The following is a 57,337-nucleotide window of genomic DNA, read 5'->3' as shown; positions in this document are numbered from 1 at the left end:
CGAACGGCACGAAATGGGCGATCGGTTGGCGCCGCAGCACGGCGATCGAGGCCTGGAAGAAATCCTGCGCGGCGCTGTTGGCGTCGGTGACATGCCCTGCCCCGTCGATCATCACGATCGGATGTGGCAAGGCGTCGAGCAGGATCGACGCTGAGCCGCCAGCGGCGGTCGCGATGTCGCTCGGAGCCATGTTCCTGTTCACGCGGCTCTCCTCGTTTCGGCATCGCCAAGGTGCTGGCGCAGCAGGGCGGCCACGCGGTCGGGATGGGTTTCGGTCATGATGGCGAGGCGCGCCTCCGCCGCCATAGCCTCGGGCCCGAGCGCCTCGATGGTCCAGCTCAGATGCTTGCGGGCGTTGCGGACGCCCAGGACCGGCCCATAGAGCTCAATCATTTCCTCGAAATGTCCGACCACCAGATCGATCAGCGCGTCGCCGCGTGGCGCTTCCGGCATGGTCCCGGTGGCGGCGAAGCGCGCCAGGTGCCCCGGCATCCAAGGGCGACCATAGGCGCCGCGCCCGACCATGACGCCATCGGCGCCCGAGGCGGCCAGCATCGGCGCCAGGCTGTCGACGCTGACGCAATCGCCATTGGCGATCAGCGGGATCGAGATCGCCTGCTTGACGGCGGCGATGGCGGCCCAGTCGGCCGTGCCCTTGTAGAACTGGCAGCGCGTCCGGCCGTGCACGGTGATCATCGCGACGCCGGCATTCTCGGCGCGCTGCGCCAGCTCGGGCGCGTTGATGGTCTTGTCGTCCCAGCCGAGCCGCATCTTCAGCGTGACGGGGACCGGGCTCGCCGCCACCGTCGCCTCGACCAGCGTCAGGGCGTGGTCGAGATCGCGCATCAGCGCCGAACCGGAATAGCCGGTCGTCACCCGCTTGGCGGGGCAGCCCATGTTGATGTCGATGATATCGGCGCCCGAATCGGCGGCGGCCTTGGCGCCCTCGGACATCCAGTGCGGCTCGCGCCCGGCGAGTTGAACGACATGCAGGCCGTTCCCGGTCGCCTCGGCCCGCATCGCCGTCTCGGCATTGCCGGAGGCGAGCTCCTCGCTCGCGACCATCTCCGAAATCACCAGTCCCGCTCCGAATGACGCCGCGACCCTGCGAAAAGGGCGATCGGACACGCCGGACATCGGGGCAAGCAGGACCCGGTTCGCGATCGTCACGCCGCCAATGTCGAGAGGGGCGGCCAGGCGCGCGACAGGATTTGGGACTTCAGACAATATGACTACCGAATAGGCACGGGTTAAGGTGCCTACATATTAGTCATGGAGAGGACCGCGGCAAGAGACTTGTTGCGTTGCAGTGTGAAATCTCCGATCCATGCGACCATCTGTCAAAACAGCCGCAAGGCCGATTTCCAGCGGGGATCTCTCGCCCATGAACCAAAGTGTGAGCCCCTCGCGCATCGCGGCGCTGATCGTGGCGGCCGGACGCGGCGTGCGGGCCGGCGGTGATCTGCCGAAGCAATATCGCCCGCTCGGCGGCCAGTCGATCCTGCGGCGCACGACCTCGCTTTTCCTCACCCATCCGCGCATCGACGACGTGCTCGTCGTCATCCACGGCGATGATGCCGATCTCTATGGCGAGGCGGTCGCCGGCCAGGCCGGACTGCTGCCCTTCGTCACCGGCGGCGCAACGCGGCAGGATTCGGTCCGGCGCGGGCTGGAGGCGCTGGCGGAGCGCGGGGTCACCCATGTACTGATCCATGACGCCGTTCGCCCCTTCGCATCGCCGGCCCTGATCGATCGCGTCATAGACGGACTGCAAGGCTCCGACGCCGTGCTGGCTGCCTCGCCGGTGACCGACACGCTGAAGCGCGGCGATGCCGCCCGCATCGTCACCGACACGGTTTCGCGCGACGACCTCTATGCCGCCGAAACCCCGCAGGCGTTTCGTCTCGCCGCCATACTGGACGCGCATCGGCTCGCCGCTGAATCCGCCGAGGGCTTCACGGACGACGCTGGCATCGCCGAATGGGCCCAAATTCCCGTCCAGATCGTGCTCGGCGAGCGTTCGAACATCAAACTGACCATGCCGGAGGACATCGAGATGGCGGATCAGCGGCTGCGCATGGAAGCGCTTCTTCAGGCCGGCGAGACCCGCGTCGGCACCGGCTATGACGTGCATTCCTTCACCGAGGGCAGCGGCGTCTGGCTCGGCGGCATCGAGATCCCGCACGACCGCAAGTTGTCGGGTCATTCCGATGCTGATGTCGCCCTGCACGCGCTGACCGACGCCGTGCTCGGCGCCATCGCCGATGGCGATATCGGCGATCACTTCCCGCCCTCCGATCCGCAATGGCGTGGCGCATCCTCGGACCGGTTCCTGGCCTTCGCGGCGAAGCGTGTGGCGGAACGCGGCGGCGCGATCGTCAATCTCGATCTCGCCATCATCGCCGAGGAGCCGAAGATCGGCCCGCATCGCGACGCCATGCGAGCTCGGATCGCCGCGATCGCCGGCATCAGCGCCGGCCGCGTCGGGGTGAAGGCGACGACGAATGAGAAGATGGGGTTTGTCGGCCGGGGCGAAGGCATTGCCGCGATCGCCACCGCGACGGTCCGCCTGCCCTTCACGGAGGAAGCATGACCAATCTCAGCCCGCTCGAGGCCCCGGCCCGCGCCCTGATCGAGCTCTGCATCGCGCGCGGATTGACGATCGTAACGGCCGAATCCTGCACCGGCGGCCTGATCGCCGGCGTGCTGACGGAGATCGCGGGCTCGTCGGCCGTGGTCGACCGCGGTTTCGTCACCTATTCGAATGAAGCCAAGAGCGAGATGATCGGCGTGCCGGCGGAACTGATCAAGCGCGTTGGCGCCGTCAGCCAGGAAGTTGCGCTCGCCATGGCGGCAGGCGCGTTGGCCAAGTCCGGTGCGGATCTCGCCATCGCGGTCACCGGCATCGCCGGACCCGGCGGTGGCTCGCCAGAGAAGCCGGTCGGTCTGGTGCATTTCGGCGTCATGCGTCGGGGCTCGCCGGCCCGCCATGCCGTCCATGTCTTCGCGGATCGCGACCGCTCCGGCGTCCGCTTCGCCACGGTCTCCGAGGCGCTGGCCTTGCTGCGCGAGGTGGCGACGCAGGAGAGCTGACAGGGCTGACTGGTCCGAGCCGGAGCCGCAGAGCTACCCGCTCACTTCGGGCACGACGCCGTAGATGGCGTCGGCACGCTTCTCGAAGGCGTCGGCGAACTTCCGGAACGCCTTGTCGAACACCGCGCCCATCAGGGCCGAGAGCGTGCGCGAGCGGAACTCGTAGTCGATCGAAAAGCTGACGGTGGAGTGCGCGTCATCGACGGGCGTGAACGTCCAGATATTGTCGAGATGCTTGAACGGTCCGTCGAGATATTCCGCCCGGATCGTACCGGCCTCGCGATCCAGCACGACCTTGGTGGTGAAGGTCTCGCGGATGATCTTGTAGGCGACCGTCATGTCGGCGATCAGCAGCTCGCGCGTGCCGTCCGGCTTGCGGCCCCGGATTACCAGCCGCTCGCAGAGCGGCACGAAGAGCGGGTATTTCTCGACATCCGCCACGAGGGCGAACATCTCGTCTGCCGAATGGCCGACATGCCGCTCGGTCGAAAAGCTTGGCATTGGCGACCTCAGCCCTGGTGCTGGGCCTGGCGCGCCGAACGCAGGCGGGCGAAATCCTCGCCGGCGTGGTGCGACGAGCGCGTCAGCGGGCTGGACGAGACCATCAGGAAGCCCTTGGCATAGGCGATCGTTTCGAACGACTTGAACTCGTCCGGCGTAACGAAGCGGATGACCGGATGGTGCTTGCGGCTCGGCTGCAGGTACTGGCCGATGGTCATGAAGTCGACTTCGGCAACGCGCAGATCGTCCATCAGCTGCAGGATCTCGTTCCGCTCCTCGCCGAGGCCGACCATAATGCCGGACTTGGTGAACATGTTGGGATCGAGCTCCTTCACCCGCTGCAGCAGGCGCAGCGAATGGAAGTAACGGGCGCCGGGCCGCACCTTGAGGTACTTGGACGGCACCGTCTCGAGATTGTGGTTGAACACGTCGGGGCGCGCCTCGACGACCACTTCGAGCGCGCCCGGTTTGCGCAGGAAGTCCGGCGTCAGGATCTCGATGGTGGTGCCCGGTGCCGCGCGACGGATCGCGTAGATCACGTCGGCGAAATGCTGTGCGCCGCCATCGGCGAGATCGTCGCGGTCGACCGAGGTGATGACGACATGCTCGAGCCCGAGCTTGGCGACGGCTTCCGCCACCTTCTCCGGCTCGGCGCGATCGAGCGCCTCTGGCATGCCGGTGCGGACGTTGCAGAAGGCACAGGCGCGCGTGCAGGTGTCGCCCATGATCATGAAGGTCGCGTGCTTCTTCGACCAGCACTCGCCGATATTCGGGCAGCCGGCCTCCTCGCACACCGTGACGAGACCGTTCTTCTTCACGATCTCCTGCGTCTCGCGATAGACGGGCGAGCCCGGCGCGCGGACGCGGATCCAGTCCGGCTTGCGCAGCAGCGGCGTTTCCGGGCGGTTCGCCTTTTCGGGGTGGCGCGGCCGAAGGTCCTTGCCGGCGGTACGCGTATCGAGAACGACGACCATGGTAACTCCGAACTCCCCTTACGCGCGGCGCAGGAGGCTGAGCAGGAACAGGAGAACGATCGCGCCAATGGTCGAGACGACCAGGCTGCCGACGAAACCTGCGAAATGAATATTGAAGGCGGCGGCCAGCGCGGCGCCGATCCAGGCGCCGACGAGGCCGACGATCAGGTTGATGATCAACCCGTGCCGGCGCTCCATGGCGCGCGACGCGATCCAGCCGGCCAGGATGCCGATGATGATCGTCGCGAAGATACCGACACCGTTCATGATGAGCCCCGATCAGCCATTGTGAAGAACCATATGGGGGAAGACCGCGCGCAACGCCAGCTTTGTGTCGCGCATGGCCGTCATGCAATCACCTTCGCCAGGCAGACAACGATCACCGCGCCGACCGCCGCGATGACGACCTGATTGGCGAATTCATAGCCGAGATTGACGGGCACATTGAAGTAGCTGACGAGAAATCCGCCGACCACCGCGCCGATCAGGCCGGTGATGATGTTGCGGATTATGCCGCCGCCGCCGACCACGATGCTGGCGAGCCAGCCGGCTATCAGGCCGATCGCCACCCAGATCAGGACGCTTTTTACTTGCGGATCCATCCGCTTTTCTCTCGATTCACCGCGGGCGGTCGATCCATGACAGCCGTCGCCACGTCATCGATCGACGTCGGGCGCCGGGTACCGCGAGCATCGCGGCCCGGCATCCGTGCAACTAGATATGGATCGCCCGGCCATAAGCCGAGAGCACGCTCTCATGCATCGTCTCCGACAGGGTCGGATGCGGGAATACGGCGTTGATCAGCTCTTCCTCTGTTGTCTCGAGGTTCATGGCGATGACGAAGCCCTGGATCAGCTCGGTCACTTCCGCGCCGACGAGATGGGCGCCGAGCAACTGGCCGGTCTTCTTGTCGAAGACGGTCTTGACCAGGCCCTCGGGCTCGCCGAGCGCGATCGCCTTGCCGTTGCCGATGAAGGGGAACTTGCCGACGCGCACGTCGTAGCCGGCTTCCTTCGCCTTCTTCTCGGTGAGGCCGACCGAGGCGATCTGCGGGTTGCAGTAGGTGCAGCCCGGGATCTTGGCCTTGTCCATCAGGTGCGGATGCTGGCCGGCGATCGCCTCGACGGCGATGACGCCCTCGTGCTCGGCCTTGTGCGCCAGCATCGGCGGGCCAGCGACGTCGCCGATCGCCCAGATGCCGGGGACGTTGGTCTTGCCGATGCCATCGATGACGACGCAGCCGCGATCCGTCTTGACGCCGAGCTTCTCGAGGCCGAGGCTCTCGATGTTGCCGACGACGCCGACCGCGGAGATCAGCTTCTCGGCCGAGATCTCCTGCGTCTTGCCATCGGAAGTCTCGATCGTCGCCGTGACCGAATTGGCCGCCTTGACGACCTTGGTCACCTTGGCGCCGGTCAGGATCTTGATGCCCTGCTTCTCGAAGCGCTTGCGGGCATGCGCCGCGATCTCTTCGTCCTCGACGGGCAGGATCTGCGGCAGCACCTCGACGACCGTCACCTCGGAACCCATGGTCCGATAGAAGGACGCGAACTCGATGCCGATGGCGCCGGAGCCCATGACGAGCAGCGACTTCGGCAAGCTGTCGGGCACCATGGCCTCGAAATAGGTCCAGATCTGCTTCTTGTCCGGCTCGATGCCGGGCAGCGCGCGCGGGCGGGCGCCCGTCGCGACGATGATGTTCTTGGCCTCGTAGTCGCCGCCGCCGAGCGCGCCCTTGGGCGGGTTGTCGGAAGCCTTGACGGTGAGCTTGCCCGGCGCCGTGATCTCGGCCGAACCCCAGATCACGTCGACCTTGTTCTTCTTCAGCAGGCCGCCGACGCCCTGGTTCAGCTGGGCCGAAACGCCGCGCGAACGCTTGGTGATCGCCGCCATGTCGAAGCCGATCTTCTCGGCGGACAGGCCGTAATCCTTGGCGTGCTCGAAATAGTGGTAGACCTCGGCCGAGCGCAGCAGCGCCTTGGTCGGGATGCAGCCCCAGTTCAGGCAGATGCCGCCGAGATGGCTCTTCTCGACCACGGCGGTCTTGAGGCCGAGCTGGGCGGCGCGGATGGCGGCGACATAGCCGCCCGGGCCCGAGCCGATGATGATGACGTCGTAGGGTGCGGCCATGTTCGTCTCGCTGACGTGAAGGGTTTTGCGGCTCCCTCCCCGCCTGGAGAAGGGAGCCGAAAGGACGGCGCTGGACTAGACCAGCATCGCCATCGGCTTCTCGATGAAGCCCTTGAAGGCCTGCAGAAGCTCGGCCCCGAGCGCGCCGTCGACGACGCGGTGATCGGTGGAGAGCGTGACCGACATGACGGTCGCGATCTTGATCTCGCCATTGCGGACGACCGGCTGCTGGATACCCGCGCCAACGGCGAGGATCGTCGCATGCGGCGGGTTGATGATCGCCGCGAAGTCCTTGACGCCGAACATGCCGAGATTGGAGACCGAGGTCGTGCCGCCCTGGTACTCCTCCGGCTTCAGCTTGCGCTCGCGCGCCCGCTTGGCCAGGTCCTTCATCTCGTTCGAGATGGCGGAGAGCGACTTGATTTCGGCATTGCGGACCACCGGGGTGATCAGGCCGCCCGGGATAGACACGGCGACGCCGACATCGACCACCTTGTGGACGAGCATGCCGCCATCGGTCCAGGAGGCGTTGGCGCCCGGCACCTTCTTCAGCGCCAGCGCCATGGCCTTGATGACCATGTCGTTGACCGAGATCTTGTAGGCGGGCTTGCCGTCGGCGTCCTTCGGCGCGGCACCGTTGATCTGTTCGCGCAGCGCCAGCAGCGCGTCGAGCTCGGTGTCGACCGTGACGTAGAAGTGCGGGACGTTCTGCTTCGATTCCGTCAGGCGGCGGGCGATCGTCTTGCGCATGTTGTCATGCGGCACGAGATCGTACGAGCCTTCGGCGAACAGCTTGAGCGTCTGCGCGTCGGTCGGGCCGGCATGGGCGGGAGCCGCCGTTGCAGCGGCGGGAGCCGGCGCGGCAGCGGCCGGCGCGGCCTTGGCGACGCCGCCCTTCTTGGCGGCCTCGATGTCGGCCTGGACGACGCGGCCATGCGGACCGGTGCCGGTCACCTTGGAAACGTCGATGCCAGCTTCCCTGGCGAGACGGCGTGCCAGCGGCGATGCGAAGACGCGCTCGCCCGACGAGGCGGCCGGGACGGCAGCCGGAGCGGGCGCGGCCGCCGGCGCCGCTGCGGGAGCGGAGGCTGCGGGAGCCGGGGCAGCGGCAGGAGCCGCCGCGGGCGCCGGAGCGGCTGCGGCCGGCGCGGCCGAGCCGATCGCGCTCTTGTCCTCGCCCTCGGCGAGCAGAACGGCGATCAACGCATTGACCTTCACGCCCTGCGCGCCTTCCGGAACCACGATCTGGCCGACCGTGCCTTCATCGATGGATTCGACTTCCATCGTCGCCTTGTCGGTCTCGATCTCGGCGATGACGTCGCCAGCCTTGACCTTGTCGCCCTCCTTCACGTTCCACTTGGCGAGGTTTCCCTCTTCCATGGTCGGCGAAAGCGCGGGCATCAGGATATTGATCGGCATAAAGCACCTATTGGCGTGATTCTGGCGTGCCCAGGTCGTTCGGACGGTCCCATTCGGAATCGAACATGGCCTTGATCGCGTCCAGCGCCTGCTCTTCCGAGCAGACGCCGTCCGTTTCAAATCCACGCGCTACCTGACGTGCGATGTCGACCAGGAGGATACCCCAAGTCGCAGGATCATCGAACGCCGTCCGGAAGCTGACGTCCAGACCCTTGTCGACGATCCAGGCGCGGAACACTTCCGCGGCATCATCCGAGGCCAGGGCGCCGGGCGGAATTTCGAGCTCGCGTTTGTGTCCGGCCATGGCGCTACCGATACGTTACGGCTTTGACGGCGGCGACGACTTCGCCGACGTTGGGCAGAGCGAGCTTCTCGAGGTTCGCGGCGTAGGGCATCGGAACGTCCTTGCCCGTCACCTTGAGAACCGGCGCGTCGAGGAAATCGAACGCCTTTTCCATCAGCTCGGACGCGATGTGCGAACCGATCGAGTTCTGCGGCCAGCCCTCTTCGACGGTGACACAGCGACCGGTCTTCTTGACCGATTCGATCACCGTATCGATGTCGAGCGGACGCAGCGTGCGCAGGTCGATCAGCTCGGCGTCGATGCCCTGCTCGGCGAGCTCGGCGACCGCCTTGGTCGCGTAGGTCATGCCGATACCGAACGAGACGACAGTGACGTCCTTGCCGGGCTTGTGGATTCGCGCCTTGCCGATCGGCAGGACGAAATCATCCAGCTGCGGCACGTCGAACGAGTGACCGTAGAGGATCTCGTTCTCGAGGAAGATCACCGGATTGGGATCGCGGATCGCCGCCTTGAGCAGGCCCTTGGCGTCGGCAGCCGTGTAGGGCACGACGACCTTGAGGCCGGGGATGTGGCTGTACCAGGACGAGAAGTCCTGGCTGTGCTGCGCGCCGACGCGGGCCGCGGCGCCATTCGGGCCACGGAAGACGATCGGGGCGCCCAACTGGCCGCCGGACATGTAGAGCGTCTTGGCGGCCGAGTTGATGATCTGGTCGATCGCCTGCATGGCGAAGTTGAAGGTCATGAACTCGACGATCGGCCGAAGCCCGGCCAGCGCGGCGCCGGTGGCGAGACCGGCGAAGCCGTGCTCGGTGATCGGCGTATCGATGACGCGGTCGGCGCTGAATTCCTGCAGCAGGCCCTGGGTGACCTTGTAGGCGCCCTGGTACTCCGCGACTTCCTCGCCCATGACGAAGACGTCGGGGTCGCGGCGCATTTCTTCGGCCATCGCGTCGCGAAGCGCTTCGCGGACGGTGGTCGAGACGAAGGTGGTGCCGGCCGGAATATCCGGATCGGCGGCGATCGTCACGGCGACGGGAGCGGCGGGAACCGGAGCGGGCGCGGCTGGCGCGGCCTGCGGCGCGGCGGCGGCCGGGGCTTCTGCGGCCTTCGGCGCCTCGGCCGGAGCGCTCGACACCGAGGAAGCGTCCTCGCCTTCGGCGACAAGCACGGCGATCTTGGTGTTCACCTTCACGTTCTCGGTGCCTTCCGGCACCAGAAGCTTGGCGATCGTTCCCTCGTCGACGGCTTCGACTTCCATCGTCGCCTTGTCAGTCTCGATCTCGGCGATCACATCACCGGACTTGACCTGGTCGCCTTCCTTCTTGAGCCATTTGGAGAGCGTGCCCTCCTCCATGGTCGGCGAGAGGGCCGGCATCAGAATATCGATCGGCATCGTCTTCTCCCGGCCTTACTTCACAATGTCCGTCCAGAGCTCGGAAACATCCGGCTCCGGATCGTTCTGGGCGAATTCCGCCGCATTGTTCACGATTTCACGCACTTCGGCATCGATCTTCTTCAGATCGTCCTCGGAAGCCCAGCTCTTCTCCAGCAGGCGGCTGCGAACCTGCTCGATCGGATCGTGCTCGTTGCGCATCTTCTGGACTTCGTCCTTCGACCGGTACTTGGCCGGGTCGGACATCGAGTGGCCGCGATAGCGGTAGGTTTCGATCTCGAGGATGTAGGGGCCCTTGCCGGCGCGGCACCAGGCGACGGCCTTGTCGCCGGCCGCCTTGACGGCGCGCACATCCATGCCGTCGACCTTCTCGCCCGGAATGCCGAACGACACGCCGCGACGGGAGAAGTCGGCCTGCGCCGAGGAGCGCGACACGGACGTGCCCATGGCGTAGCGATTGTTCTCGATGACGTAGACCACGGGCAGCTTCCAGAGCTGCGCCATGTTGAAGCTCTCGTAGACCTGGCCCTGGTTGGCGGCGCCGTCGCCGAAATAGGTCAGGCAGACATTGTCGGTCTTGCGATAGCGGTTGGCGAAGGCGAGGCCGGTGCCGAGCGGAACCTGCGCACCGACGATGCCGTTGCCGCCGAAGAACTGCTTCTCGATGGAGAACATGTGCATCGAGCCGCCCTTGCCGTGCGAATAACCGCTACGCCGGCCGGTCAGCTCTGCCATCACGCCGTTCGGATCCATGCCCGCGACGAGCATGTGACCATGGTCGCGATAGCTGGTGATGGTCTGGTCCTCACCGGTGCGGATCGCCATCTGCATGCCGACGACGACCGCTTCCTGACCGATGTAGAGGTGGCAGAAGCCGCCGATCAGGCCCATGCCATACATTTGGCCGGCCTTTTCCTCGAAGCGGCGGATCAGGAGCATCTCGCGGTAGGCGAAGAGTTCCTGCTCCTTGGAGAAGTTCTCTGCGGGGGTCGACGTCGCCGACTTTACCGCTGCAGTCTTTCGTCCGGCGGCCGGCGCAGATTTGCTGCCGACTTTCGCTTTGGCTACAGCCATGCCTTGTTCTCCGGGGCGTTTCCCAAACTGATGGGCGGGACGTTATCCGAAGCCGATGGGCATTCCAAGATGCATGAGAAGCATCGGAGCCATGCGCCAACTACATGACTTGATTATCAAAAACAGCGATGAACTGAATAATGGTTCATCGGTATTTTTTTCGACATTCAATGCTGCAGGGATTGCTGCGCTGCAGCAACGCTGATCACAAGCTCATCGGCCTGTGCGACGTTGAGCTTGGCGCGGGCACGCTCGTCGATCATGTCCGGGTCGAGACTCTCCGGGCGGAGCAGTTGCGTGCGCGCTGCAAGAGACTGCCGTTCGACCTTGAGTTTGGCCAGTTCCTTCTCGAGCACGACCGCTTCGCGCTCCATTCGCTCGCGCGACCAGATGCCGTAGTCGCCGTTGAAGGAGTGGTAGGCAAAATACCCCATCACGGCCACGGAGCCGAGCGGAAGGATGAGCCACCGAAGTTTGGAATGCTTACGCTGACGTGTGGTCATGAGGGACTGTGAACGCGATGCAACATGATGAACAAATCATGGGGCAAGACGATTAACGCGGAGTTTCCACCGCCGGCGCCACAGCGCGTTTGCCCCTTGATCACAGCTTTCTGAACGAGGCAGCGAAAGCGGCCGGCAACTTCTGCGTATTCGGAGCTGGCCGGCGCACCGGCAGCCGAGCCGCGCGCGCCCATGCGACGGCATGGATGATAGAGAATCCTTGGCTAATGACGCTGTCCGAGGTATGGGAGGCGCAACTCGCATTCCGCATGAACATTCACCGCTCGCGAACAGCTTGTTCGCGACCCGGAATGCCTCTCCAATTTCAGGCACTGTCCCCTATGGTCTCGCTCGTCCAGAATCCGGCTCTCGCCCGCGCCCTCGCGGAAAAGGGCTATGAAACACTAACGCCGGTTCAAACCGCGGTCCTCCAGGACAATGTCGGTGAAAACGATCTGCTCGTCTCCGCCCAGACCGGTTCCGGCAAGACCGTCGCCTACGGCCTCGCCTTCGCCTCGACGCTGATCGGCGGCGAAGAGCGCTTCGGCCCCGCTTCCGAGCCGCTGGCGCTGATCATCGCACCGACGCGCGAACTGGCGCTGCAGGTCCAGCGCGAGCTGATCTGGCTCTATGGCCCGGCCGGCGCGCGAATCGCGTCCTGCGTCGGCGGCATGGACGTTCGCCGCGAGGCGCGCGCGCTCGAGATGGGCGCGCATATCGTCGTCGGCACGCCCGGCCGCCTGCGCGACCACCTGGAGCGCGGCCGCCTCGACATCTCGAAGCTGAAGGTCGTCGTTCTCGACGAGGCCGACGAGATGCTCGACCTCGGCTTCAAGGAAGACCTGGAGCTGATCCTCGACGCGTCGCCGAAAGAGCGTCGCACCATGCTGTTCTCGGCCACGCTGCCGCGCGAAATCGTGCGCCTGGCCAAGCAGTATCAGCGCGACGCGATCCGCATCGACACGATCGACCAGAGCCAGCCGCATGGCGACATCGAATATCGCGCGCTGCGCGTTGCGCCGAACGAGATCGATCTCGCCGTCGTCAACGTGCTGCGCTTCTTCGACCAGCCAGCCACGCTCGTCTTCTGCTCGACGCGCGAATCGGTCCGCCGCCTGCATGCCAGCCTGCAGGAGCGCGGCTTCGAGGTCGTGGCCCTGTCGGGCGAACTGAGCCAGGGAGAGCGCATGCACGCGCTGCAGGCGCTGCGTGACGGCCGTGCCCGCGTCTGCGTCGCCACCGACGTCGCCGCCCGCGGCCTCGACCTGCCGGATCTTGGCCTCGTCGTCCATGCCGACCTACCGACCGGTCCGGCGATCCTGCTGCACCGTTCGGGCCGTACCGGCCGCGCCGGCCGCAAGGGCATCTCCGCCCTGCTCGTTCCCTACACCAACCGCTCGAAGGCGCTGCGCCTGATCAGCGCCGCCGGCGTCGACGCCTACTGGACGGCCGCGCCGTCGGCCGACGAGGTGCGCGCCAAGGATCAGGAGCGCCTGCTCGAGAAGGCCATGATCTCGGAGCCCGCCTCCGAGGAAGATCTGGCGCTCGCAACCGAGCTGCTCACCAAGCGCACGCCGGAAGAGATTGCCGCCGCGCTGATCCGCCTGCACCGCTCGCGCCTGCCCTCCCCGGAAGACCTGTTCGATCCCGGCCAGCAGCAGGATCGCGGCGCGCGCGATTCGAAGCCGCGACGCCAGGACGGCCCGCGCCACGAGCGCGGCGAGCGCGATGCCCCGCGCGGCGAGCGCCCTGCCCGCGCTCCGCGCGAAGGCGGCGACAGCGGCCAGTGGCCGAACAGCGGTCCCGGCAGCGAGAACGGCCGCATCGAGCGTCCGCAGCAGGACATGGTCTGGTTCCGCATGAGCATCGGCCACCAGAAGAACGCCGACCCGAAGTGGCTGCTGCCGCTGATCTGCCGTCGCGGTCATGTCACCAAGAACGAGATCGGCGCGATCAAGATCTTCGAACGCGACACGCGCTTTGAAATCACGGCCGAGGCGGCCGAGCGCTTCACCGTCGCGCTGCGTCGCGGCGGCGAGGAAGAGATCCGCATCGAACCGGCCGATGGCGCGCCGATCGGCGGCGCCGGTGCCCGCGGTCCCGGCAAGAAGCCGACCCGCCGCGCCGGTTTCAAGCCGGGCGGCAAGCCCGGTGGCAAGCCCGGCTTCAAGAAGCGCGACCGCAACGACGGCTAAGCCTTCGGCAACGGAGATTCAAAAGGCCCGCGACAATGTCGCGGGCCTTCTTTTTTGCTTGTCTGCAATCGCCCCCCCCCCCCCGCGACCTCTCCTTAAGGGAGAGGGTGAAGGAACCCGCCCTCTCTGGCTGGCTCGTCCGAAGACCGGCCCCCCCATCGATACAAAAAAGGGCCCGCGACAATGCCGCGGGCCCTTCTGCAATCGAACATCCAATAACCGGGACCGATCAGTCCTTGAGGCGCTCGAGCGCGGCGTTGATCTTGATGGTCAGTTCCTGCGCTTCGACCAGACGCTCGCGCTGCTCGTCGATGACTTCTTCCGGCGCGCGCGACACGAAGTTCTCGTTGCCGAGCTTCGCCTCGATCTTGCTGATCTCCTTGGCCGCCTTGTCGAGCTCCTTGCCGAGACGGGCACGCTCGGCGACGAGGTCGATGACGCCGGCGAGTGGCAGGGCGATCGTCGCCTCGCCGAGCACGGTCTGGACCGCGCCCTTCGGCGGCGCGTCGGCGGCGGAGATCTCCGAGGCACGGGCCAGACGCTTGATCAGCGCGTCATGCGTGGCGAGGCGCGCCGTCGTCTCCGCCGAGGCGCCGACGATGATCAGCGGCACCATGGCGCCAGCCGGCACGTTGATCTCGGAGCGGACCGAACGGACCGCGGAGATCAGGTCGACGAGCCAGTTGATCTCGGCCGCGGCCGCCTCGTCTTCGAAGTCGAGCGTCGGCCACTCGGTCAGGACCAGCAGCTTGTCGCGGCGGCTGCCTTCGTTCGCGGTGCGCTCCCATAGCTCTTCGGTGATGAAGGGCATGAAGGGATGCAGCAGCGTGACGATGCGGTCGAGCGTCCAGCCGATGGTGGCGCGGGTCTCGGCCTTTGCGGCCTCGTCCTCGCCGTTCAGGACCGGCTTGACCAGCTCCAGATACCAATCGCAGAACGAGTTCCAGACGAAGCGGTAGAGCGCATTGGCGGCGTCGTTGAAGCGATAGGCTTCCAGCGCCTCCGTGACGGCGCGCGCGGTCCGCGTCGTCTCGGTGGCGATCCAGCGGTTCAGCCGCTCCTTGGCCGTCGACGGATCGAAGCCGTCGACGCGCACGGCACCGTTCATCTCGGCGAAGCGCGAGGCGTTCCAGAGCTTGGTCGCGAAGTTGCGATAGCCCTCGACGCGGCTCGTCGCCAGCTTGATGTCGCGGCCCTGCGCCGCCATGGCGGTCAGCGTGAAGCGCAGCGCGTCGGCGCCGTATTCGTCGATCAGGCTGAGCGGATCGATGACGTTGCCCTTCGACTTCGACATCTTGGCGCCCTTCTCGTCACGGACGAGGGCGTGGATGTAGACGTCCTTGAAGGGCTCGACCGGCGTGCCGTTCTCGTCCTTCATGAAGTGCAGGCCCATCATCATCATCCGGGCGACCCAGAAGAAGATGATGTCGAAGCCGGTGATCAGCACGCTGGTCGGATAGTAGCGCGCAAGTTCGCCGGTCTCGTCCGGCCAGCCGAGCGTCGAGAACGGCCACAGCGCTGACGAGAACCAGGTGTCGAGGACGTCCTCGTCCCGCGTCAGAGCGGTCGGGGCGCCGTAGTGGTCGGCTGCCTGGGCGCTGGCCTCGTCCTCATCATAGGCGACGAAGGCCTTGCCGTCCGGGCCGTACCAGGCCGGAATCTGATGGCCCCACCAGAGCTGGCGCGAGATGCACCACGGCTGGATGTTGTCCATCCACTCGAAATAGGTCTTTTCCCAGTTCTTCGGCACGAAGTCGGTCCGCCCTTCGCGCACCGAGGCGATCGCCGGCTGCGCCATGGTATGCGCGTCGACGTACCACTGCTCGGTCAGGAACGGCTCGATCGGCACGCCGCCGCGATCGCCATGCGGGACCGTGTGGGCGTGATCCTCGATCTCGGCGAGATAGCCCTGCTCTTCCATCATCGCGATGACGGAGTTGCGGACCGTGAAACGGTCGAGGCCCTCGAAGGCGGCGATCGTCTCGGCGAGCGCCTCGGTCTTGTCCAGGCCCTCCAGGAACTCGGCATTGCCGGCGATCGCGATATTCGCCTGGCGGTCGAGCACCGAGATCATCGGCAGATTGTGGCGGCGACCGACCTCGAAATCGTTGAAGTCGTGCGCCGGCGTGATCTTGACCGCGCCCGAACCCTTTTCCGGATCGGAATATTCATCCGCGACGATCGGGATGCGCCGGCCGACGAGCGGCAGGATCGCATGTGCGCCGGCGGCGACGAAGGCGTGGTAGCGCTCGTCGTCCGGATGCACGGCGACAGCCGTGTCGCCCAGCATCGTCTCCGGCCGCGTCGTCGCGACGGTGATGAAGGTGGACGCATCGTCGGGATCGAAGGCCTTGCCCTCGATCGGATAGCGGAAATGATACAGCTTGCCCTTCGTCTCGACCTGGACGACCTCGAGATCGGAGATCGCCGTCTCCAGCTTCGGGTCCCAGTTGACGAGGCGCTTGTCCTTGTAGATCAGGCCGCCGCGATAGAGCTCGACGAACACCTTGAGAACGGCCTTGGACAGACCCTCATCCATGGTGAAGCGCTCACGCGACCAGTCGGCCGACGCGCCGAGGCGCTTCAGCTGGCCGATGATCGTGCCGCCGGATTCGGCCTTCCACTTCCAGATCTTCTCGACAAAGGCGTCACGGCCGATGGCGCGGCGGTTCGGCTCCTGGCGTTCCGCCATCTGCCGCTCGACCACCATCTGCGTCGCGATGCCGGCATGGTCGAGGCCGACCTGCCACAGCACGTCCTTGCCGCGCATGCGCTCGAAGCGGACGAGGACGTCCTGCAGCGTGTTGTTGAGCGCGTGGCCCATATGCAGCGAGCCGGTGACGTTCGGCGGCGGGATCACGATGGAGAACGGCTCGGCACCGGGCTTCGCGCCCGCGCCTGCCTTGAAGGCGCCTTGGCCTTCCCATGTTTCATAGATGCGCGGCTCGACCGCGGCCGCGTCGTAGTTCTTGTCGAGCATGACCGTTTCCGGATGAGGAGTTTGAACTGGTGTAGATCGGATGGCCGGTGGCGAGTCAACCGCGCCGCCGCGGGCGATCTCCGGAGATGGGTGTTCGGCAGGCTCCCGACAAGCGCGGCTAGCGCCCGACTCGCGTGCTCGCGGAGCGCCGAAATGTCTCGCTGAAGTCAGGCGCCGGGTGTTAGCGGCGGCGCGACAGGCGCTCGATCTCGTCGCGGACGAGGCGCTCGACGAGCGGCGGCAGATTGTCGTCCAGCCAGCTCTTCAGCATCGGCCGAAGCATCTCCTTGACGAGATCATCCAGCGTCTGGGGATTGCCCGAGAGCACGGTGTTGGAGAGATCGCCGAAAGCCGAACTGACGGCGGCATCGGTCGCCGCCGACAACAGGCCCGGGCTGCGAGGCACGTCGCCGGCATGTGATTTCGGCGCTGCCGGTGGCAACGGGCGCTCGCTGCGAGACACGACCGGCGCAGGTTCCGTCAAGGGCGGCAACGTCGTGCGCAGCATACGCGGCTCGATCGCCGGCGGCACAGGAGCCGGAGCCGGCGTCGGCTCGGCGCGAGGCGGCTCTGCTCGCGCAGGTTCAGCACGGGGAACCTCGGCACGCGGCTCGATCGGTGCGAATTCAGCCACACGGGCACTGAACAGGGCGTCGATATCGGCCGCCGAAACCGGGACGCTCGGGAGCTTGGCCGGCGCGCTCGCGGGCTCGGCCGGCTTGATGACGCCGTGGCCGGCGTCGTCCTCAGAGATGATCCGGCGGATCGAGGCGAGGATCTCTTCCATCGAAGGCTCTTGCGCCGCACTGACTTTGGCCATCGTCACCCCACACCCAACATACGCTGCCGAATCGCCTTGATACACATGCGATTCCGGGTGTCAGGGTAACGAAAAGGGCGACCGGCCGGAACAAGGCCGATCGCTTTTCCCCGACAGGAGCTTGTATTACCGGCCGTCCGGCGTGCGCAGGCCGATCCACTTGTCACGGACTGCCTGGTAATGCTGCTTCGGCTCGTAGCGCTGGACCTTGAGACCGAGGTTCTCGGCCGAGAGGGCGCCGGCCGTTGCCAGCAGGCTGTAGGCGGCAACGACCTGAGCGCGCTGGGCGAGGACCAGCGTCTCGCGTGCCTGCAACAGCGACTGCTGCTGGTTCAGCACATCGAGGGTGGTGCGCTGACCGACCTTCTGCTCTTCGATGACGCCTTCCAGCGCGAGCTGCGAAGCCTTGACCTGGGACTGGGCCGAGGTGATCGAGGCAATCGCGGCCTGAAGCTGGCCATAGGCGGAAACGGCGGCGGCCCGGACCTGATCACGGGCCGAATCGAGCTGGATACGGAACTGTCCCAGCGTCTCCTTGGCCTGACGCGTCTGCGAATAGACGACGCCGCCTTCGTAGATCGGCACGCTCAAATTGGCCGTGAAGGTCGCGGAGGTGCCCCACGATCCCGTCACCGACGGATCATCCTGACGCGAGAGATCGCCCTGCAACGAAACGGTCGGCAGCAGCTGGCCTTCGATAACCTTCACGTTGAACGCGGCGGTATCGACATTGTAGCTGGCGGCGCGGATCGCCGGATGGCGCGACTGGCCAGCGGAAACCGCCGCTTCAGCCGATTTCGGCAGCAGCCGCGTATTCACCACCGGCAGCGTGAGGTTCTTCGGCGCGACGCCGATGATCTGCAGATAGGTGGCCCGGGCGGAATTCAGGTCGGCGACGGCCACGTCATAGGCGGTCTGGCCCTGGCTCAACGCCGCGTCCGTCTGGGCGAGGTCGGTACGCGTGCCCTCACCAACCTTGAGGCGGTCGGCGGCGGCGCGCTGCTGTTCGCGCAGGAATTCGATGTTTTGCTCGCGCAGGCCGACGATGGCCTGCTGCTGCAGCACGTTGGTGTAGCCGGCGACGGCGTCGAGCAGGACGTCCTGCTCGGTCGAGCGCAGGATCTCGCGACCGGCGAGAACCGACGATTCGGCCTGCTTCACCGAGTTCTGCGTGCGAAACCCGCGAAAAATCGGCTGTTCGATCGTCAGACCGACGCCGCGCGGCCAAGTGGTCCTCGAGGAGGTCGGAATATTGGGGCCACTCCGCCCCCTTGTATAGGACGGACCGATGAAGGCATTCGCCGTCAGCACCGGGCGATAGCCGGACAGTGCCTGCGGAACGTTTTCGTCGGTAGCACGCAGCTGAGCCCGCATCGCGTTCAGAGTCGGGTTGTTGTTGTACGTCTCCGACAGCGCAGTTGTCAGAGTATCAGCCTGGACAGAGGGGGCAGCTACGATAACCGCAGCCAAGGCTACGGTTGCCAGATAGACCCGGGAAAAAACCACGTTCAAGACCTCGGCGTTGCGAGGCGACGCCCCCCTACCGGACGTCCACCGTCGGACAATTGATCTCCAATGTACGACAGGCCGCGAGACCGTCAAATGGCACTGGCGCCCTTAAGGCCCAATAAACCGTGCCATGCGACTGGAAAGCCACAGCCTGCGCACGAGGGGGAAGTTCACTCGAAGGCCATAACCCTATGAAATCAAACGAAAATCAGAAAACGAACGTCTTGGGCTTGGCAAAGCCAGGCAGCGGACGGACATGGGCATTGAACACAGGACGGCCGCTGATGGAGCCGCCGGAGCGAGTATAGATGGTCGCCCTCGCAGCAAGACCATGCAATCCGACCACGGCCACGATTCGTCCGCCCTCGCCGATCTGGTCGAGAATGGCCTGCGGAATTGCTTCCACGGCGCCTTCGATCAGGATGATGTCGTAAGGCGCTTTCTCGGCATGGCCTTCGGTCAGCGGGCCGACGACAACCTCGACATTGTCGATGCCGAGACCGGTCAGGTTGGCGATCGCCTGCGCGGCCAGCGCCTCGTCCGATTCGAGCGCGACGACCGAAGCGGCGAGGCGCGCGAGCACGGCGGCGGAATAGCCGGTGGCCGAACCGATATCGAGCACGCGATCGGTCGGCAGGATGCCGGCGAGCTGCACGAGCTTGGCCAGCGGGCCGGGCTCCATGACATAGCGCGGCGTAGCGCCCTGGGCTGAGACGAGGATGTCTTCATCGATATAGGCAAGCGGCTTCAGATGATCGGGCACGAAGATTTCGCGCGGCACCGCGGCGAAGGCGTCGAGCACATCGTACTCGGTGACGTCGACGGTGCGAATCTGACAGTCCACCATCGTGGTTCGCGCCTTGGCGAAATCGACCATGATCCGGGACCCTTTATCGTCGTTGTGGCAATAGACGTTCCAATACCGGGGGTTCAGCGAGGTGACAAGCCATTCCCGCCGGCCCCGGCGCCGCAGGCTGCCGCTGTCACACGGCATATCTGGGGGCTGCGCGGTTAAGTCGTGGATGACGGGTGATTTAGCTCTTGCCTAACCCCCACCCTTACCTCTACATCCCCAACTCGAGGGCCTCGTGGCGGAATGGTTACGCAGAGGACTGCAAATCCTTGCATCCCGGTTCGATTCCGGGCGAGGCCTCCAAATACTCTTTCCGGCGACAAGTTGTCGCCTTCGGATCCCGACGATCCGGATTGGTGAACATCACCAAGGATTTGGCCGGGGTGTTTCCCGTGCTTCCAGCTTTTCCCGCGTCGCAGTCCCGAGACGAGCCCCAGCCTTTTCGCTGGCCCGAAAGCCGGCTGCGGGATCGCTTGCGATTGCATGCCGCGCCGTCCCGGCCGATAAGGCCGGAATGCTCGATCTCTCCGCACTTCCCCGTCACGGCGGCGCCCTCAGGGACGCCTCGACGCGCTATGGCGTGCCGCTGGCCGACTGGCTCGATCTTTCGACCGGCATTAATCCGCATCCCTACCCGATTCCCGGCTTCGCCATGGCCGATCTGCAGCGCCTGCCCGATCCCGCGGATCTCGCAGCCCTGATCGCCGCGGCCCGAACGCATTGCGGCGCGACGCCGGATTCGGCGGTGGCCGCCGTTCCCGGGTCCGATCTGGCACTCCGGCTGCTGCCTCTCGTCGCAATGGCGGGCGATGTCGCCATCGTCGGGCCGACCTATTCCGGCCACGCCGAAGCCTGGCGCGCGGTGGGTCGCAACGTCGCGGAGACCAGTTCTCTTGCCGAAGCGGCGAGCCGCGCCGGGATCGTTGTTCTCGTCAATCCGAACAATCCCGACGGCAGGCCGATCGCGCCGGCCGAACTGCTGCGCTTCGCCGATGAACTCGGCCAGCGCGGCGGCATGCTGGTGGTCGACGAGGCTTTTGGAGAGATCGCGCCCGATCTCAGCGTGATTCCTGAGCTCGGCGGCCGACCGATCGTCGTGCTGCGCTCGTTCGGCAAGTTCTTCGGGCTCGCTGGCATTCGTCTTGGTTTCGCCGTCGGGCTTAGCGAACCGATCGGCCGCCTGCAGGGACTGCTGGGAGACTGGCCGGTTTCAGGGCCGGCTATCGCGCTCGGGCTCCAGGCCTTGGCCGATCTGGGCTGGCAGAGCGACGCGCGCGAGCGGTTGCGGGCCGGTCGTGCCAGACTTTCGGTACTGCTGGCGGAAGCCGGGCTCGAAATCGAGGGCGGCACAGATCTGTTCGTGCTGGTCCGCGCCCCGTCTGCGGTGGCGATCCACGAAGGCCTGGCGCGCCAGGGCATCTGGACGCGGATCTTTGCCGACCGGCCGCACCATATCCGGTTCGGCTTACCGCCAGACGACCAGTTCGACCGGTTGTCTGAAGCTTTGCGGCGGCTCTAGCGCTTCGCAACCGGGCGCGAGGCCCGACGAATCGTCACCGAATCGTCGGGTGCACCGGCACTAGTTTTCCTGGATGGAGACACCGGATTCGTCGAGCTTGATCTCGACGCCCTTCGGCTTGGTCTGTTCGTTGTAGACATAGGCGCCGAGGCCGATAACGACGACGATCAAGGCGCCGACGACCAGGTAAAGCGAATTTCTGTTCATGCTAGATTGGGTACCAACTGTGAGGGGGCGCAACAAGCGCTGACCACCCAACGGTGTCGGTGGCGTTTGGATCCCCTGCGCATGGCGGAAAATCGGTAGCGGAGCTTCGAGCGCTCAGATCGCGCCTTGCGGCGTCACCGTGATCTGCCCGTCAACGGTCTCGATCGTCGCCCGGATGCCGAAGGTCGACGCCAGGTTTTCATGGGTGATGACGGCTTCCGGCCGTCCCTCTGCCACGATGCGCCCGCCGTCGATCAGCACCAGCCGGTCGGCATAACGCGCCGCGAGCGACAGATCGTGCAGCACGGCGATGATCGCGGCGCCCGCCCTCGCCCGCTCCCGCAGCAGATCGAGCACGACGAACTGATAGCGGACGTCGAGCGCGGCAACCGGCTCGTCGGCGAGGATGATCTGCGGCTCTCCCGCCAGCACCCGGGCAAGCGCGACGCGCGCTCGCTCGCCCCCCGATAGCGTCGTCACATTGCGCTCGGCGAAGGCCAGCGTGCCAGTGGCGTCCATCGCTTTCAGCACCGCGGCCTGATCGGCCATGCCGAGATCGGCGGCGCCGGCGCCATGCGGAATCCGGCCGAGCGCGACGACGTCGGCAACCGCGAGCGGCCAGTGAAAGACATGGCCCTGCGGCAAATAACCGATCTTGCGAGCCCGGATGCGCGGCGAGATGGCCTCGGCGTGCTCACCCCCGACATGGACCGATCCGGTTCCGTCCAGCAATCCGGCCAGCCGGCGCACCAGCGTCGTCTTGCCGGCGCCGTTCGGGCCGATCACCACCACCAACTCCCCGGCGGCGACGGCAAGATCGACGGCATCGAGGATCCGTCGTTTGCCAAGGGTTGCGCCGACCCGATCGGCGCGCAGCAGGGCGGTCATCACGATACCTCCCCGGTCAGGCCGCGGCGGTGGCGGAAGACGAGCACGATGAACAGCGGCGCACCGATCAGCGCCGTGACGACGCCGACCTTGATCTCGTTCTGCGCCGGAATGATCCGCACCAGGATATCGGCGGCCGTCAGCAGCGCCGCGCCGGCGAGCGCCGCCGGCAACATCAGCCGCGCCGGATCATGCCGCACGAATGGCCGCACCAGATGCGGCGCGACGAGACCGACGAAACCGATCGTGCCGGCGACCGCGACGCCGCCGCCGACCGCCAGCGCCACGCCAAGGACGACGCGGAGCCGCACCCGGCCGAGCCGGATGCCGAGGCTCGCGGCGGCATCCTCGCCCAGAGTCAGCGCCCGGAAGGCGGCGCCGTCCACGAACAACAGGATCGTGCCGGCGGTGATGAAGGGCAGCGCGATCCAGACATGCTGCATGCTGCGGTCTTCCAGCGAGCCCAGCAGCCAGAACGCGATCTCGAGCGCCGCGAACGGATTGGGCGCGAGGTTGAGCGCCAGCGAGGTCGCCGCGCCGGCGAGGCTCGATATGGCGAGCCCGGCGAGGATGATAACCAATAGGCTGGCGCGCGGGCCTGCGATCAGGAGCAGCAGGCCGACCGACAGCAACGCGCCGAGCATGGCCGCCAGCGGCAGGAAATAGGACAGCGCGTCGAAGAAGCCGAAGGCGATGACGAGCACCGCCCCGAAGGCCGCCGCCGAGGGAGCGCCGAACAGCGAGGGCGATGCCAGCGGATTACGCAACAGCCCCTGCAGCGACGCCCCGGCCAGGCCGAGCGAGAAGCCGATCGCCACCGCCAGGATGGCGCGCGGCAGCCGGATTTCGCGGATGATCAGCCGCGCGGCCTCGTCACCGGTGCCGAACAAACCGTCGATGACGGCGCGCAGCGGCAACAGCACCGGACCGACGCCGAGCGACCACAGGAACAGCACGACCATCAGCGCAACAAGGCCGGGCACGAGGAAGCGGCTTGCCGCTCCCCGCTTGAGAAGATCCGGCCTCGATGCGGTCAATGCGTCCATCTCAATCCGACATAGCCCGAGCGGCCGGCATTGTTGTAACCGAAGGCGTCCTGGTATTCGACATCGGTCAGGTTCTCGAGCCGGGCATAGAGCGTCGTCTGCGGATTGAGCCGGTAGGAAGCGCTGAGGTCGATCTTGGTGTAGCTCTCGAGCGGGACCAATTGGGCCGCTTTCGCCGGATCGTTGTTGAAACGGTCGCCGACAAAGATCGCCGTCGCGCCGAACTCGAAATTCTCGATCCCGGTATAGGTCAGCGTCAGCGAGCCGCTATTTTCCGGCCGGCGCGACAGCGGCAGGTCGGTGTCGAGATTGATGGCGTTCAGATAGGTGTAGGAGGCTGTCGCCCTCAGAACGGACGGCCAGAGGATCGCATCGGCCGAGAATTCCAGACCGGACGTTTCGGCGTTGGTGATGTTGATATAGTCGTTTGTCGCGAGCGAGTAGCTGATCAGATTGGTGAAGCGGTTGTAGAAGCCGGTCGCCGAGAACGTCAGCCGGCCGTCGAACAGTTCCTGGTCGATGCCGATGTCGCCGCCCCAGCTTTCCTCGTCGATGAGATCCGGATTGCCGAATTGCGCATCGAACAGCTGGAACATCGTCGGCCGCTTGGCAGCGTTACCGAAGCTGCCGCGCAGCTTCGTGCCGCTCTCGTCGATCAGATAGGCCGCCGTCGCGCGTCCCGTCAGAAAGCCCTGGCCGTCGACATCCTCGTCATAGCGCCCGCCGAGCGACAGGTTGAGCCGGTCGAACAGGGTGAACTGCTGCAACGCAAAGATGGCCAGCAGCGTGCGTTCGTCGTCAAAGCCTGAAGGCTTGAGCGGGACAGGCGTTACGCTCTGCGTGCCGCCTTCCTTTTCCGCTCGCGCGCCCCAGATCAGGGTGCCCGCCTGCCCCATGTCGAGGGTGCTCTGGTACTCGACGCCGTAATTGGTGCCGCGCGAATCCGTCGTACGCGGCACGGGCTCGATATAGGCGCTAGTCGTCTCGGCGCCGAAGAAGGTGATCTGGTTGTTGAGCTTGCCCTCGAAGGCCTCGAAATCGAAGCGGCCGAAGCCGGAGACGACATCTCGGTCGCGCTCGTAGCCGGGCAGGTCGTCGGTCGGCTTGGAGCCCTTCTCGACGTCCGATTCCTGGCGGTAGGCGGTGACGGCGAAGCTGAAGCCCTGCCCCTCGCCCGACTCATAGCTGCCGCGCGCGGTTCCGGCGAATTTCTGGGTGCCGTCCGCCTCGCCATTGTCGCGGTCGCCGACGCGTGAAAAGCCGTTGGTGTCGAAGATGGTGCCGCTGACCGAGAGGCTGACCGGGCCGACGCTGCCGCCGATGGCGGCATTGCCGGCGAAGGTGCTGTAGCTGCCACCCTCGGCGCCGGCCGTCATCGACACAGGCCCCTTGCGCTTGCGGGTGATGATGTTGATGACGCCGCCCATCGCATCCGAGCCGTAGAGCGCGCTTTGCGGGCCGCGCAGGATCTCGACGCGCTCGATATCGGTCGGCGAGAAGACGGCGAAGTCGAAGGCATTGCGGGCGCTGGCCGGATCGTTGACGCGGACGCCGTCGATCATGACCAGCGTGTGGCCGGCTTCGGCGCCGCGGATGCTGACCTCGGTGGTGCCGCCGGGGCCGCCGGACTGGGTGACGGTCAGGCCCGGCACCTGGCGCAGCACGTCGACGAGCGAGCCTGGCGAGGCATTGTTGATCTTGTCGCCGGGGATGACGGTGATCGCGCTGCCCGATTTGGCGATGTCGGTCGCACCGCGATAGGCGGTGACGACGATGTCGTCGAGCTGGTCTGCCCGGGCACAATCGGCCGCCAGAACCACTGGAAGTGTGACGAAAAGGGAGAGAGCGGCGCGCCCCTGGCACCGTTCGAAGAACTTCATCAGGCAGACCTCGTTTGGATCGATCTGGTCATCGCACCCGTCACCTTTGTGTACCGGGTCCTGCGAGGCGGCTTTGCCGTTCGCTTCAGAAGCGGTAGACGAGGACCCAGGTCACTGCAAGCGGGAGCGCCCCCCATGCGCGCGTGGGTCAACAGGTTCGGTATGATTGTGGCAGCTTGGGCACTAAGTAGCCTTGGGCTGGCTGCGCCCGCTCCTGCCTCTTCGGCCGCGCCGCAGCGGATCGTCTCGATCAACGCCTGTGCCGACCAGTTGCTGCTGGCGCTCGCCGATCCCGGCCAGATCGCAGCGCTTTCGCTCTATGCGACCGATCCAGCCTATTCCTATCTCGCCGAGCAGGCGAAGGCCTATCCGCATGATGCCGGATCCGCCGAGACCGTCATCGAGCGCAAGCCCGACCTCGTGCTTGCCGGCCGGTTCACCAAGCGGGAGACGCGATCGCTGCTCAAGCGGCTCGGCTATACCGTCGTCGAGCTCGAGACCGCGAAGACGATCGACGATTCGATCGCGCAGATTCGCGACGTCGCCACCCTGATCGGCCATCCCGACCGCGGCGACGACCTCATCGCCCGAATCGAGGCGGCGCGGGCCAGGGCCGCCGCGGCGGCGCCGGCGGGGGCCGAGCCCACCGTCGCCGTCTATCAGCGCCGGGGCTACGTCACCGGCCAGAACACGCTGACCGGCGAACTGCTCCGCCTGGCGGGGTTCGCTGACATGGGCGGCGCGCTCGCCGGCAAGACCGGCGGTTTCGTGCCGCTGGAGCGCATCGTCACCGGCAAGCCGGACCTCCTTGTCGTCGCCGATCCGCATGTCGTGGCGGCCGACCAGGGCAGCGCGCTGCTCGCCCATCCGGCCTTGCGCGAACTCTACCCGGCCGATCGCCGCATCACCCTGCCCGGCCGGCTCACGATCTGCGCCGGACCGTCGCTGCCGGAAGCGATCGAGACGCTCGCCGCCGAGCGCGCCCGCCTCGGCGGCTCGTGAGCACGGACTCCAGGCCCGCATGACCGAATACAGCTTCGACTTTCGCCTGCTCCTGCTGATCGCCGCCATCGGCCTCGACGCGCTGATCGGCGACCCCGACTGGATCTGGCGCCGCCTGCCGCATCCGGTGACGTGGTTTGGCGCGCTGATTGGCCTCTGCGACCGGGCTTTCAACCGCGATACCGCGAGCGCGGCGCTGCGTCGACTGGCCGGCATCCTCGTCGTCGCGGTCCTCGTCGGGTTCGCCTGGATCGCTGGCGTGCTGGTGGAGCGGCTGACCACCCTCATCCCCTATGGCTACGTGGTGGTCGCGCTCATCGCCTCGGTCTTCCTCGCCAGTCGCAGCCTGTACGACCATGTCGCCCGGGTCCTGCATGCGTTCTATTCCGGCGGCCTTGAGGCGGCGCGCAGCGCCGTCTCGATGATTGTCGGCCGCGATCCCGACAGCCTCGACAAGGCGGGCGTCGCCCGCGCCGCGATTGAATCGACGGCCGAGAATTTCTCCGATGGCGTCGTGGCGCCTGCCTTCTGGTTCGCCGTCTTCGGCCTGCCAGGGCTCTTCGCCTACAAAATGATCAACACGGCCGATTCGATGATCGGCCACCGCTCCGCTCGGCACGAGGCCTTCGGCTGGGCGGCGGCGCGGCTCGACGATCTCGTCAACCTGCCGGGAAGCCGCCTCGCCGGTTTTCTCATTGCCATGGCGGCGCCCTTCGTCGGCGGCACCATCCAGCAGTCCTTCATGGTGATGCTCGACGACGCGCGAAAGCACCGGTCACCGAATGCCGGCTGGCCGGAGGCGGCGATGGCCGGGGCGCTCGGCATCGCGCTGGCGGGTCCCCGCCGCTACGGCGAGCGTGTGGTCGAGGATCCGTTTCTCAACGATGCCGGACGGCACGAGGCAGGCCCCGGCGATATCGGCCGGGCGCTGAAGATCCTGCGCGTCGCCACCGCCGCTGGCGCCGTTCTGACCCTTATCGTCTGGCTATACCTGCATACTTAAGGATCGCGTCGGTATCGACGTGTTCCTCCAGGTGATCGGCGAGCCGGTCGAGCGTCCGATCGACCTCGATTTCGTACGAGAGGTCAGAGGCTTCGGCGCCAATGCTGACAAGGAAGCTGCGCCGGAACGCGTCGTTGCCGAACAGGCCGTGCACATAGCTGCCGCGCACCAGCCCATTCGCGGAAATGGCGCCCTCGCCGATCCCATCGCGCGAGAGCCATGGTCGGGCGCGATCCGCACCTTCGGTGCGGCCGAGATGGATTTCATAGCCCGAGACGGCCAGGCCGGAGGCCGCATCGCGACCGGAAAATGGCGCCGTCGTCTTGTCGGCAGCAAGGACCGTCTCTACGTCGAGCAGGCCGAGCCCCGGCACGCTGCCCGCTGCGCCCTCGAAGCCATGCGGATCGGAAATCGTCCGTCCGAGCATCTGGTAACCGCCGCAGAGGCCGATGACGCGGCCGCCGCGCCGGTGGTGCGCCAGGATATCGATGTCCCAGCCCTGGGCGCGCACGAAGGCAAGATCGGCGATGGTCGATTTCGAGCCGGGGATCAGCACGACGTCACAGACCGGGATCGGTTCGCCCGCCCGGACGAGCACCACGGAGACGCCGGGCTCCAGTGCCAGCGGATCGAGATCGTCGAAATTGGCGATGCGCGGGAGGACGGGCACGGCGATCGTCAGTGTATCGGGGCGCGCGGTGCCTCCCGACAGGTCCAGAATATCCTCGGCCGGCAGGCGATGCGCCTCGGCGAACCACGGTACGACGCCGAGCGACGGCCAGCCGGTGGCGGCGCAAACGGCGGCGACGCCCTCGTCGAACAATCTGACATCCCCGCGCATCTTGTTGACGAGAAACGCCTTGATCCGATCGCGGTCCGCCTGCGGCAGCACGGCGCGCGTGCCGACGAGGCTGGCGATGACGCCGCCGCGGTCGATGTCGCCAATCAGGATCACCGGCAGGTCGGCGGCTTCCGCAAAGCCCATATTGGCGATATCGCCGCAGCGGAGGTTGATTTCGGCCGGGCTGCCGGCGCCTTCGACCAGGATCAGATCGGCATTTCGTCCCAGCTGCTCGAAACTTTCGAGGATGCTCGGCAGAAGCTCGGCTTTGCGCTTGCCGAATTCGCGCGCCTTCATGGTGCCGAAGCGCCGCCCCTGCAGGATGATCTGCGAGCCGGTGTCGCTCTCGGGCTTCAGGAGCACCGGGTTCATGTGGACGGTAGGCAGCAGGCCGGCGGCGCGCGCCTGCAGCGCCTGCGCCCGGCCGATCTCGCCGCCATCCACTGTTACGGCCGCGTTGTTCGACATGTTCTGCGGCTTGAACGGCGCGACGCGGATGCCTTTTCGCGCATAGAGCCGCGCCAGGCCGGCGACGAGCACCGACTTGCCGACATTCGAGCCGGTGCCCTGGAACATGATGGCGGCGGTCATGGTGCTATCCCGCCACGCAGATCATAAGCATCAGAACTCGATGCCCTGCTGCGCCTTCACGCCGGAGCGGAACGGGTGCTTGATCAGCTCCATCTCGGTGACGAGGTCGGCGATCTCGATCAGCCCCTCCGGCGCATTGCGGCCGGTGATGACGACATGCACGTCGGCCGGCTTCTCGGTGGTGAGGAATTCGAGCACCTCGGCGAGCGGCAGGTAATCGTAACGCAGCACGATGTTGAGCTCGTCGAGAAGAACCAGATGATAGGCGCCGCTCTTGATCAGCTCCTTCGCCGTCTCCCAGGCATGGCGGGCGGCGGCGATGTCGCGCTGGCGGTCCTGCGTCTCCCAGGTGAAGCCCTCGCCGAGGCGGTTGATCGAGACGAGGTCGCCGAAGCGCTCCAGCGCCATGCGCTCGCCCGTATCGATCGCGCCCTTCACGAACTGCACCACGGCGACCGGCAGGCCGTGGCCGAGCGAGCGGAACGCCATGCCGAAGGCGGCGGTCGACTTGCCCTTGCCCTTACCGGTATGGACGATGACGAGCCCCTTCTCGACGTTCTTCGAGGCGAGGATCTTGTCGCGCACGACCTTCTTCTTGCGCATTTTCTCCGCGTGACGGGCGTTCAGTTCCTCTTCGGTCATTTCGATCGTCATGCGAATTCCTTTCGGGCGTCGCGGCGGGAAGCGAGTGCTGCCAGCCGTTGATAGGCGCTGTTGGCGCGCGGCGACCAGAGGCCGCGCTCCATGGCTTCGAGAAAGCGGTCCGCCATTTCGACGAGCGCGGGTTCATTGGCGTCGGCGATGAAGGCGCGCACCTCATCATCGGCAATATAGGCGTCGTAGAGCGCATCGAAATGGTGGTCGCCGACCGCGTGCGTCGTCGCGGCGAAGGCGAAGAGATAGTCGAGCGTCGCCGCCATCTCGAAGGCGCCCTTGTAGCCGTGCCGCATGCAGCCGGCGATCCATTTCGGATTGATCGCCCGCCCGCGCACGACGCGGCCGATCTCCTCCGCCAGTGGCCGGACGACGGGGGTCTCGGGACGGGAATGATCACCGTGATAGAGCCGGGGCGCGGCGCCCTTCAGCGTTTCGATCGTCGCCGCGAGACCGCCCTGGAACTGGTAGTAGTCGTCGCTGTCGAGGATGTCGTGCTCGCGATTGTCCTGGTTGTGCAGGACGGCGTCGGTGGCGGCGAGCCGCGCCTTCAGCCGGTCGCCGGCCGCCTCGCCCTCGGCGCCGCCGCCATAGGCGAAGCTCGACCAGGCGAGGAAGGCGTCGGCCAAATCCGCGCGGCTGTCCCAGATTCTCTCGTCGATCATCGCCTGCAGGCCGGCGCCATAGGAACCGGGCTTCGAGCCGAAGATGCGGGCGAGGTCCTGCCCCGCGCCATGGGCTGCGGCGATGGGATTGGCATCGGCCGGCTCGTCACGCGCGGCGACGGCGCGGATGGCGGAATCGATCAGGTCGATCTGTTCCGGGAAGGCGTCGCGGAACATGCCGGAAATCCGCAGCGTGACATCGACGCGCGGCCGCTTCAGCTCCGAGAGCGTCAGGACGCGAAACCCGGTGACGCGGCCGGTGCCTGCTTCCCAGACCGGCTCGGCGCCGATCAGAGCGAGCACCTGCGCGATGTCGTCGCCGCCGGTGCGCATGTTGGCGGTGCCCCAGGCGGAGATCGCCACGGAGCGCGGCCACTCGCCCTCGTCCTGCATGTAGCGCAGCACGAGCGCCTCGGCGGCCTGCTTGCCGATCCGCCAGGCGGCGGCCGTGGGAACCGCGCGGGTATCGACGGAATAGAAGTTCTTGCCCGTCGGCAGCACGTCCGGCCGGCCGCGTGACGGCGCGCCCGAGGGACCGGGCGGCACGAAGCGGCCATTGAGCGCCGTCAGTACGGCGGCTATCTCGTCTACGCCACAGCGGTCCAGCGCCGGGGCCAGTTCCCGCAGGATCCAGTCGAGGACGGGAGCTATGGCGGGGCCGGGCGCCGGCAGAGCTCTCTCCCCCCTTGTGGGGGAGAGTTGGAGAGAGGGGGATCCCTCAGGATTTGACGCTTCCTCAGGATTGAGCTCTTCGCCCGGCATTCCCCCTCCCCAACCCTCCCCACAAGGGGGAGGGAGAAGCTCGGCAGCGACGGCCCGCTTGGCCAGGATCTCTATCCGCTCGACCGTGTCGCCATGAGTGCGCCAGGGTTCATCGGTCAGGAGAGTGAGCGCCGCGGGACGAGATCCCTCCCAGTCTGCCGACAGATCGCAGGCCAGAGGATCAAAGCCGTCGAGGCCGAGATCGGCGGCGATCGCCCGATGCAGCGATTGATCCTCGGGACGACCGCCGGAGCGCGGCACACGCGCGATGGCAATCAGCGTGTCGAGGCGGTGCTCGTTCTCCGGCGAACTGCCGAAGATGTGCAGTCCGTCGCGAATTTGCAGTTCCTTGATCTCGCAGAGATGCGCGTCGATGGCGCGGAGCGCGCTGCCGCTGTCGGCGTCGACCCCGATGCCGAGGTCGCGATCGATGCCGTGCTTGACCGCCAGATCGAAGATCTCGCGCTCCAGATGGTCGCGGCGGCGCGGATCGGCGCCCAGCGCCAGCTGGTACTCGTCGATCAGCGTCTCGATCTCGGCGAAGGCGCCATGCGCCTCGGCCCGCGTCAAGGCAGGCATCAGATGGTCGACGACGACGGCCGAAGCGCGGCGCTTCGCCTGCGCGCCCTCGCCGGGATCGTTGACGATGAAGGGATAGATCAGCGGCGTCGGGCCGAGCACGACTTCCGGCCAGCAGGCATTCGAGAGGCCGAGCGCCTTGCCGGGCAGCCATTCGAGATTGCCGTGCTTGCCGACATGCACGATGGCATCGACGCCGAACTGCGTCCGCAGCCACGCATGAAAGGCGAGATAGTGGTGCGGCGGCACGAGGTCTGGATCGTGATAGGTCGCCTTCGGATCGATGCCATAGCCCCGCGCCGGCTGGATGCCGACGACGACATTGCCGAAACGATGGATCGCGAGCCGGAAGGCGCCTTCGGCGAAGAATGGGTCGGCGTCGGGCTCGCCCCAGCGTTCGGCGAGTCCATCGCGGACGGATTGCGGCAGCGCGTCATGGAAGGCGCGGTAGTCGGCAAGCGAAAGAACTGCGCCCTCGGCGTTATCGCTCGCCCTTGGCGAGTCAGGCGTTCCTTCACCTCTCCCTGAGGGAGAGGTCGACGGCGAAGCCGGCGGGTGAGGGTTTAGGGCACGCGCCGGAGAGGGCTGTATCCACTCAGCGGTCGCCACACCCGATATCGCATCCGTGTCCTCTTCGGATAGTCCGTAAACCCTCACCCGGCCCTGCGGGCCGACCTCTCCCTCAGGGAGAGGTGAAGGAACGGAACCCTCGCTCAACGGCTCCATCCCCTTCGCCAGCGCGTTGGTCGGGCCGGAGAGCAGCAGGTCCATCAGCGCCCTGCCCGTCTCCGGAAAGCCGTCGAGCGCGTAGCCGGCGCCATTCATGGCGATGGCGATGCGGGCGGCGCTTTCCGGCGTGTCGAGGCCGACGCCGTTGGCGAGGCGGCCGTCACGGTCGGGATAGTTGGAGAGGACGAGCGCGACCTTGCGGTCGGCCGGCCCCTTCGCGGCAAGCCGCACCCAGTTCGCCGCCTGCGCCGCGACGAAGGCGATCCGTTCACGGTCAGCGCGGTAGACGACGATGCGGCTGTCCGTCCGGCCGTCGCTTTCGACCTGCTCCTTGAAGGAGACAGCGCGGGTCAAAATGCGGCCATCCACCTCCGGCAGCACGACATTCATGATCAGATCGCGCGGGCCGAGACCGCGCGTGGATTCAAGCCACGCTTCGCGGCTCGTGCCGGCGAAGACGATTTGCAGCACCGGCCTGCCGGCGCGGTCGAGCACGGTCGGCTCATGCGCCCGCCCGGGGCGCGAGATGGCGAAGGCGGTGGCGTTGAGGACGATGGCGGGATCCAGCGCATCGAAGGCCTGCTCGATGAAAGCCGCTGCGGCCTCGTTCTTCAGGCTGGACGCGAAGATCGCCACCGTCGCGATGCCTTCGCGATCGAGCGCCTCGACGAGCGCGTCGACCGGTTCGGTCGAGCCGCCGGGGATGACCGAGCGGTAGAAGGTGAGGAAGGCCACCGGCCGGCCGGTGTCCTGCGGCCCCAGCGCGTCCGCGACGACGCCTTCGCCCGGCCGATAGAAGCCGACCTCGGGCAACACCTGCGGCTCCGGCGGCGCTTCGCCCTCACCGACGACGTGTCTGGTATAGGCGAGCGCGCGGCCGATATTTACCGCGCCGCCCTCGGCGCAATAGCGCCAGAGCCGATGCGCGATCGCGGGCGCGACGGTCGAATAGGCCTCGAGGGCCGGATCCCAACGATCCTCACCAGGGACGACGGCGATCTCAGGCCTGCCGGCGCGGGAGAGCGCGCGGATCGCCTCCAGCCCGTAGGGCCAGTAGCCGACGCCACCCATCATGCGGATGAAGACGAGCTTCGCCTTGGCGACCGTCTTTTCGAGATAGAGATCGACCGAATAGGGATGCGTCAGCTGCATCAGATTGGCGAGTCGCAGCGACGGCCCTTCTGGTGCGCCGGCAAAGGCCGCCGCAAAGGCGGCGAGCTCCGTATCGGCTGCCGACAGGATGATGATGTCGCCAGGCGACTGGTCGAGATCGATGGCGCTGCCGCCATCGTCGATCCGCTCCATTTCGCCGGCAACGAGATGCATGGTCTTAGCCCGCGAAATGCGCGGCGATGGCGGCGCGGTCGAGCCCGCGCTCGCCGATCACGACGAGTCGGCCGGCATTGCCGCCGGGCGCGAAATAGGTGTCGACGCGGGGGCCGACCGCCTGCACGACGGCAGGCGCCGCCTTGCCGGCGACAGCCGCCCTGCCCTTGATGCGCAGCACGTTCGCTTCCGCCATGGCGGCGCGGACGCGCGACGCCAGCGCCTCGATCGAGGCCTGCTCGGCGACATCGACGATGAAGGTGTCGAAATCGTCGTGGTCGTGCTCCTCGCCCTCGAGGTCGTGATGGCTCTTGCGCTCGAAGGCGTCTTCCTCGGCCGCCGCGCCGACACCGAGCAGGATCTCGGCCGGCAGGCCGGAAGCCGTCGCGTGCACGACGCGCGCTTCCTTGCGAGCATCGCGGGCGACGATCTCGGCGACTTCCTCGAGCTGCCTGGCGTCGACGAGGTCGGTCTTGGAGAAGACGATGAGATCGGCGCAGGAGAGCTGGTCCTCGAACAATTCCTCGATCGGGTCCTCGTGGTCGAGCGACTCGTCGGCGGCGCGCTGGGCGGCGACCGCCTCCTCGTCATGCGCGAAGCGGCCGGCGGCGACGGCCTCGGCGTCGACCACAGTGATGACGCCGTCGATGGTGACGCGGTGGCGCACGGACGGCCAGGTGAAGGCGCGCACCAGCGGCTGCGGCAAGGCGAGACCCGACGTCTCGATGACGATGTGGTCCGGCGGGTTATCGCGTGCCAGCAGCGCCTCGATGGTCGGCAGGAAGTCGTCGGCGACCGTGCAGCAGATGCAGCCATTGGTGAGTTCGACGATGCTGTCGGGCTTGCAGTCGTCGACGCCGCAATCGGAGAGCAGCGAGCCATCAAAGCCCATGTCGCCGAACTCGTTGACGATGAGCGCGATACGGCGCCCCTTCGCGTCGGCGATCAGGTTGCGGATCAGCGTCGTCTTGCCGGCGCCGAGGAAGCCGGTGACGATGGTGGCGGGGATACGGGCGCTCAAAGGACGAACTCCAGGTTCGGATTGGGTTTCAGCCGCAGCGGCAGGCCGGCGGCGACGAGGAAGACGGTTTCGACGGCGGCGGCGATCTGTTGGTTCAGCCGCCCCTGCTCGTCGGCGAAGCGGCGGGCGAGCGCGTTCATCGGCACGATGCCGGAGCCGACCTCGTTCGAGACGAGGACGACCGGCCCGCGTGCAGTCCGAAGCACGTCAGCCAGACGTGCGCTCTCGGCCGCCACATCGCGCTCCGCTTCCATGATGTTGGAGAGCCAGAGCGTCAGGCAATCGACGAGGAGCACGCGGCCGGGGTCGGCGAGCGCTACCACGCGGTCAGTCAGCTCCAGCGGTTCCTCGATCGTCGTCCAGTCGCCGCCGCGCCGCGCGCGATGCATCGAAATCCGCGCCTGCATTTCAGCATCGCGGATCTCGGCGGTGGCGAGATAGGTGGCGGGAAGACCGGTGCGGGAGACGATCGCCTCGGCGAAGCGGCTCTTGCCGGAGCGAGCGCCGCCGAGGATCAGCGCCATGCGGGGCGCGGTTGTGGTCACGAGCTCATGCGGTCCGCGACAGGCGCTGATAGAGCCAGCCAGCGGCAACGCCCGATCCGGCCCAGAGCAGCGCGCTGACGACGAGCGACGCGGTGGCGAACTCGGCCGCCAGCACGGCGGGATAGGCGGCTTCCAGCGAGGGCGGCACCGGGGCGCCGATGACATGCGGCATCACGCCGATGACCAGGCCGGCCGCCTTCAACAGCCAGGACTGGCTGAACACGATCAGCGCGATGCCGATGGCGGACGCCGCCGCCGTGCCGAGCCACCAGACCTGGCGCGCCTCGAGGGCGCCGGCCGGGGTTCCCGGCAGTTCCGGCGTCAGGCCGAGCGAGGGCAGCAGCGCGGCGGCGAAGAAGCCGGCGACGCCCCAGAGCACGCCGGTGCGGGCGTTGATGGCGCCACCCCGGACCGACATCAGGCCGAGCAGCACGGCCGAGACGCCGACGCCCATCAGCAGGTTGGCGAGAAAAGTGTAGGCGGAGCGCTCGAAGCCGTCGGCCGGGCCCCATTCATCCGAATCGTGCTCATGCGCGGCGGCGTCGGTCGCGGCGGCCGGGGTTGCGTCATGCGCATGCGGCTCCGAGGTCGCGTGCTCGTGCGGCACGGCCTCGGCGGTCGCCGGTTCGGCGCTCTCGAAGGTCTCGGCGTGGAAGATCAGCGGCTCGGTGGTGAAGGCCTGGACGGCGGAGAGCGCCGCGGCCACGACCAAGCCCGCGCCGAAGGCGCTGATGATGATGGTCTTGAACATGTCTGATCCTATGGCGTCAGTGACAGGGCAGACCGAGGGAATGCCGCGTGTCGTGCGTCGCGTTGTGAATCAGGCTCGGCGCGGCGAAGCCGGTGCCGATGAACAGGAAAAGACCGAAGGCAATGGCGAACAGCGCCGGGACGAGGCGCGCCTGGGCGCTGGCCTGGGTACTTCCGGCGGAAATGGATGTCGGGGCAGAGCGAATCATAGCGTCTCCTTAGCCGTCCCACCGACGGCTTGCTGGTATGAGGCGCTGGCTGGTCTCCTGGCTCGCGGGTCGCTGCTTCCTCGACGCCTTCCCGGTTTCCCAGTGGCCATCGCGAGGTCGCTCGCCGCTTACAGTTGCGGGGGCAGCTTCGGACTTGGAACCCCGTAGAGGGTCATTCCGTACCGAATTCCCATTTCATCCCCCTGGACCTGGGGTCCATCGGGGGAACCGACGCAGGATCACGCTAGATTGATTGGGCTACAAGCGCAAGCCGCCGCTCATTTCGCAACCGGCGCGGTCTTCTTGCGCAGCTTGGCCCAGCGCCGCATCAGCGCCACTTCCGACTGCCGGCGCAATCGCCGCACCCGCGGAAAATCATGGGACAAGACGACCAGACCGATCGGTACCATCCAGAATCCGAGCACCGGTAGGAAGCCCAGCGTGCCGCCCAGCACGAATCCACTGCCGATCGCGACACGCGCGGCGCGGCTCTTGGGCAGGGAAATCGCCTTCTTGCCGAAACGGATCGATGCCATGCGGTCTGGTTTCTCCGGGGCCTGAACGGCTCGAAAGCCTTGAAACGGTGTATCGGCGCAACGTCTCGCCGCCGCTTTCGCTCCGTCCTTATGTGGATGGAGGGCCAATGATTGCAACGGCAACGGGCGCGCCGTCGGACCCTTCGAAACGAAAATCCCCGGCGAGCTGGCGCTCGTCGGGGATTGGATCGTCGCGGGCGGCGGCTTGTGCCGTCCGGGCTGGATCAGGCTGCGACAGTCGCCTTGGAGCGCCGACGCAGGATCAGCATCAGCAGCGGGAAAAGCCAGATCAGGATGGTGAAGACGCCCAGCCCGGCGGCGATCGGCCGCTCGAAGAAGTGCAGGACGCTGCCATCGCCCTTGATCATCGAGGTGATGAAGTTCTGCTCCAGCATCGGCCCGAGCACCATGCCGAGAATGGCGGGCGCGATCGGGATGTCGTTCTCCTCCATGAAGAATCCAATGATGCCGAACACCAGCATCATGACGATTCCGGCCATCGAGTTGGCGATGGCGAAGGAGCCGACGATGCAGAACATCAGGATCATCGGCATCAGCGTCGAGGGCGGGATCGAGAGGAGCGGCCGCGCCCCGCGGATCGCCAGCCATCCCAGCGGCAGCATGATCAGGTTTGCCAGGATGAAGACCATGAAGATCGCGTAGACGGTCTGCGGGTCGTTGATGAAGATCGTCGGACCGGGATTGATCCCCTTGATGTAGAGCACACCAATGACGATGGCCGTGATCGAATCGCCGGGGATGCCAAACACCAGGGCCGGGATCCAGGCACCGCTGACGGCGGAGTTGTTCGAGGCGCCCGCCTCGACCAGACCTTCGACATGGCCTGTGCCGAACTTCGCCTTCTGCTTCGAGAAGCGCTTGGAGATCGCATAGGAAATCCAGGCGGCAATATCGGCGCCGGCTCCCGGCAGGATGCCGAGCGCGGTTCCGGTGACGCTGCCGCGAACGGTCTGGACCGGATACTGCTTCAGGTTCTTCCACTGTGACCGGAAGATGCCGCCACCGTCGGAGCGCGGGATCTTCTGGCGCGGCGACGTCGCCGTGACGGTGCGCAGAACCTCGGACACAGCGAACAGACCGATCATCGCCGGGATGAACTGTATGCCGGCCATGAGCTCAAGATTGCCGAAGGAGAAGCGCGGCTCGCCCGAGGGGTTCTCCATGCCGATCGTCGCCACGAACAGGCCGATCAGCAGCGAGATCAGGCCACGCGTCGGCGAACCGGGATTGACGAAGACGGCGCAGGAAAGACCGAGCAGCACCAGCCAGAAATACTCTTCCGAGCTGAACTTCAGCGCGATCTCGGCGAGCGTCGGCGAGACCGTCATCAGGACGACAGCACCGAACAGGCCGCCGATGGCCGAGAAGACGAGTGCCGCGCCGAGCGCCTCGTCGCCCCTGCCGGATTGCGTCATCCGGTAGGCGTCCTCGACATAGGCGGCATTGGCCGGGGTGCCGGGCATGCGCAGCAGCGCCGCCGGAATGTCGCCGGCGAAGATCGCCATGGCCGTCGCCGTGACGATCGCCGCGATTGCCGGAACTGGATCCATGAAGAAGGTCATCGGCACCAGCAGCGCCGTTGCCATGGTGGCCGTCAGGCCGGGAATGGCGCCCACCAGCATGCCGAAGGCGGCGGATGCCAGGATGACCATGAGGACGTAGGGCTGGAAGACGAGTCCCGCAGCCTGTTCAAAGATCAGCATGCGTCACCCCAGGAATGAGAGAAATTCACTGCGCGGCAGCGGCACCATGAGAAGGCGCGAAAAGCCGTAATAAACCACCAGCGTCGTCACCGCGCTGGCGAGGATCGCTGTCAGCGGCCGAGTACGCAGGACAAGCATCATGGCCACCAGGCCGACGAAACTGACCGGGATGAAGCCGAGCGTCTCGGAGAACAGGATGTAGAAGACGATGACCGCCAGCGTCGCCAGTGCCGCCAGCGCCAGGCGTGGCGTGCGCACCCAGTCGGAGAGATGCGGCTTCAGCATGTCCGGCAGGTGCTTGAGGCTGGTGGCGATCATGAAGCCACCGAGCAGGATGGAACACCAGCCGATAAGTCGAGGCATGGTGCCTGCGCCATAGGCCTGTCCGGGAAGGGGCCCGAAATGGGCCGAGGCGAGAAGAAGGGCGATCCCGCCGAGGGCGGTCAGTACCCCGAGATGAAGTTCACTGAGCTTGATCATGGCCGTTCCGTGCAAGACCGGGGAGCACGGTCCCGGGGAACTGGCCCCCGGAACCGCGCCGCTAGCATGAGATCGGAAGATTGGCCGGCCGCTTATTTGGCGAGACCGGCTTCCTTCATGATCGTGCCGAGCGTCGCATCGTCTTCGGCGACGATGCGCGTGGTTTCCTTGCCGTCAGCCCAGCGCATGCCGAAGCCGCGCTCGTTCATGAACTTCTTGTATTCGGGGCTGTTGTAGGCCTTCTCGAGCGCCGCACCGAGCTTGGCCGCGACGTCCTCCGGCAGGCCCTTGGGCGCTGCCACCGTGCGCCAGACCGCGAGCGTCCAGTCGGAATCGACCGATTCCTTCAGCGTCGGCACATCCGGGAACAGATCCTGCCGCTCGGACGACATCGAGCCGAGTCCAACGACGCGCTTGGCGTCGATCATCGAACGGCCTTCGGCAAGCGCTGCCGGCACGAGGTCGACGCCGCCGGCCACCATGTCGGTGATGCCGGGTGCCGCGCCCTGGCTCGGAACCCACGTAACCTGGTCCGGCTTCAGGCCATGCGACATCATCCAGCCGGCGAGGCCGAGATGCCAGATACCGCCCTGGCCGGTGCCGGAGGCCTTGAAGGTGCCGGCCGGCTTTTCCTTGATAGCCGCAAGCAGGTCCGGAAGCGTCTTGTACGGCGAGTCCACAGACACCATGACGCTGCCCGGATCGGCATTGACCATGGCGAGGAAGTCGAAGTCCTTGTAGGTCAGGTCCGTCAGGCCCTGCCAGTGCATCATGTCGATCTCGATTGTCGCGATGCCGATGGTGTAGCCATCCGGCTTAGCCGTCGCGATGGCGCTGTGGCCGACGACGCCCGAACCACCGGTGCGGTTGACGACATTGACCGGAACGCCGAGTTCCTGCTGCAGCATGGTGCCGATGATGCGCGCCACCGCATCGGTGCCGCCGCCCGCACCCCAGGGAACGATCATCTGGATCGGTCGCTCGGGATAGGCGGACTGCGCCATGGCCGGAACGGTCAGGGCGGTCGAGGCCAGCGCCAGCGCGGAGCAAAGGAGCGTACGTCTCAGCATGGTTTCCTCCCAGAATGCTGATGATGATCTACCAGCGCGTCCGAGCCACTTTGCTGCGAAGGCTGGCAAATCCGTTCCCTATGCGGGACGAACCTGAGAATATTTAGACGGACCGATAGTCTGTCAACGCAAACATCATATGACTAAACGGAAAGACCCGGCGTTTTCCCGCATTTCCAGGCAGGTTCTCGCCATACAATCTACGAATCATATGACGATGCGGAATGCTGTGTGACTGCAGGTCGGCGGCCGCAATGATCGGGAAAACCGATGAAAAATGATGAATCGACGACCCTGGACCGGGAAGCTCAACCGGAGGTGCGACCCGACGCTCGGCACAGGCCGCCAGCGAGCAGGAAACGAGCGCGGCGTGCGGCGGGTTGCGCGCCGGGAGCGCTGCGAGATCAGCGCGAGCCGCAGGCCGGAAACAATCAAGGGGTCCGACGGCTTGCCATCGAACCCCTTGATCAAAACTGGCTCCGCGAGTTGGACTCGAACCAACGACCCGGTGATTAACAGTCACCTGCTCTACCAACTGAGCTATCGCGGAACAGCGTGCGCGGCCCCTCTCCCTTGCCTCGCTGCCGAGGCTCGGAAACAATCAAGGGGCCAGATGGCAATCCACCTAACCCCTTGATCAAAACTGGCTCCGCGAGTTGGACTCGAACCAACGACCCGGTGATTAACAGTCACCTGCTCTACCAACTGAGCTATCGCGGAACAGCGTCGCCGCTGCTGTGAGCGAGGCTATAGCAAAGCCTGCGCCGGCTTGCAAAGTCCTAAAACGCCGCTTTTGGAGCCGGATCCGGTCCGGACCGTCAAAACGCTGTGTTCCTGCGGGTTTGGCGTGGGGATAACTCGCGCGGGAACAGCGGATTCATGGGGCAAGGGGCTCGGGCGAACGTGAGTTGGATTCGATGATGAAGTGGTTTGGCGAGGAATGGACGAACATCCGTTGGGCCTCCCCGTCGAGATAGGGACCTCCCCATGCACCGGCCGATAGCCCTCACCTCGTCGCGCCACCCTCGCCGTCATCCCGGGCTTGGCCCGGGATCCATTCAGCGCGGTTGGCTGGAAGATAGGCCCGACGCGTTCGGCGGCGTGCCGTTTGACCCGCCTCCCTTCAAGTACGGTTGAATGGATCCCGGATCTCCGCTGCGCTGCGTCCGGGATGACGGCGAGTGTTAGAATTCCGGCGGGGGGAAATTCGGATGCGCTCTATCGGCAAATCAGTCCGGGCTCCGCCCTCTCCACCGTCTGCCGTCATTCCTGCGCAAGCAGGAATCCATGCAAACGTCAGCACGGGCGCGGCCGAAGGCCCGCTCGTCCTACTTTGCCGACATCGTCTCGCGCAGGCGCTGGACCGCCTCGCGTACCAGCGGGTCGAGGCCGGCGCCGCCGGCTTCGAGATGGGCGACGATGCCCGCGCGCATGCGCGGGTCCCAGAACTTCTTCAGATGCTCGGCGATCGCCGCCGGGGCTTTCGCCTCGCCCTGGCTGGCGAAGAACTTGCCGATCTGGTTCGCCATGTAGACGAGCTTGTCGGACGATCGGTCAGACGACATGGGCGACCGTTTCCTGCGTGATGCGATGGGGATGGGTGAAGACCTCGAAGCCGTCGCTGCGTGCAATGGCGACGAGGGTGATGCCGGCCGCCTTCGCCGTGCGGACGGCGAGCGCCGTCGGGGCGGAGACGGCGACGATCAGCGGCGCGCCGATCATGGCCGTCTTCTGCACCATCTCGACCGAGACGCGGCTTGTCAGAACCACCATGCCCGAGGACGCGTCGACGCCGGTGCGGGCCAGGGCACCACAGAGCTTGTCGAGCGCGTTGTGACGGCCGACATCCTCGCGCAGCGCGACGACGCCCTCGCCCGGCTGGACGAAGGCGGCAGCGTGCATGGCGCGGGTCTCGCCGTTGAGGATCTGCAACGGCGCGAGCGCCGCCAGCGCGCTGCGGATTTCGCTCGCGGTGACGCGCAGCGTCTCGCCGACCCGCGGCAGCACGCGCATCGCCTCCGTCAGGCTGTCGATGCCACAAAGGCCGCAGCCGGTCGGCCCGGCAAGATAGCGCCTGCGACTCGCCAGCGCCTCGGCGCGCCGGGCGGCGAGCCACATGCGCAGCTCGACGCCGATATCCTGCTCGACGATCTCGAAGCGCTCGATCTCGGAAATCTCGGCAACGATGCCTTCGGTGAGGCTGAAGCCAAAGGCAAAATCCTCGAGATCGCAGGGCGTCGCCATCATCACGGCCTGCGTGCTGCCGTCATAGCTCAGGGCGACCGCGATCTCTTCGGGAATAGCGCGCTCACCCTCCGCCGCGCCATCGGCGCGCCAGAGCGTGCGGGCAACGCGGAGGAAGGGCGGTTGCATGCCCTACTCCGCCGCCTCGACGATAGGCTCGATCCGGCGGCTGGTGCGCGCCTGCTCGTCATAGCTCTCCTGCCAGGCGGTCGGCCCGTTGGAGGGCATGACCTGCACCGCTGTCACCTTGTATTCCGGGCAATTCGTGGCCCAGTCGGAGAAGTCGGTGGTGACGACATTCGCCTGGGTGCCCGGATGGTGGAAGGTCGTGTAGACGACGCCCGGCGCGACGCGCTCGGTGATCAGCGCGCGCAGGCTCGTTTCGCCCGAGCGGCTGGCGAGCTTCACCCACTGGCCGTCATGGACGCCGCGCTGCTCGGCGTCATGCGGATGGATCTCCAGCCGGTCCTCGCCATGCCAGACGACATTCGCGGTGCGCCGCGTCTGCGCGCCGACATTGTACTGCGACAGGATCCGGCCGGTGGTGAGAAGCAGCGGGAAGCGCGGGCCGGTCCGCTCGTCGGTCGCGACATATTCAGTCACCATGAAGCGGCCCTTGCCGCGCACGAAGCCGTCGACATGCATGACCGGCGTGCCATGCGGCGCGTGCTCGTTGCAAGGCCACTGCACCGAGCCCTCGGCCTCCAGCTTGGCATAGGAGACGCCGGCGAAGCTCGGCGTCAGCCGGGCGATCTCGTCCATGATCTCGGACGGGTGCGCATATGCCATCGAGAAGCCCATGGCATTGGCGAGGTCGATCGTGATCTCCCAATCGGCCTTGCCGGATTTCGACGGCATCACCTTGCGCACGCGCTGGATGCGGCGCTCGGCATTGGTGAAGGTGCCGTCTTTCTCCAGGAAGGTCGAGCCCGGCAGGAAGACATGGGCGTAGTTGGCCGTCTCGTTCAGGAACAGGTCCTGCACGACGACGCATTCCATGGCGGCGAGGCCAGCCGCGACATGCCGGGTGTCGGGATCGGACTGCAGGATGTCCTCGCCCTGGACGTAGAGGCCTTTGAAGACGCCGTCGACGGCGGCATCGAGCATGTTGGGGATGCGCAGGCCCGGTTCATGATCGAGCGGCACGCCCCAGAGCGCTTCGAACAGGGCGCGCGTCTCGTCGCCCGAAACGTGGCGATAGCCGGAGAGCTCGTGCGGGAACGAACCCATGTCGCAGGCGCCCTGCACGTTGTTCTGGCCGCGCAACGGATTCACGCCGACGCCCGGGCGGCCGATATTGCCTGTCGCCATGGCGAGGTTGGCAATCGCCATCACCGTCGTCGATCCCTGGCTGTGCTCGGTGACGCCGAGGCCGTAATAGATCGCGCCATTGCCGCCGGTGGCGTAGAGCCGGGCGGCGGCACGGATATCCTCGGCCGGCACGCCGGACAATTCGGAGATCGCCTCCGGACTGTTGCGCGGATCGGCGACGAAGGCAGCCCAGTCCTGGAACTCATCCCAGTCGCAGCGCTCACGAACGAAATGCTCGTCGGCCAATCCTTCGGTGACGACGACATGGGCGAGCGCCGTCAGCACGGCGACATTGGTGCCGGGGCGGAGCGGCAGGTGATAGGACGCCTCGACATGCGGCATGCGCACCAGGTCGATCCGGCGCGGATCGAGCACGATCAGCTTGGCGCCCTCGCGAAGCCGCTTCTTCATGCGCGAGCCGAAGACGGGATGGGCGTCGGTCGGATTGGCGCCGATCAGCAGGATGACGTCGGAGTGCTCGACCGAGTCGAAGTCCTGCGTGCCGGCCGAGGTGCCATAGGTCTGGCTCAGGCCGTAGCCGGTCGGCGAATGGCAGACGCGGGCGCAGGTATCGACATTGTTGTTGCCGAAGCCGCCGCGGATCAGCTTCTGGACGAGGAAGGTTTCCTCGTTGGTGCAGCGCGACGAGGTGATGCCGCCAATGGCGAGGCGGCCATATTTCGCCTGGATGCGCTTGAACTCCGACGCCGTGTGGGCAATCGCCTCTTCCCAGGACACTTCGCGCCAGGGGTCGGTGATGCTTACGCGGATCATCGGATTGAGGATGCGCTCTTTGTGGCTGGCATAGCCCCACGCGAAGCGGCCCTTGACGCAGGAGTGGCCCCGGTTCGCCTTGCCGTCCTTCCACGGCACCATGCGCACGACCTCATTGCCGCGCATCTCGGCCTTGAAGGTGCAGCCGACGCCGCAATAGGCGCAGGTGGTGATCACGGAATGCTCGGGCTGGCCGATCTCGATCACCGACTTCTCCGTCAGCGTCGCCGTCGGGCAGGCCTGCACGCAGGCGCCGCAGGAGACGCATTCCGAACCGAGGAAGCTTTCCTCCATGCCGGGCGAGACGACGGAGTCAAAACCGCGACCGGCGATCGTCAGAGCGAAAGTGCCCTGCACCTCCTCGCAGGCCCTAACGCAGCGCGAGCAGACGATGCACTTGGACGGATCGTAGGTGAAATAGGGGTTCGACTCGTCGAGACCCGGGTTCGGATGGTTGTGCCCCTCATGGCCATAGCGGACGTCGCGCAGGCCGACCGCGCCGGCCATGTCCTGCAGCTCGCAATCGCCATTCGCGGCGCAGGTCAGGCAGTCGAGCGGATGGTCGGAGATGTAGAGTTCCATCACGCCCTTGCGCAGGCGCTTCAGCCGCTCCGTCTGCGTCTTCACCACCATGCCCGGCATCACCGGCGTGGTGCAGGAGGCGGGCGTCCCCGCCCTGCCCTCGATCTCGACCAGGCAGAGCCGGCACGAGCCAAAGGCATCGACCATGTCGGTGGCACAGAGCTTCGGGATTTCGGTGCCCATCTCCATCGCGGCGCGCATGATGGAGGTGCCCTCCGGCACGGTCATCGTTTCGCCGTCGATGGTGAGCGTCACCATCGTGTCCGACTTCGAACGCGGCGTGCCGTAGTCGATCTCGTGGATGAGCGACATGGCGGTCTCCTAGCGTGCGTCTTCGAGGATCGGCGCGGCCGCGCCAAAATCCTCGGGGAAATGGTGGAGCGCACTCATGACAGGATAGGGCGTAAAGCCGCCAAGTGCACAGAGCGATCCGAATTTCATCGTGTGGCAGAGGTCTTCCAGCACGACGAGGTTCTTCTCGCGCTCCTGGCCCTCGATGATCCGGTCGACGGTCTCGACGCCCCGCGTCGAGCCAATGCGGCAGGGCGTGCACTTGCCGCAGGATTCGAGCGCGCAGAACTCCATGGCGAAGCGCGCCTGCCTGGCCATGTCGACCGTGTCATCGAAGACGACGATACCGCCATGGCCGATCAGGCCGTCGCGCGCGGCGAACGCCTCGTAGTCGAACGGCGTATCGAACAGCGCGCGCGGGAAATAAGCGCCGAGCGGGCCGCCAACCTGCACGGCGCGCACTGGACGACCGCTCGCCGTGCCACCGCCGATGTCGTCGACCAGTTCGCCGAGCGTGACGCCGAAGGCGGTCTCGTAAAGGCCGCCATGCTTCACATTGCCGGCGATCTGGATCGGCATCGTGCCGCGCGAGCGGCCCATGCCGAAATCGCGATAGGCGGTCGCGCCCTCGGCCAGCACATAGGGCACCGTCGCCAGCGAAATGACGTTGTTGACGACGGTCGGCTTGCCGAACAGGCCCTTGTGCGCCGGCAGCGGCGGCTTGGCGCGAACGACGCCGCGCCGGCCCTCGAGGCTCTCGAGCAGCGCCGTCTCCTCACCGCAGACATAGGCGCCCGCGCCGACCCGCACCTCGATATCGAAGTCGCGATCGGAGCCGGCGACCGAACGGCCGAGATAGCCGCCGCGCCGCGCGGCGCGAACCGCCTCGTCCATCGCGGCGACAGCGTGGGGATATTCGGAACGGATATAGACGAAGCCCTTGCTGGCGCCGACCGCGAGCGCCGCGATCGTCATGCCCTCGATCAGAACGAAGGGGTCACCTTCCATGATCATACGGTCGGCGAAGGTGCCGCTGTCACCTTCGTCGGCGTTGCAGACGATGTATTTCTGCGTCGCTTCGGTGGCGGCGACCGTGCGCCACTTGATGCCGGTCGGGAAGCCGGCGCCGCCGCGTCCGCGCAGGCCGGACTGGACGACCTCCTCGATCGTCGCCTCGGCCCCGAGCGCCAGCGCCCGCTCCAGCCCCTTGTAGCCGCCATGGGCGCGATAATCGGCGAGCGAGCGCGGATCGACGATGCCGCAGCGCGCGAAAGTCAGCCGCGTCTGCCGCTTCAGCCACGGAATGTCTTCCGTCGGACCAAGCAGCAGCGCGTGCGGTTCGCCCGCCAGCATGGCATCAAGCAGGGCCGGCACGTCATCCGGCGCGACCGGGCCATAGGCCACGCGCCCCTGCCCCGTCTCCACTTCGACCATCGGCTCCAGCCAGAACAGGCCGCGCGAGCCATTGCGCACGATGTCGAGGGACAGACCCTTTGCCCTGGCGGCCGCCGAGAAGGCCTCGGCGACGTCGTCGGCGCCGACCGCGATGGCGGCGGCGTCGGCCGGAATATAGAGGCGAGCGCTCATCGCTGTGCCTCCGCGACCAGCCGGTCGAGCCGCGCCTCGCTGAGCCGTCCGACCAGCTTGCCGTCGAGCATCGCCGACGGCGCCGTGGCGCAAAGACCGAGGCAATAGGTGGGTTCCAAGGTGACCTGGCCGTCCGCCGTCGTCTCGCCGAGCGTGATGCCGAGCGCGGCCTCCGCGCGGGCAGCGAGCGCGTCGCCGCCCATCGACTGGCAGGCCTCGGCGCGGCAGAGCTTCAGAACATGGCGGCCGGCCGGCTTGCGGCGGAAGTCGTGGTAGAAGGTGACGACGCCGTGGATTTCAGCCCGCGTGAGGTTCAGCGCCTCGGCGATCATCGGCTCGACCGTCTCCGGCACGAAGCCGAACGCCGCCTGGATGGCATGCAGGATCGGCAGCGCCGGGCCTTCACGATCGGCATGAGCGGCGATGATTTCAGAGGCGCGCGCCGCGCTCCATGGCTCGTAGGACGTCACTGCTGCGATCACTCAAAAATTAGAATCGTCGCAAGGTGCCGCTTATCCGGCGAGCAATCAACCGCTCGATGGCAGGGAGGGCATTGTGCCCTGCCTCGCTGCGCCTGGTTTCCACGTCGCAAGGCGCGGGCCCGCGACGTGGCTTCGGCTGGCTGCCATCAAGATTGCCCACCGCTGTCGCGACGGAGACGGCACAAGCACCTAGGAAATCGCCACTCCTCACCCCACCCCTCGCCCAGTTGCGGGAAAGGGTTGGGGTGAAGGTTTGCTGCGCTTCCGTCATCGAGCCCTGAAGGGCAGCAAGAGGCGTCAGATCTCGACGCCGTAAATCGTCCTGGCGCGCTCGGCGCTCAGGTAGCCGTTCTTGATGTCGTCGAGCACCGCCGCGCGGTCGCGCTTCTTCGGATCGCCGTAGCCGCCGCCATTGCCGGTGACGACGCGGACGACATCGCCCTTGTTGAGCTCGATGCCGGTGGCGAAGGAATAGCGCTTGCGGCTGCCGTCCGACTTGATGACGTCGACATGGTTGCCGGTGCCCTCATGGCCGCCTTCCATGCCCCAGGGCATGATGCGCGAACGCGTGTAGCCGCAGGTGAGGAAGTTGCCGTCGGCGCGAACGCGGTAGTCCATGCGGATACCCTTGCCGCCGCGCCACTGGCCCTCGCCGCCCTCTTCCGGGTTCAACGCCAGCTGGTCGACATAGAGGCCGTAGCGGGCCTCGGCGATCTCGGCCGGGCAGTTGAAGGTCTCGCCGTGGAAGCCGGAGAAGATCGCGTTGTTGCCGTCGCGTCCGGGCATCGCGCCCCAGCCGCCGAGCTCCGGCTCGACGATGGTGAAGTGGCGGCCGGTGTCCGGGTGCGGACCGCCGAGCACGGTGCCGCAGATCGAGGCGAAGCTGCCGGCGGAGAGCTTTTCCGGCAGGTGCTGCGCCAGGCAGCGCAGGATCAGGTCGAAGACGCGGATCTCGACCTCGTAGTAGAATCCGTGCGCCGCGGGCTCCTGCGCATCGAAGATCGAGCCGGGCCGCGTCTTGACGACGAGCGGCCGGAACGAGCCGCCATTCGCCGGCGCGCTGACGTCGGTGATCGCCTTGATCGCCATCTGGCACGAGACGACGACGCCATCGCGGCTGGCGTTGCTGGGGGTCAGCGTCTGGTCGGGATTGTCGGTGAGATCAACGATGAACTCATCGTCGGTGATCTCGACCGTCACCTTGTAGATCTGGCCGCTGTCCTGCTCCTCGGCGAAGGAGAACTTGCCCTTCGGCAGTTCCTTCAACGCCTTCAGCGTGACCTGCTCACCATAGTCCATGAAGTGCTTCATGGCGGCGATGAAGGTTCCCTTGCCGTATTTGGCGACGAGGTCGAGGATGCGCTTCTCGCCGATGCGGACCGCGGCGATCGCCGCCCACATATCGCCCTTCAGGAATTCCGGCAGGCGCGAATTCACCGTCATCAGATCCATGACGGACTGGTTCGACACGCCCTTCTCGATGATCTTGATCGCCGGAATGCGGAGGCCTTCCTGATAGATCTCCTTGGCGTCGGTCGACATCGAGCCCGGAACCATGCCGCCGACATCGTTCCAATGCGCGATGTTCGCGGTCCAGGCGACGATCTCGCCCTCGGCGAACACCGGCATCACCAGCACCACGTCGTTCAGATGCGTCACGCCGCCATAGAACGGATCGTTGGTGACAAACACGTCGCCCGGATAGATCGAGGTGACGGGGTGCTTGCGCAGGATCGCCTTCGCCGCCTTGTCGAGCACACCGATGAAGGACGGGATGCCAGCGCCGGAGGACGCGATCTCGCCGTCGGCGGCGCAGATGCCGGTGCCCATGTCGAGCACCTCGTAGATGATGGCGCTCATCGCCGTCTTGCGCATCGCCGCGAACATCTCGTCCGAAATCGCCTGCAGCGAGTTCTGGATGATGTCGAAGGTGACGGGATCGTGCGACGGGGTGGTCATTGTCTGGCTGCTCATGTCAGGCCCCCAGTTCGATATGGGTGTTGCCATAGGCGTCGATGGAAACGCGGTTGCCGGGGTGGATCACCACGGTCGTGCCGGAATCCTCGAGGATGGCCGGGCCGCTGAAGCGCATTCCGGGCTCCAGCTTCGCCAGGTCGTAGATCGTCGCCTCGTGCACGCCCTCGAGCGCATAGTCGACGTCACGGCGGCTCTTCACCGCCTGGTCGAGTGTCGCGCCCGTCGTCGGCAGCGCGTTCATCTCGAGTTTGCCGACTTCGGCGGAGGCGACGAGATGCAGGCCGACGATCTCCACCGGCGCGTCGAGGCGATAGGTGTATTCGCGCTCATAGGCCGTATGGAAGCGATCGATCATCGCCTGGATCGACGCCGCATCGACGGTCGCGCTGGTGAACTCGACCTCGACCGCGTGCTCCTGGTTCTGGTAGCGGCACTTGATGAAGGGAACGAGCTTCACCTTGTCGGCCGCGACGCCCTCCTTGGCGAACTGCTCGACGGCGCGCAGCTTCGTCTCGTGCAGCAGCGCTTCGAGCGCAGCCGAACGAGCGTCGCTTTGCTCGATCAGGCGCGACACGAAGAAGTCGCGGCGCAGATCCGACATCATCATGCCCCAGGCCGAGAAGACAGACGCGCCGCGCGGGATCACGACCTTCTTCATGCCGAGCTCGGTGGCGAGCGCCACCGCGTGCATGGCGCCGCCGCCGCCGAAGGCGACCAGCGTGAAGTCGCGCGGGTCATGGCCGCGGTTGAGCGAGACCAGCTTCAGCGCGTTGATCATGTTGTTGTTGGCGATGCGCAGGATGCCACGCGCCGCCTCGATCGGCGAAAGGCCGAGCTTTTCAGCCAGTGCGTTCAGCGCGCCGTCGACCGCCTTCATGTCGGCGGTGATGGTGCCGCCGCAGAAATAGTCCTTGTCGATACGGCCGAGCGCGAGGTTGGCGTCGGTCGTCGTCGCCTGCGTGCCGCCGCGCGCATAGGCCGCCGGGCCGGGCATCGCGCCGGCCGATTGCGGGCCGACATGCAGCTTGCCGAAATCATCGACCCAGGCGATCGAGCCGCCGCCATTGCCGATCTCGACGAGGTCGACCACCGGCACCATGATCGGATAGCCGGACGCGGTGCGGTCGCGCTCGATCCAGTAGTCGGTCATGATCTTCACATGGCCGTTCTCGATCAGCGAGCACTTCGCCGTGGTGCCGCCGATGTCGAGCGCCAGCACGTTCTTCTCGCCGAGGATACGGCCGAGCTCGGCCGCCCCCCAGAAGCCCGACGCCGGGCCGCTCTCGACCATGGTGATCGGGATCTCGCGGGTGGCCGCGAGCGAGTCGACGCCGCAGTTCGACTGCATGACGTAGAGCTGGCCGCCAAAGTCCTTCGAGGCGAGCCCGTCCTCGAGCCGGCCGAGATAGCGGCTGGCGACCGGCTGCACATAGGCCGACAGCACCGCCGTGGAGGCGCGCTCATACTCGCGCCATTCGCGGGTGATCTGGTGCGAGGCGACGACGGACACTTCCGGCCAGAGCCTGCGCACCTCGGCCGCGACCGCCTGCTCGTGCCGGGGATCGGCATAGGAGTGCAGCAGGCAGATGGCGATTGCCTCGACGCCCTCGGCACGGAAATCCTCGAGGATCGCCGGCAGGCCTTCGAGCTCGAGCGGCGAGCGCTCGGCGCCCGTATAGGCGATGCGGCCCGGCACTTCGCGGCAGAGATAGCGCGGCACGAAGGGCTCGGGCTTCACATATTGCAGGTTGAAGAAGTCGGGCCGGTTGCCGCGCGCGATCTCCAGCACGTCGCGAAAACCCTCGGTCGTGATCAGCGCCGTCTTGGCGCCCTTGCGCTCGGTCAGCGCATTGATGACGACGGTGGTGCCATGCGCGAAGAAGGCGATGTCAGCCGGGTCGACCTCGGCCTTGGCGAGCACGTTCAGAACGCCCTGCTCGAAGTTCGGCGGCGTCGTGTCGGATTTCGCGGTGCGGACGGTCTGGCGGCCGGTAGCATTGTCCGTCTCGAAATAGACGAGATCGGTGAAGGTGCCGCCGACGTCGGTGGCGACGCGGATCGTCTTGTCGCTCATCTCAGTTCTTTCCCTCGCTGAGCTGCGATGCCTGCTCGGTCACCGTGGCGGCCAGGATGCCAATCGCCGCGAAGGGGCGCAGCGCCATGGCGCGCTCGACCTTCTCGGGCGTGTAGGCGCCGGTCTTGTCGAGGATGTTGATGGTGCCGATCACCTCACCGCCGAACACGACGGGCACGTTGATGCAGGAGCCGCAGCCGAGCTGCTCGATCAGCTCATAGTCATGGAAGACCGTCGCGATCTCTTCGATCGTGTTGGCGACATAGGGCTTCTTCTCGCCGATCACCAGATCGTTCCACTTGCCGGCGGCCGACTGCTTGTAGCCGGAGGTCGGGTACTCGAACGGATGATTGGAATAGAGCCGGCGCGACATGCCGGAGGCGATGTCGGCGTTCATGACGGTGAAGATGATGGCGCCGACTTCGCGCTGGTAGAGTTCCTCGACCTTGGCGAGCGTCGCGGTCGGCTGGTCGCCGGCGCCGAGCGCCGCGATGAGATCATCCCATGCCGCGCGATCCGACACGGGATCGGCCTGCTTCACGATAGTGCTCATTTTCAGATCCTTCCTATTCGGCCCCGGCGGGAACATTCGTTCCGGCTCGGATTTCGGCGCGCAATGCGGCCTCGGCCTCCGTGACGACGGGAATGGCTCCGATCAGTTCGCGCGTATAGGCGCTCTTGGGATCGGAGAAGATGGCCTCGACCGGGCCCGTCTCGACGAGGCGTCCCTTCTGGAACACGCTCACCCGGTCGGCGATCGCCCGCACGACCGCGAGGTCATGCGTGATGAAGAGGTAGGTCAGTCCGCGCTCCTGGCGCAGCCGCTGCAGCAGCTGAAGCACGCGCGCCTGCACCAGCACGTCGAGCGCCGAGGTCGGCTCGTCGAGCACCAGCAGCTCCGGCTCGCAGGCGAGCGCGCGGGCAATCGCGATGCGCTGGCGCTGGCCGCCGGAAAGGCCGCGCGGCGAGCGTCGGGCGTGCGCCGCTTCGAGCCCGACTTCCTCGAGCAGAGCGGCGACGCTCGCATTGCGCTCGCTCTTTTTTCCGAGATTGTGCACGTCGAGCGGCAGGCGGATCGAAGCGCCGACGCTGCGGCGCGGATTGAGCGCCGAGAGCGGGTTCTGCTGCACCAGCTGGATGGCGCGCTTCTGGTCGCGCGTCCGGCTGCGGCCGAGCGGCTTGCCGTTGAAACGGATCTCGCCCGACGTCGCGCCAAGCAGGCCCAGCACCAGATTGGCGAGCGTCGTCTTGCCGGAGCCGCTCTCGCCGACGATGGCGTGGCATTCGCCCCGCTCGAAGGCGATCGAGACGTCGGAGAGCGCCGCGACGCTGTGGCCATCGGCGGAGAACGTCTTGCCGAGACGGTCGAGTTCGAGGATCGGCGCGCTCATGTCACGGGTCATGCGAAGGCCTCCGTCGGCTCGCCGCAGCCTTCATGCGTGATCAGCGGGTTCTCGAAATCGGGGCTGCGCTCCGGCAGGTCCGGCAGACCACCGCCGGAAATCTTCGGGATCGCGGCGAGCAGCGCCCGCGTATAGGGATGGCGCGGATCGTTGAAGAGCTGCGCCGTCGTGCCGTGCTCGACGATTCGGCCGCGATAGATGACATAGACGCGGTCGGCGAATTCGCGCACGACGCCGAGATTGTGCGAGATCAGCAGCACCGAGGTGCCGGTCCGCTCGGTCATCTCATGCATCAGCTTCAGCGTCTGCGCCTGCACCGTCACGTCGAGAGCCGTGCCCGGCTCGTCGGCGATCAGGAGCTGCGGCCGGTTGGCGAGCGCCATCGCGATCATGACGCGCTGGTTCATGCCGCCGGAGAGCTGGAAGGCATAGGAATCGAGCGCCCGCTTCGGATCGGGGATCGAGACCTCGGCCAGCGCCGCCTCGGCGCGCCGGTCGGCCTCGGCCTTGGCGATCGAGCGGTCGCCGGAGCGGAGCACGTCGCGGAACTGGCCGCGGATCTTGAAGGTCGGGTTGAGCGCCGAGGTCGGGTCCTGGAAGATCATGGCGACGCGATTGCCCCGCCGCCGGGCGATCTCCTTGCCGCCCTTGGCCGCATCGATGCCGTCGAACCAGATCGAACCGGAGACATGGGTGCGCTTCTGATCCTGAAGCAGTCCCATGGCGAGGCGCGCCGTCACCGACTTGCCGGAGCCACTCTCGCCAACGAGCGCGACCTTCTCGCCGGCGCGGATATGCATCGAGATACCGTGCAGCACCTCGGTGGCATGATGGCGATCGCCAAAGGCGAGACGCAGGTCGCGGACGGTCAGGACCGGCTTCTGGGGGTTGATCTCCATCATCTCAACCCTCCGCCTCGAAGGCTTCACGCAGGCCGTCGCCGACCAGGTTGAAGCCGAGCACGACGAGCAGGATGGCGATCGCCGGGAACACCGTCAGCCACCAGGCGTCGGGCATGTATTTCGCGCCATCGGCCACCATCGAACCCAAGTCCGGGGTCGGCGGCTGCACGCCGAGGCCAAGGAAGGACAGCGACGACGCCATCAGGATGACGAAGCCGACATCGAGCGTCATCTTGGTCAGGATCGACGGCCAGCAATTCGGCAGGATCTCGCGGAACAGGATGTGCGCGGTCGAGGCGCCGACGGTCTCGGCGGCCAGTACATAGCCTTCCTGCGCCTCGGCGCGGGTGACGTTGTAGATGAGGCGCGCATACCAGGGCCACCACATGGCGGTGATCGCGAGCATGCCGTTCAGCAGCGTCGGCTCCAGAAAGCCCATGATCGCCATGGCGAGCACCAGCGGCGGCACGGCGAGGAACACGTCGGTGATCCGCATCAGGATGTAGTCGGTCCAGCCGCCCTTGTAGCCGGCGACGAGCCCGACGATGACGCCGATCGGCACCGCGATGGCGAGCACCACGATCGCCATGATCAGCGACAGGCGATAGCCGAAGAGGATGCGGGTAAACAGGTCGCGGCCGATCATGTCGGTGCCGAACCAGAAGGCGCCGCTCGGCGCCGCCGTCATCGCCGTGAAATCGCCGGTCGGGCCGACATGGTCCGGATAGGGCGTGACGAAGGGCGCGAAGATCGCAAGCCCAACGATCGCCACGACAATGACGAGCCCGAGCAGCGACAGCGGGTCGGCGCTGAACGCCGTCCAGGCCCTGGAGCGGCCGCGCGTGCGAGCGGCCATGACGGGGCTATCGGGTTCCGACATGACTCAGGCCCTCCCCGCCGCGAGACGGATGCGCGGATTGATGATGTTGACCAGGATGTCGACGATGATGTTGACGATCAGGAAGGCGGCGGCAATCACCAGCACGGTGCCGACGATGGCGTCGAGATCCTTGCGCAGGATCACCTCGACGCCGTAGCGCGACAGGCCGGGCCAGCCGAACACCTTCTCGACGAGAAAGGCATTGCCGAGCATGGCCGCGAATTCGAGGCCTAGAATGGTGAGGGTCGGGATCAGCGCCGGCCGGAAGGCGTAGCGCGTGGCGATCCGGCGCGCCGGGAAGCCATAGGCGCGCGCCATCTCGACATAGGGCCGCTCATAGACCTCGTTCATGTTCGAGCGCGTCAGTCGCGCCGTCTGGCCGAGGCCGGACATCGCGAGCGCCAGGGCCGGCAGGATCAGGTGGTGCAGCGCGTCGAGGAAACCGGCGCCGTTGCCGGCGATCGCCATGTCGACCAGCATGAAGCCGGTGACAGCGGGCGCGGCAGTGACCGACTGGCTGAGTTGCCCTTCGATCGGGAACCAGCCCCAGAAATAGCCGAGCACCAGCTGCAGGATGACGCCCCAGACGAAGGCTGGCGTGCAGACGCCAAGCAACGAGATCAGCCGGCCGACATGATCGGGGAAGCGCCCGCGGTAGTGGGCGGAGAGAATGCCGATCGGCAGGCCGATCAGCACCATCAGGATGCCGGAGACGAAGACCAGTTCGAGCGTCGCCGGCAGGAATTGCGCGATGTCGGTCGTCACCGGACGGTTGGTGTAGAGCGACTTGCCGAGATCGCCGGTCGCGACCGACTTGACGAACTCCCAGTACTGCACCGGCAGAGGCGCATCGAGATGGCGCTCGAGCCGGAGTGCGGCGACCTGCTCGGCCGTCGCATTGGGGCCGAGCGCGATACGCGCGGGGTCACCCGGCATGACGCGGGCGATGGCGAAGATCAGCATCGAAATGCCGATCATCACGATCAGAGCGGCGCCAAGCCGATGCAGAAGGGATCTGAGGATGTTCGACATGGATCTACCACTCGGCCTGTCGTTCGCCCGCGCCAATCGCGCATCGGCCGGTCAAAGGTCGCGGGCGAGACCGCCCGCGACGATTTCAATCGGGAAGCCCGGCCTTACTGCGCCATTTCCATGTCGCGGAAGGTGAAGCCGAAGGCCGAAAGCGCATAGCGGTGGGCGTCGTCGGAGAGAGCCGGAACGGTGACCGCCTTGCGCGCCGGGAAGACGGCGACCTGGTCATAGGCATAGATCGTCGGAGCGAGGTCGCGCAGGCGCTGGCTCAGATCCTCGTAGATCTTCTGGCGCTTGGCCGGATCCGTCTCGGCGCGTCCCGCCTCGAGCAGCTTGTCGACCTCCGCGTCCTCCAGATATTCCGGCGACTGCCAGGTACCCTTCGCGGACGAATGGTAGGTGTTGAACAGCAGCGAATCCGGATCGGGCGTCGTCGCGCTGTTGGAGATCTGCGAGATGTTCGGCGTCGTCTCCGGCTTGGTCACCATCTCGGTGAACAGCGCCCAGGGGACGCGCTTCACTTCCGGCTTGAAGCCGAGCTGCGAGAAGTTCGCCTGCATCAGCAGGGCGAAGCGCTCCTCGAGCGGCACTTCGGCGATCCAGGAGATCTCCAGCGGCGTCTCGGCCGGATTGTACTTGCACTGCGCCAGCTCGGCCTTGGCCTTCTCCATGTCCTGCGCATAGTCGGGCACGGTGGTCGTGGAGCCGAGCATGCCCTTCGGGATCGGGCCGTTGGCCGGATTGCCGAGCGACACCTTGTCGGTGACGGCGATCATCTTGGCAGCGGTGGCGTAGTCGAAGGCATAGGTCAGCGCGCGGCGGCAATGCACGTCGTCGAGCGGCGCCTTCGCCGTGTTCAGCTTGATGTAGAAGACGTTAGTGCCGACTTCCGTCAGCAGCTGCATCGTGTCGTCGGCGGCGAGCGCCTTGGCGACTTCCGGCGGCAGCCACTGCGAGGCAATGTCGTGCTCGCCCTTGGCCAGAAGCGCGCGGACGGTCGAGGCCTCGAGGCCGTAGCGGAACTTCACCTTGTCGGGCGACTTCGGCGTGGCGCCGAGGAAATAGCCTGGGAACTTGGCCAGCGCCGTTTCCGCCTGCGGGTTCTGGCTCTCGACGACATAGGCGCCCGAGCCGGCGTCGTTGGCCGACAGCCAGGCTTCCGAATAGTCGCCGAACGCACCGTACTTGCCCTCGGCCTGGTGCGAGCGCGCCAGCTTGGAATCGACGACCGGCAGGCGGACCAGCGAGGCGAGGAACGGCGAGAACGGCCCCTTCAGCGTGAACTTGACCGTCTTCGGATCTGTTGCTTCGACCTTTTCGACGCTCTCGGCGAAGAGATGCGAGAAGCCCTGGCCGAGCGCGATCATGCGGTCGTAGGAATAGACGACGTCCTCGGCGGTCAGCGGATTGCCCGAGTGGAACTTGACGTCGTCGCGCAGCGTGAAGGTGTAGACGTTGCCGTCGACCGTCCAGCTCGCGGCCAGCATCGGATCCATGCCGGGCTTGCCGGCGGAGGGCTGGACCAGCGTGTCATAAACGTTGAACATCAGGATGGAGTCGGCGTAGTCGGTCGCCTTGGCCGGATCGATCTCGCCGACGGGCACCTCGTCGAGGCGCAGCACGGTCTCGGCAAAAGCCGGCGCCGTGGCCAGCACGGTCGTGGAAAGCGCCGCCATCAGCAGCGTCGCGCGGAATCTGGTCATCGGATTACCTCTTTTTCACCCTCTGTGCCGCGCATGGCGATCTTCTCGTGCCCCTTGCGCGACGTCTCCTTGCCGACCGGGGACAGGCCGCCATGGCGGGCGGCGTCCCCGAAGAGTTGCTGCGTGCCGACGGAAAGGACTTCCGTCACCTGATCCGTCGGGTTCTGCACCCGATGCGGACGCTGGGCTGAAAAATGCAGCGTATCGCCCGCCTTCAGGTCGAAACTGGTATCGTCGATCACGTAGCGGATGGTTCCGCTCAAGACGTAGACGATCTCTTCGCCCTCATGCGCCGTCGTCTCCGAGAGATAGCGCGGCGG

Annotated in this window: 51 protein-coding genes, 3 tRNA genes and 1 riboswitch (2 of these 55 only partly in view); of the genes, 7 read left to right on the top strand and 47 right to left on the bottom strand. The window is 66.4% G+C overall.

Translation table 11 applies throughout. The features are described 5' to 3' along the window. Both G342_RS0102905 and dusB read right to left on the bottom strand, forming a co-directional pair. Positions 1–190 carry the 5' end (the start) of a two-component system sensor histidine kinase NtrB gene (locus G342_RS0102905; protein ID WP_018181602.1) on the bottom strand. It extends 932 nt beyond the left edge of the window, so 190 of the gene's 1,122 nt are visible here — the first part of the coding sequence; the start codon lies at positions 188–190; the stop codon falls past the left edge of the window. An 8-nt stretch (positions 191–198) separates the two neighbouring features. After that, positions 199–1,137 (bottom strand): tRNA dihydrouridine synthase DusB, encoded by a 939-nt coding sequence (dusB, locus tag G342_RS23015; protein ID WP_051094094.1) that lies wholly within the window; start codon positions 1,135–1,137, stop codon positions 199–201. A 247-nt stretch (positions 1,138–1,384) separates the two neighbouring features. Here dusB and G342_RS0102895 point away from each other — a divergent pair, with 247 nt between their 5' ends. Continuing rightward, on the top strand, positions 1,385–2,593 hold the full coding sequence (locus G342_RS0102895) for a bifunctional 2-C-methyl-D-erythritol 4-phosphate cytidylyltransferase/2-C-methyl-D-erythritol 2,4-cyclodiphosphate synthase (RefSeq protein WP_026304057.1): 1,209 nt from the start codon (positions 1,385–1,387) through the stop codon (positions 2,591–2,593). Further along, a complete protein-coding gene (locus tag G342_RS0102890; protein ID WP_018181599.1) occupies positions 2,590–3,093 on the top strand; it encodes a CinA family protein in 504 nt (167 codons plus the stop codon). Before G342_RS0102895 ends, G342_RS0102890 begins: the two co-directional genes overlap by 4 nt. 33 nt (positions 3,094–3,126) lie before the next feature. Here the strand turns inward: G342_RS0102890 and G342_RS0102885 are convergent, their stop codons facing one another. From G342_RS0102885 to G342_RS0102840, 10 genes are all read right to left on the bottom strand, one after another. Continuing rightward, positions 3,127–3,594 carry a type II toxin-antitoxin system RatA family toxin gene (locus G342_RS0102885; RefSeq protein WP_018181598.1) on the bottom strand — a complete coding sequence of 156 codons (468 nt, stop codon included), beginning with the start codon at positions 3,592–3,594 and terminating at the stop codon, positions 3,127–3,129. An 8-nt stretch (positions 3,595–3,602) separates the two neighbouring features. After that, complete coding sequence (lipA, locus tag G342_RS0102880) at positions 3,603–4,568, bottom strand: lipoyl synthase (RefSeq protein ID WP_018181597.1); 966 nt, start codon at positions 4,566–4,568, stop codon at positions 3,603–3,605. Between the two features lie 18 nt (positions 4,569–4,586). Then, positions 4,587–4,835, bottom strand: a complete 249-nt coding sequence (locus tag G342_RS0102875) for a GlsB/YeaQ/YmgE family stress response membrane protein (protein ID WP_018181596.1) — start codon at positions 4,833–4,835, stop codon at positions 4,587–4,589. 80 nt (positions 4,836–4,915) lie between these two features. Then, complete coding sequence (locus G342_RS0102870) at positions 4,916–5,170, bottom strand: GlsB/YeaQ/YmgE family stress response membrane protein (protein ID WP_018181595.1); 255 nt, start codon at positions 5,168–5,170, stop codon at positions 4,916–4,918. 112 nt (positions 5,171–5,282) lie between these two features. Continuing rightward, on the bottom strand, positions 5,283–6,698 hold the full coding sequence (gene lpdA / locus G342_RS0102865) for a dihydrolipoyl dehydrogenase (RefSeq protein ID WP_018181594.1): 1,416 nt from the start codon (positions 6,696–6,698) through the stop codon (positions 5,283–5,285). A gap of 75 nt (positions 6,699–6,773) precedes the next feature. Continuing rightward, positions 6,774–8,117 carry a pyruvate dehydrogenase complex dihydrolipoamide acetyltransferase gene (locus G342_RS0102860; protein ID WP_018181593.1) on the bottom strand — a complete coding sequence of 448 codons (1,344 nt, stop codon included), beginning with the start codon at positions 8,115–8,117 and terminating at the stop codon, positions 6,774–6,776. Between the two features lie 7 nt (positions 8,118–8,124). Then, complete coding sequence (locus G342_RS0102855) at positions 8,125–8,421, bottom strand: DUF5076 domain-containing protein (RefSeq protein WP_018181592.1); 297 nt, start codon at positions 8,419–8,421, stop codon at positions 8,125–8,127. A gap of 4 nt (positions 8,422–8,425) precedes the next feature. Then, positions 8,426–9,814, bottom strand: coding sequence for a pyruvate dehydrogenase complex E1 component subunit beta (locus tag G342_RS0102850; RefSeq protein WP_018181591.1), 1,389 nt, complete (start codon positions 9,812–9,814; stop codon positions 8,426–8,428). A 15-nt stretch (positions 9,815–9,829) separates the two neighbouring features. Then, on the bottom strand, positions 9,830–10,888 hold the full coding sequence (pdhA, locus tag G342_RS0102845) for a pyruvate dehydrogenase (acetyl-transferring) E1 component subunit alpha (RefSeq protein ID WP_018181590.1): 1,059 nt from the start codon (positions 10,886–10,888) through the stop codon (positions 9,830–9,832). Between the two features lie 167 nt (positions 10,889–11,055). Next, entirely contained in the window at positions 11,056–11,391 is a 336-nt protein-coding gene (locus G342_RS0102840; protein ID WP_018181589.1) for an FtsB family cell division protein, read from the bottom strand. A gap of 341 nt (positions 11,392–11,732) precedes the next feature. On the opposite strand from G342_RS0102840, the gene G342_RS0102835 reads away from it, so the two are divergent. After that, positions 11,733–13,586: a DEAD/DEAH box helicase gene (locus G342_RS0102835; protein ID WP_018181588.1), complete on the top strand. Its 1,854-nt coding sequence runs from the start codon at positions 11,733–11,735 to the stop codon at positions 13,584–13,586. Positions 13,587–13,815: 229 nt separating this feature from the next. Here G342_RS0102835 and G342_RS0102830 read toward each other — a convergent pair whose 3' ends face one another. The 4 genes from G342_RS0102830 to G342_RS0102815 all read right to left on the bottom strand — a co-directional run bounded on the left by G342_RS0102830 (position 13,816) and on the right by G342_RS0102815 (position 19,772). Continuing rightward, positions 13,816–16,566 (bottom strand): valine--tRNA ligase, encoded by a 2,751-nt coding sequence (locus G342_RS0102830; protein WP_018181587.1) that lies wholly within the window; start codon positions 16,564–16,566, stop codon positions 13,816–13,818. A gap of 181 nt (positions 16,567–16,747) precedes the next feature. Beyond that, on the bottom strand, positions 16,748–17,353 hold the full coding sequence (locus G342_RS26675; protein ID WP_018181586.1) for a PopZ family protein: 606 nt from the start codon (positions 17,351–17,353) through the stop codon (positions 16,748–16,750). Positions 17,354–17,512: 159 nt separating this feature from the next. After that, a complete protein-coding gene (locus G342_RS0102820; RefSeq protein WP_211198470.1) occupies positions 17,513–18,892 on the bottom strand; it encodes a TolC family outer membrane protein in 1,380 nt (459 codons plus the stop codon). Between the two features lie 211 nt (positions 18,893–19,103). After that, positions 19,104–19,772: a protein-L-isoaspartate O-methyltransferase family protein gene (locus G342_RS0102815; protein WP_018181584.1), complete on the bottom strand. Its 669-nt coding sequence runs from the start codon at positions 19,770–19,772 to the stop codon at positions 19,104–19,106. A gap of 205 nt (positions 19,773–19,977) precedes the next feature. On the opposite strand from G342_RS0102815, the gene G342_RS0102810 reads away from it, so the two are divergent. After that, a tRNA-Cys gene (locus tag G342_RS0102810) sits at positions 19,978–20,051 on the top strand. Between the two features lie 211 nt (positions 20,052–20,262). Then, positions 20,263–21,267, top strand: a complete 1,005-nt coding sequence (gene cobD, locus G342_RS0102805; protein WP_018181583.1) for a threonine-phosphate decarboxylase CobD — start codon at positions 20,263–20,265, stop codon at positions 21,265–21,267. 60 nt (positions 21,268–21,327) lie between these two features. Here cobD and G342_RS26215 read toward each other — a convergent pair whose 3' ends face one another. The 4 genes from G342_RS26215 to G342_RS0102785 form a co-directional block, all read right to left on the bottom strand. Next, on the bottom strand, positions 21,328–21,474 hold the full coding sequence (locus G342_RS26215) for a hypothetical protein (protein WP_018181582.1): 147 nt from the start codon (positions 21,472–21,474) through the stop codon (positions 21,328–21,330). Positions 21,475–21,588: 114 nt separating this feature from the next. Next, the gene (locus G342_RS0102795; protein WP_018181581.1) at positions 21,589–22,362 is read right to left on the bottom strand and encodes an ABC transporter ATP-binding protein; all 774 of its coding nucleotides are present in this window, start codon (positions 22,360–22,362) and stop codon (positions 21,589–21,591) included. Then, positions 22,362–23,408, bottom strand: coding sequence for a FecCD family ABC transporter permease (locus G342_RS0102790; protein ID WP_018181580.1), 1,047 nt, complete (start codon positions 23,406–23,408; stop codon positions 22,362–22,364). Before G342_RS0102790 ends, G342_RS0102795 begins: the two co-directional genes overlap by 1 nt. Continuing rightward, positions 23,396–25,288: a TonB-dependent receptor plug domain-containing protein gene (locus G342_RS0102785; RefSeq protein WP_018181579.1), complete on the bottom strand. Its 1,893-nt coding sequence runs from the start codon at positions 25,286–25,288 to the stop codon at positions 23,396–23,398. The genes G342_RS0102790 and G342_RS0102785 overlap by 13 nt, the downstream gene beginning before the upstream one ends. Before the next feature lie 162 nt (positions 25,289–25,450). On the opposite strand from G342_RS0102785, the gene G342_RS0102780 reads away from it, so the two are divergent. Both G342_RS0102780 and cbiB read left to right on the top strand, forming a co-directional pair. Further along, positions 25,451–26,290, top strand: a complete 840-nt coding sequence (locus G342_RS0102780) for an ABC transporter substrate-binding protein (protein WP_051094093.1) — start codon at positions 25,451–25,453, stop codon at positions 26,288–26,290. A gap of 19 nt (positions 26,291–26,309) precedes the next feature. Beyond that, the gene (gene cbiB, locus G342_RS0102775; protein ID WP_018181577.1) at positions 26,310–27,293 is read left to right on the top strand and encodes an adenosylcobinamide-phosphate synthase CbiB; all 984 of its coding nucleotides are present in this window, start codon (positions 26,310–26,312) and stop codon (positions 27,291–27,293) included. On the opposite strand, the gene G342_RS0102770 is transcribed toward cbiB, so the two are convergent. From G342_RS0102770 to G342_RS23005, 27 genes are all read right to left on the bottom strand, one after another. Further along, positions 27,265–28,725, bottom strand: coding sequence for a cobyric acid synthase (locus tag G342_RS0102770; RefSeq protein ID WP_018181576.1), 1,461 nt, complete (start codon positions 28,723–28,725; stop codon positions 27,265–27,267). The two genes, cbiB and G342_RS0102770, sit on opposite strands and share 29 nt — an antisense overlap. Positions 28,726–28,755: 30 nt before the next feature. After that, entirely contained in the window at positions 28,756–29,379 is a 624-nt protein-coding gene (gene cobO / locus G342_RS0102765) for a cob(I)yrinic acid a,c-diamide adenosyltransferase (protein ID WP_018181575.1), read from the bottom strand. Then, positions 29,376–33,440 (bottom strand): cobaltochelatase subunit CobN, encoded by a 4,065-nt coding sequence (gene cobN / locus G342_RS0102760; protein WP_018181574.1) that lies wholly within the window; start codon positions 33,438–33,440, stop codon positions 29,376–29,378. Before cobN ends, cobO begins: the two co-directional genes overlap by 4 nt. Positions 33,441–33,444: 4 nt before the next feature. Beyond that, positions 33,445–34,461 (bottom strand): cobalamin biosynthesis protein CobW, encoded by a 1,017-nt coding sequence (gene cobW / locus G342_RS0102755; RefSeq protein ID WP_018181573.1) that lies wholly within the window; start codon positions 34,459–34,461, stop codon positions 33,445–33,447. Further along, positions 34,458–35,006, bottom strand: a complete 549-nt coding sequence (gene cobU, locus G342_RS0102750) for a bifunctional adenosylcobinamide kinase/adenosylcobinamide-phosphate guanylyltransferase (RefSeq protein WP_026304051.1) — start codon at positions 35,004–35,006, stop codon at positions 34,458–34,460. Before cobU ends, cobW begins: the two co-directional genes overlap by 4 nt. Positions 35,007–35,010: 4 nt before the next feature. Next, positions 35,011–35,757: a CbtA family protein gene (locus G342_RS0102745; RefSeq protein ID WP_018181571.1), complete on the bottom strand. Its 747-nt coding sequence runs from the start codon at positions 35,755–35,757 to the stop codon at positions 35,011–35,013. Positions 35,758–35,773: 16 nt separating this feature from the next. Then, a complete protein-coding gene (locus G342_RS0102740) occupies positions 35,774–35,965 on the bottom strand; it encodes a CbtB domain-containing protein (protein ID WP_018181570.1) in 192 nt (63 codons plus the stop codon). Between the two features lie 30 nt (positions 35,966–35,995). Then, positions 35,996–36,213: riboswitch (cobalamin riboswitch) on the bottom strand. Positions 36,214–36,243: 30 nt separating this feature from the next. Beyond that, positions 36,244–36,501, bottom strand: coding sequence for a hypothetical protein (locus G342_RS0102735; RefSeq protein ID WP_018181569.1), 258 nt, complete (start codon positions 36,499–36,501; stop codon positions 36,244–36,246). 224 nt (positions 36,502–36,725) lie between these two features. Further along, positions 36,726–38,225 (bottom strand): tripartite tricarboxylate transporter permease, encoded by a 1,500-nt coding sequence (locus tag G342_RS0102730; protein ID WP_018181568.1) that lies wholly within the window; start codon positions 38,223–38,225, stop codon positions 36,726–36,728. Positions 38,226–38,228: 3 nt separating this feature from the next. Continuing rightward, a complete protein-coding gene (locus G342_RS0102725) occupies positions 38,229–38,705 on the bottom strand; it encodes a tripartite tricarboxylate transporter TctB family protein (protein WP_018181567.1) in 477 nt (158 codons plus the stop codon). Positions 38,706–38,797: 92 nt separating this feature from the next. Beyond that, the gene (locus G342_RS0102720) at positions 38,798–39,775 is read right to left on the bottom strand and encodes a Bug family tripartite tricarboxylate transporter substrate binding protein (protein WP_018181566.1); all 978 of its coding nucleotides are present in this window, start codon (positions 39,773–39,775) and stop codon (positions 38,798–38,800) included. 474 nt (positions 39,776–40,249) lie between these two features. Beyond that, a tRNA-Asn gene (locus G342_RS0102715) sits at positions 40,250–40,325 on the bottom strand. A gap of 94 nt (positions 40,326–40,419) precedes the next feature. Further along, positions 40,420–40,495 (bottom strand) — tRNA-Asn (locus tag G342_RS0102710). A 608-nt stretch (positions 40,496–41,103) separates the two neighbouring features. Beyond that, positions 41,104–41,340, bottom strand: coding sequence for a formate dehydrogenase subunit delta (locus G342_RS0102705; RefSeq protein ID WP_018181565.1), 237 nt, complete (start codon positions 41,338–41,340; stop codon positions 41,104–41,106). After that, the gene (gene fdhD, locus G342_RS0102700) at positions 41,330–42,148 is read right to left on the bottom strand and encodes a formate dehydrogenase accessory sulfurtransferase FdhD (RefSeq protein WP_018181564.1); all 819 of its coding nucleotides are present in this window, start codon (positions 42,146–42,148) and stop codon (positions 41,330–41,332) included. The genes G342_RS0102705 and fdhD overlap by 11 nt, the downstream gene beginning before the upstream one ends. Positions 42,149–42,151: 3 nt before the next feature. Continuing rightward, entirely contained in the window at positions 42,152–44,998 is a 2,847-nt protein-coding gene (gene fdhF / locus G342_RS0102695) for a formate dehydrogenase subunit alpha (RefSeq protein ID WP_018181563.1), read from the bottom strand. A gap of 9 nt (positions 44,999–45,007) precedes the next feature. Further along, entirely contained in the window at positions 45,008–46,564 is a 1,557-nt protein-coding gene (locus tag G342_RS0102690) for a formate dehydrogenase beta subunit (RefSeq protein WP_018181562.1), read from the bottom strand. After that, complete coding sequence (locus tag G342_RS0102685; protein WP_018181561.1) at positions 46,561–47,034, bottom strand: formate dehydrogenase subunit gamma; 474 nt, start codon at positions 47,032–47,034, stop codon at positions 46,561–46,563. Before G342_RS0102685 ends, G342_RS0102690 begins: the two co-directional genes overlap by 4 nt. A gap of 309 nt (positions 47,035–47,343) precedes the next feature. Beyond that, entirely contained in the window at positions 47,344–49,020 is a 1,677-nt protein-coding gene (locus G342_RS0102680) for a hydantoinase B/oxoprolinase family protein (protein WP_245557201.1), read from the bottom strand. Between the two features lies 1 nt (position 49,021). Then, positions 49,022–51,097 carry a hydantoinase/oxoprolinase family protein gene (locus G342_RS0102675; RefSeq protein WP_018181559.1) on the bottom strand — a complete coding sequence of 692 codons (2,076 nt, stop codon included), beginning with the start codon at positions 51,095–51,097 and terminating at the stop codon, positions 49,022–49,024. 1 nt (position 51,098) lies between these two features. Beyond that, a complete protein-coding gene (locus G342_RS23010) occupies positions 51,099–51,650 on the bottom strand; it encodes a GAF domain-containing protein (RefSeq protein ID WP_018181558.1) in 552 nt (183 codons plus the stop codon). Between the two features lie 13 nt (positions 51,651–51,663). Further along, positions 51,664–52,500: an ABC transporter ATP-binding protein gene (locus G342_RS0102665; RefSeq protein WP_018181557.1), complete on the bottom strand. Its 837-nt coding sequence runs from the start codon at positions 52,498–52,500 to the stop codon at positions 51,664–51,666. After that, on the bottom strand, positions 52,497–53,402 hold the full coding sequence (locus tag G342_RS0102660; RefSeq protein ID WP_018181556.1) for an ABC transporter ATP-binding protein: 906 nt from the start codon (positions 53,400–53,402) through the stop codon (positions 52,497–52,499). The genes G342_RS0102665 and G342_RS0102660 overlap by 4 nt, the downstream gene beginning before the upstream one ends. Before the next feature lies 1 nt (position 53,403). After that, positions 53,404–54,282 carry an ABC transporter permease gene (locus G342_RS0102655; protein WP_245557200.1) on the bottom strand — a complete coding sequence of 293 codons (879 nt, stop codon included), beginning with the start codon at positions 54,280–54,282 and terminating at the stop codon, positions 53,404–53,406. Between the two features lie 3 nt (positions 54,283–54,285). After that, positions 54,286–55,314 (bottom strand): ABC transporter permease, encoded by a 1,029-nt coding sequence (locus tag G342_RS0102650; protein WP_018181554.1) that lies wholly within the window; start codon positions 55,312–55,314, stop codon positions 54,286–54,288. Positions 55,315–55,418: 104 nt separating this feature from the next. Beyond that, a complete protein-coding gene (locus G342_RS0102645; RefSeq protein ID WP_018181553.1) occupies positions 55,419–57,017 on the bottom strand; it encodes an ABC transporter substrate-binding protein in 1,599 nt (532 codons plus the stop codon). Next, on the bottom strand, positions 57,014–57,337 hold the 3' portion of the coding sequence (locus G342_RS23005; protein WP_083931030.1) for a cupin domain-containing protein. The gene runs 339 nt beyond the window's last position; the window shows 324 of its 663 coding nt (coding positions 340–663); the start codon falls outside the window, past its right edge — the gene reads right to left on this strand; the stop codon is at positions 57,014–57,016. Before G342_RS23005 ends, G342_RS0102645 begins: the two co-directional genes overlap by 4 nt.

Origin of the sequence: Kaistia granuli DSM 23481 (genome assembly GCF_000380505.1) — a bacterium.
Lineage (GTDB): Bacteria > Pseudomonadota > Alphaproteobacteria > Rhizobiales > Kaistiaceae > Kaistia > Kaistia granuli.
This window is presented reverse-complemented; position numbering and strand designations above follow the sequence as displayed.

Coding starts and splice junctions, on each gene's coding strand:
- G342_RS0102835 (WP_018181588.1), top strand. CDS start 11,733: ATGGTCTCGCTCGTCCAGAATCCGGCTCTCGCCCGCGCCCTCGCGGAA.
- cobO (WP_018181575.1), bottom strand. CDS start 29,379: ATGACGATCGAAATGACCGAAGAGGAACTGAACGCCCGTCACGCGGAG.
- G342_RS26675 (WP_018181586.1), bottom strand. CDS start 17,353: ATGGAAGAGATCCTCGCCTCGATCCGCCGGATCATCTCTGAGGACGAC.
- G342_RS0102840 (WP_018181589.1), bottom strand. CDS start 11,391: ATGACCACACGTCAGCGTAAGCATTCCAAACTTCGGTGGCTCATCCTT.
- G342_RS0102725 (WP_018181567.1), bottom strand. CDS start 38,705: ATGATCAAGCTCAGTGAACTTCATCTCGGGGTACTGACCGCCCTCGGC.
- G342_RS0102660 (WP_018181556.1), bottom strand. CDS start 53,402: ATGATGGAGATCAACCCCCAGAAGCCGGTCCTGACCGTCCGCGACCTG.
- cbiB (WP_018181577.1), top strand. CDS start 26,310: ATGACCGAATACAGCTTCGACTTTCGCCTGCTCCTGCTGATCGCCGCC.
- G342_RS0102665 (WP_018181557.1), bottom strand. CDS start 52,500: ATGACCCGTGACATGAGCGCGCCGATCCTCGAACTCGACCGTCTCGGC.
- G342_RS0102790 (WP_018181580.1), bottom strand. CDS start 23,408: ATGGACGCATTGACCGCATCGAGGCCGGATCTTCTCAAGCGGGGAGCG.
- G342_RS0102885 (WP_018181598.1), bottom strand. CDS start 3,594: ATGCCAAGCTTTTCGACCGAGCGGCATGTCGGCCATTCGGCAGACGAG.
- G342_RS0102705 (WP_018181565.1), bottom strand. CDS start 41,340: ATGTCGTCTGACCGATCGTCCGACAAGCTCGTCTACATGGCGAACCAG.
- lipA (WP_018181597.1), bottom strand. CDS start 4,568: ATGGTCGTCGTTCTCGATACGCGTACCGCCGGCAAGGACCTTCGGCCG.
- G342_RS0102720 (WP_018181566.1), bottom strand. CDS start 39,775: ATGCTGAGACGTACGCTCCTTTGCTCCGCGCTGGCGCTGGCCTCGACC.
- G342_RS0102875 (WP_018181596.1), bottom strand. CDS start 4,835: ATGAACGGTGTCGGTATCTTCGCGACGATCATCATCGGCATCCTGGCC.
- G342_RS0102815 (WP_018181584.1), bottom strand. CDS start 19,772: ATGGTCGATTTCGCCAAGGCGCGAACCACGATGGTGGACTGTCAGATT.
- G342_RS0102655 (WP_245557200.1), bottom strand. CDS start 54,282: ATGTCGGAACCCGATAGCCCCGTCATGGCCGCTCGCACGCGCGGCCGC.
- G342_RS0102785 (WP_018181579.1), bottom strand. CDS start 25,288: ATGAAGTTCTTCGAACGGTGCCAGGGGCGCGCCGCTCTCTCCCTTTTC.
- G342_RS23010 (WP_018181558.1), bottom strand. CDS start 51,650: ATGAGCACTATCGTGAAGCAGGCCGATCCCGTGTCGGATCGCGCGGCA.
- G342_RS0102680 (WP_245557201.1), bottom strand. CDS start 49,020: ATGAGCAGCCAGACAATGACCACCCCGTCGCACGATCCCGTCACCTTC.
- G342_RS0102740 (WP_018181570.1), bottom strand. CDS start 35,965: ATGATTCGCTCTGCCCCGACATCCATTTCCGCCGGAAGTACCCAGGCC.
- G342_RS0102860 (WP_018181593.1), bottom strand. CDS start 8,117: ATGCCGATCAATATCCTGATGCCCGCGCTTTCGCCGACCATGGAAGAG.
- lpdA (WP_018181594.1), bottom strand. CDS start 6,698: ATGGCCGCACCCTACGACGTCATCATCATCGGCTCGGGCCCGGGCGGC.
- G342_RS0102650 (WP_018181554.1), bottom strand. CDS start 55,314: ATGTCGAACATCCTCAGATCCCTTCTGCATCGGCTTGGCGCCGCTCTG.
- G342_RS0102855 (WP_018181592.1), bottom strand. CDS start 8,421: ATGGCCGGACACAAACGCGAGCTCGAAATTCCGCCCGGCGCCCTGGCC.
- G342_RS0102780 (WP_051094093.1), top strand. CDS start 25,451: ATGATTGTGGCAGCTTGGGCACTAAGTAGCCTTGGGCTGGCTGCGCCC.
- G342_RS0102675 (WP_018181559.1), bottom strand. CDS start 51,097: ATGAGCGACAAGACGATCCGCGTCGCCACCGACGTCGGCGGCACCTTC.
- G342_RS0102770 (WP_018181576.1), bottom strand. CDS start 28,725: ATGACCGCCGCCATCATGTTCCAGGGCACCGGCTCGAATGTCGGCAAG.
- pdhA (WP_018181590.1), bottom strand. CDS start 10,888: ATGGCTGTAGCCAAAGCGAAAGTCGGCAGCAAATCTGCGCCGGCCGCC.
- G342_RS26215 (WP_018181582.1), bottom strand. CDS start 21,474: ATGAACAGAAATTCGCTTTACCTGGTCGTCGGCGCCTTGATCGTCGTC.
- G342_RS0102735 (WP_018181569.1), bottom strand. CDS start 36,501: ATGGCATCGATCCGTTTCGGCAAGAAGGCGATTTCCCTGCCCAAGAGC.
- G342_RS0102730 (WP_018181568.1), bottom strand. CDS start 38,225: ATGCTGATCTTTGAACAGGCTGCGGGACTCGTCTTCCAGCCCTACGTC.
- G342_RS0102795 (WP_018181581.1), bottom strand. CDS start 22,362: ATGACCGCCCTGCTGCGCGCCGATCGGGTCGGCGCAACCCTTGGCAAA.
- G342_RS0102745 (WP_018181571.1), bottom strand. CDS start 35,757: ATGTTCAAGACCATCATCATCAGCGCCTTCGGCGCGGGCTTGGTCGTG.
- G342_RS0102870 (WP_018181595.1), bottom strand. CDS start 5,170: ATGGATCCGCAAGTAAAAAGCGTCCTGATCTGGGTGGCGATCGGCCTG.
- G342_RS0102890 (WP_018181599.1), top strand. CDS start 2,590: ATGACCAATCTCAGCCCGCTCGAGGCCCCGGCCCGCGCCCTGATCGAG.
- G342_RS0102895 (WP_026304057.1), top strand. CDS start 1,385: ATGAACCAAAGTGTGAGCCCCTCGCGCATCGCGGCGCTGATCGTGGCG.
- dusB (WP_051094094.1), bottom strand. CDS start 1,137: ATGTCCGGCGTGTCCGATCGCCCTTTTCGCAGGGTCGCGGCGTCATTC.
- G342_RS0102645 (WP_018181553.1), bottom strand. CDS start 57,017: ATGACCAGATTCCGCGCGACGCTGCTGATGGCGGCGCTTTCCACGACC.
- G342_RS0102690 (WP_018181562.1), bottom strand. CDS start 46,564: ATGAGCGCTCGCCTCTATATTCCGGCCGACGCCGCCGCCATCGCGGTC.
- cobD (WP_018181583.1), top strand. CDS start 20,263: ATGCTCGATCTCTCCGCACTTCCCCGTCACGGCGGCGCCCTCAGGGAC.
- fdhD (WP_018181564.1), bottom strand. CDS start 42,148: ATGCAACCGCCCTTCCTCCGCGTTGCCCGCACGCTCTGGCGCGCCGAT.
- G342_RS0102830 (WP_018181587.1), bottom strand. CDS start 16,566: ATGCTCGACAAGAACTACGACGCGGCCGCGGTCGAGCCGCGCATCTAT.
- fdhF (WP_018181563.1), bottom strand. CDS start 44,998: ATGTCGCTCATCCACGAGATCGACTACGGCACGCCGCGTTCGAAGTCG.
- G342_RS0102850 (WP_018181591.1), bottom strand. CDS start 9,814: ATGCCGATCGATATTCTGATGCCGGCCCTCTCGCCGACCATGGAGGAG.
- cobN (WP_018181574.1), bottom strand. CDS start 33,440: ATGCATCTCGTTGCCGGCGAAATGGAGCGGATCGACGATGGCGGCAGC.